We start from the raw sequence: 40,567 nt of genomic DNA, 5'->3' as shown, positions 1-40,567 counted from the left end.
GTTGCATAACATCAGTTATACCCAGGGTATCAGGCACACTCTATTACCGGAATGGATTCAATCTTGCGTAAAGTTCATTCATTATGCGTAATTGATTCTGATCTGCTCTTCCCGCCTGAGTACGAGCCCGGCGCCTGTATATGCCGCCAGAGATTCTCTGATATATAACCTCACATCGCACTCCTGATTAATAAACGTCAGTGATTATAAAAATGTCTGCCTGCCCCATACGCAGGGGCAGGTTCTGCATTCTATTCCCGCGCGGAAATCGTCCTGCGGGAAGTAACCCGGAATGCCTGCCTGATGTCCCAGACGCTTTCCTCACGTCCCACGGCCAGGGCAAACAGTACTCCCCCCACGATTGAGAACAGACCCAGTACGCTCCATGCGAGCGTCATGTCAGTACCGCCCCCCAGGTGCTTCAGGTAGCCGGCAACAAGCGGTCCGCCAAACTGACCAATAAAGTTGCTGCATGCACCTACAAATGCCACCGCAGGGACCGCTTTCCTTGTCGGGAGGATTTCCGTCAACCGGACGTAAACCAACGGCACAAGCATCTTCATTGTCAGGCCGACAAACATGAACAGGGCTATCTGCACCCAGTAGTAAGACAGCGGAACAAAGGCCGCGGCTGACAACGCGATACCGCACAACACGGTGGGAATAGCGGCATGCAGCCGCCGTTCCTGGTTGTATTTATCTGACCGCCGGGTGATATACCAGATGCCCACCATGGTCATCAGGAAAGGCATTCCGCTGATTAGACCGACTATGAATTCACTGAGCGTTCCATACCCCTTAAGTGCCGTCGGCAGCCAGAGCGTAAAACCGTATGCCAGCATGCTGTGCAGGGAATAGCCGATTAACATCAGCCAGAGTGCCGGTATTTTGATAATGGTCCACCAGGGGTCAGATTTCTCCTTCACATAGTTTGACTGCTCAGCCGCAAGGTCTTTCTGGATATGATCCCGGTCCTCGGCGCTGAGCCAGCTTGCAGCCTGAATACTTTTAGGTACCAGATAAAACCAGATGATGCAGAACAGCCACGCGGGTGCCCCCTCAATGACCATCATCATGCGCCAGTCATGATGTGCCAGGATCCAGCCCGATATTGGACCGGCCAGAAACGCACCGGCCCCCAGGCTGAGGTTCCAGATACCAAATGCGCGTCCCCTTTCTGGCTTCATAAACCATTGTGCCAGAAACATCGCCGTTGCTGCCTGAATCGGCCCTTCAGCAAGTCCCAAGAAGAAACGGATGGCAACCAGTTCACCAAAGTTACGCGTCAGACCCGTGAGCATGGCGCAGGCACCAAAAAGAAACAGGCTGACGCCAATTATTCTTCGCGATCCAAAGCGAAGCGCCAGCCAGCCAGCGGTAAACTGCGTCGCCACGTAGCCCCATGCAAATGCACCGCCAAGCCAGCCAGCTTCTACCGGGCTGAGCCCCATCTCGGCCGTAATATGGGGCAGCGCCATGCCTATATTCACCCGGTCGAAGAAAGAAATGGTATACATGATAAACACTGCAGGAAGTATTATTGTCCAGCGTTTTTTCCCGATAAGCGCATTACCTTTAAGAGCATTATCACTCATGATAACTTCCTCATTTAGAGCAGATGTAGGGGAGGAAATGCTGATTTCAGGTCCTTTTAAATATCAGTCAGATAAAATATTTTTATTATTTTGAAGCTGCAACGACGTAATTAGTCAGGCGACCAACCGACTCAATTTCGACTTCAATAATATCGCCGTCATTAAGAAATACCTGCGGGTTACGTGAACGACCAACACCGCCTGGTGAGCCTGTCAAAATAACATCACCCGGGGATAGCTGTGTAAAGGTACTCATATAACTGATAATTTTGCTTATTGGATGAACCATATTAGCTGTACTGTCCTGCTGAACAATTTCACCATTAAGCCAGGTTTTTAACTGAAGCTTTTGCGGATCGGGGACCTTATCACACGTAACCAGCCAGGGACCGAACCCACCTGTTTTGCTCCAATTTTTGCCGGCAGTGAACCAGGTATGCTGCCAGTCACGCACGGAGCCATCCATATAGCAGGAATAGCCCGCTATGTATTCTGCAGCGTCCTGCTCAGCGATGTTTATGCCGGATTTTCCGATTATGATTACAAGCTCACCCTCATAATCGAGCTGATCGCTCAGCGCAGGCTTCACGATGTTGCCCAGATGAGCGGTCTGAGAATCTGAGAACCGGATGAATATGGTAGGCGCATCCGAAGTAATACTAAACTCAGTGCGTTTGGCCTGATAATTCATGCCGACGCAAAGTATTTTGCCCGGATTATCAATAACAGGAAGGAAGGTAATATCAGAAAGCTGATAATCCGGCTCATAGCTGATATATCCGTCAGCTGCTGCGATCCCTTTTTCTCTGATAAAACTTTTCAAATCGGGAGTATCAATATCTGTCCGGCTTCTCAGGTCAATAACTCCCTCACCCTGTAAAATACCGTAACTTTTATATCCATCAGGCGTCAGATAACTTAAAAGCTTCATACATTTTTCCCGCTACGCCCTTCCGCAGCGCGGAAGGGCGTCATTAAATTAAGCAAGACGAGATGTCAGCAGAGACTTATACAGCCAGCGCGCGCATTTCTTTGATAAGGTCTGATTTACCCTCAAAACCGATACCCGGCAGTTCCGGCATGATGATATGGCCATCTTCCACCTTCACCGAGTCAGGGAAACCGCCGTAAGGCTGGAACAGATCGGGATAGCTTTCATTGCCACCAAGGCCAAGGCCTGCGGCAATGTTCAGGGACATCTGGTGACCCCCATGAGGGACGCAGCGTGACGGTGACCAGCCAAATTGCTCAAGCACATCAAGCGTGCGCAGATATTCAACCAGACCATAAGAGAGTGCGCAGTCAAACTGCAGATAGTCTCGATCCGGGCGCATGCCGCCATAGCGCAGCAGATTTCGCGCATCCTGATGGGAGAAAAGGTTTTCACCCGTGGCCATTGAGCCCGGATAGAACTCTGACAGCGCGGCCTGCAGGGAGTAATCCAGTGGGTCACCGACCTCTTCGTACCAGAACAGCGGGTAGTCACGCAGCATTTTCGCATAGGCAATACCGGTTTCCAGATCGAAGCGGCCATTGGCGTCAACGGCGAGACGCGCTTCGCTGCCAATTTCCTCCAGGACGGCCTCAATACGGCGACGGTCCTCTTCCAGAGACGCTCCACCGATTTTCATCTTCACAACGTTATAGCCGCGATTAAGATAACCGCGCATCTCCTGACGCAGCGCGCTCAGATCTTTACCCGGGTAATAGTAACCGCCCGCCGCGTAGACAAAAACACGCGGGTTAGCCTCAACGCCCTTCATTTCTGCCAGCAGGCGGAACAGCGGCTTGTTAGCAATTTTTGCGGTTGCATCCCAGATGGCCATGTCCAGCGTACCTACCGCAACTGAACGTTCGCCGTGACCGCCCGGTTTTTCGTTGCTCATCATGACGTCCCAGATCTTATGCGGATCCAGATTGTCGCCTTTGGCATTCAGCAGGCTTTCTGGTTCGGCTTCGAGGATACGGTTGCGGAAGCGTTCACGGATCAGGCCGCCCTGACCGTAACGGCCGTTAGAGTTGAAGCCGTATCCCACTACGCGACGTCCGTCTACCTCAACGTCTGTCACAACGGCAACCAGGCTGGCCGTCATCTTGCTGAAATCGATGTAAGCATTACGGATAGGGGAAGCAATAGGCTTGGTAGTTTCTACAACGTCAAGGATACGCATGTTCTCTCCGGCAGTTTCCAGTCAAATACGATCTAACTAAATTACCTACGCTATATTTTATGTCATGCCGTATATTTATCGGCATAATGCACTAACGTAGTGTTCAGGGACCTTGTTGTCCTGTCTGATACCATCCTAAGCAGTTAACAAATTTCGTTCTAATGCCAAAGAGGCAGGCTGTAATGCAAAATCGGCATCACTTGGAGTTAACTTGGCTTGAGGACTGTGTTGCGCTGGCACAGTCCTTGAATTTCTCCCGTGCGGCAGCTTCACGATATGTGACGCAGCCAGCATTCAGCCGGAGGATTGTCTCGCTGGAAGAGTGGCTTGGAACGCCGCTTTTTGAAAGAAATCGTCGGGGCGTCAGCCTGACGCGCGCCGGGGAAGTATTCGTTACGCAGATCCCTGAACTTATTCGCGCACTTTATACCTTGAGAAGTGAATCTATAGAGGCCGCAGGAGAAACCAGACCGGATGTTATTTTTTCCGCCACGCACTCTCTGTCATTTTCTTTTTTCCCGGCACTGATGCGTAATAACGAAAAAATCGCCCGCTTCGGTTCTTTTCGCCTGTTATCTGACACACTGAGTGCCTGTGAACGCATGATCGACAAAGGTGACGCGCAGTTTTTGCTTTGTTACTACCACCCTCATATGCGCATCAATCTTGATCAGTCGAAATACTTCAGTGTTCGGCTCGGGCGGGAAACATTATTGCCTTATTCCAGATGCGATCCGGCAACCCGCGAGCCAATGTGGTATGCATCGGGCGGCAAAAAGTTTCCTTTTCTGTCCTATTCGGCTGAATCCGGCCTTGGCCGGATCCTTTCCAACACCTCGCAGGTCAACCGGGCCAGACGCGGAATGGAAATCGCATTCACTGCCGATCTGGCTGCAACATTACTGGCCATGGTCAGGGCCGGTGACGGCATCGCATGGTTGCCGGAAACGCTGGCAGCGCCGGATGTTGATGCCGGTTCCATTGCCGTTGCGGCGAAGAAAGAGAGCGCGCTCTGGGTACCCATAGATATCAGGCTTTTCCGCCCGGCAGCAAAGATGTCCCGCGCTGTAGAAGAGTTGTGGGAAATTTTCGTAGAGGACCAGATCTGACAATCGGAAAATATTCACGCATTTCTTACTGCACCATCATAAGAAAAAAGTGAGAGAACATGAAGCCCATAAGACGTGGCATTACATGCAGAGCTAGTACTATCCGATGGCCGCTCTTCGCTCATAAGAGACAACCATACTCAAATCTCCCACATTGCAGGAGATTTGAGTATGAACACGTCACCGTGGAATAAAGACCGTATCATAGGCCAAAAAAGACCACTTCAGATATCTCATATCTGGGGGATCCGAATCCGGCTTGAACAGGAAGGTAAAACGCGTGATTTAGCTCTGTTCAATATGGCCTTAGACAGTAAGCTACGAGGCTGCGATCTGGTGAACCTCAAAGTATCTGATGTTGCATATGGTAGCTCGGTTTCAAGCAGAGCAACGGTGCTGCAACAGAAAACCGGTAGCCCTGTGCAATTTGAGATAACCAAAGGGACAAGAGAAGCTGTTGCTGCATTGATAAAGCTTGGCAATTTGCACAGTAAAGACTTCTTGTTTCGGTCTCGGATCGGAACTAACCGGCACATATCAACCCGACAATACAGCCGAATTTTTCATGGGTGGGTAGAAAAGCTTGGTCTCGAAGCTTCGCTTTACAGCACACATTCCATGAGAAGAACAAAACCTTACCTGATATACAAGAAAACCAAGAATCTCCGGGTGATCCAACTTCTGTTGGGCCATAAGAAACTGGAAAGCACTGTCCGTTATCTAGGCATCGAAGTCGATGATGCGTTAGAGATCTCTGAATCGATTGAAGTCTAAGGTTGTCAGGGCTGCAACAGCAGCCCTGTGCCAGAAGCGGACCTGTTTGAATAGCCTGGAACGATAGTACCCGTCAGTCTGGAGACTTCTCAGCCTGCTTTGTTGTCATTGTCATACCGCACGAATTACTCATTCATCACTCTTTAACTGATTAAAAGTTTGTTATATGGTTTTATCTAGTGCACTATATAATCATCTACAAGATAACGGATTGGCATATGAGCATGCAGTCACGACAGGAAATAGGGACACAACTTTCGTTTGCCCTCTATGGTGCGGCGAGCCGCATGAACCGGTTACATAAGCCGTTGCTGGACCCGCTGGGGCTAACCTTTCCCCAGTATCTGGTCATGCTGGAGTTGTTTAACGGAACCCCACGCACCGTGGGTGATATCGGGAATAAGCTCGGCATGGATACCGGCACCATTACCCCCCTTCTCAAACGGCTTGAGGCTGCCGGACGCATAGTTCGCATGCGGGATCGCGCTGACGAAAGGCGAGTCCTCATTACTCTTACGGATGACGGGCTCGCTTTGCAAAGCGAGCTGTGGCACGTAACCGAAAAAATCAAATCAGCCTGTCAGTTATCGGATGCGAAGCTCGAGGAGTTACGAGATACCCTCAATAACTTTGCCCATCCCGCTGATAACTGATCATCCTCCACTCAGACAAAAGGTACTGGTATGAAAATAGGCATTATTGGCGCTGGAAACATTGGTGCGACTCTGGCACATAAGCTCTCTGTGCAGGGCCATGAGGTCAAACTGGCTAACTCAAGGGGACCGGAAACAATTGCAGAGATTGCGCGAAGAGCTGGGGCACTGGCGGTTGAGCGTCAGGAAGCCGTACAAGATGTGGATGTCATCATCCTCTCTACGCCCTTTGATAAGCATGCTGAACTGGCTGAACTCTTGCGTGATGTTCCGGAGAGCGTGATCGTCATTGATACGTCTAACTACTATCCCTTCCGCGACGGGGACATTGAAGAGATCCGTGAAGGCAAACCTGAAAGCGTGTACGCCAGTGAAATAGTCAAACGCCCTCTTGTCAAAGCCTGGAACGCTGTTCTGGCCGAGACGCTTAAAGATAAAGGGCTGGTTGCCGGTTCACCCTCACGTATCGCTATTCCGGTTGCCGGCGACAGTACGGTAGCAAAATCTGTTGCACTTGAACTGGTCAGTCAGACCGGTTTCGATGCAGTTGATGCCGGTACGCTTAGCGAATCATGGCGGCAACAGCCCGGCACGCCAGCCTACTGTACTGAGCTAAAAACCGGAGAGCTTGAAGCAGCCCTTAAGGCAGCGGATAAAACTCGCGCTCCACTAAACAGAGATGCGTTGATCAAGGAGTTTATGTCTGCAGGCGAACAACTCACTCATGATGCCATTGTTAAACGTAACCGTGCAGTAACGGCCTGAGCCAAAAAGGGGATGTTATGATTAATTATGAAAAGTACCGGATTGCTGTTCTGGGAACCGGCCATATCGGTAAAACGCTTGCTCGCAGTCTCGCCTCTGCCGGTCACTCCGTTAAGGTTGCAAATTCACGTGGGCCTGAAACGATAGCCCCCGACGTGCTTGAAACGGGCGCTGAAGCAGCCGATGCAGCCAGTGCAGTACAGGATGCACAGGTTGTCATCCTGTCCATACCTATGGCAAAGGTTGCGGATATCGCGCCTCTGATCCGGACATTACCCAGTCATGTTATCGTTGCTGACACGTCGAACTATTACCCACATCGCGACGGAATCATCGATGGGTTCTCAGATGGTCAGGTCGAAAGCGCGTGGGTAGCGCATCTCCTGAACCGTCCACTGGTGAAGGCCTGGAATGCAATAGGTTCAGATTCTCTCGCTACAAAAGGTAAAGCAGAGGGTACAGCAGGACGTATTTCAATTCCGGTGGCAGGGAATATCGTAGAGCACAAAAAATTGATTATGCGTCTTGTCAGTGATACGGGGTTTGACGCCTTCGATGCAGGTACAGTTGAGGAGTCATGGCGTCAACAACCGGGTGCACCTTGCTACTGTACTGACCTCACATTTGATGAAATGATGTCAGCGATCGCCGCAACGGAAAAAACACGGCTGCCTGCGCGTCGGGATATTGCTGTTCAGGCAATTCAGGAGCGAATGGGCGATAAGCAATCCAATCCGACTGCAGATTATATTGTTCGATTACACCGGGCTCTTTTTATGTAATCCGTAAGCCATATTTCATTTATCGATGTATGAGCGAAAATGCAAACATCTGCTCTTCGCTCATAGCGGACCATTTCCTCCCTATGTCCTGCCATCGGCTTTCATCCGCTGATATTTAGCTTTCAAAAGCTCCACTGGTGTCGGCCCCTTCGACGATACTGGCGCTGCCAGCGCTCTTCGAACAGGCGGAATCGGCTTCCCGGCCAGCACCCGCTTTTCCCACATATCCAGAATATCGCTGGCTTGACGCTCAAGCTCTTTCTGGCTCAGTTGGCCGTCAGTTCCGCGGCGCCGTAGCTCGAGGCAGATATGGTAATAAACCGGCTTAGGCCACGGATACTGCTCGCTGCTCGGGTACCGGAATACCAGCTTACGCCACTTCCAGTATTCAGCCATTACGTCAGCGGTGGTGATCCCCAGCACGCATCGCCCTTCCCTGCACCACTTGATGAACTGGCCAGGCGAAGGCAGAAAGGGTCGCTCCTGGCGACGCACCATTCGCATACCGGCTTCAACCTGCTCCAGAGTGGTGATCCCGTTTTCTTTGAAGGCCAGCACCCACTGTCGGCGGATCTCGTCCACGTCCTCCTGACTACGATTGACGAGGCTTGCCGGGAACGCGGCGGCCAGCTGTACGAAAAGCCCGTTGATAATCTGCGCCACCTGCTGCATATGTTCGCGTTCGGTGTACTGCTCAGGCAGGTTGTGCGCCACACGGCGAGCCTGTTCCCGGTCAAAATTGCGAATGCTCTCTGCAAGATTTTTCATTCCAGCACTCCGTCAATCCAGTCGGTGTTATGCAGGTCAATGCCACCCCGGGATGGTTTTATCGTTCCGGTTGCGCGCAGCCGTTTGGTGGTGAGCTGATCCCACTGCTTGCGGAGACTTGAAGGGCTCAGGATGTTGTCTTTCCAGAACTCGTCCCGATTAGCCCACTGGAACAGGTCACAGATTTCGTAGTGTGTACGATTTTCCTGGACACGCATCAGCCTGATGGTGTTTGCCCATTCAGCCCAGTTGGGTTCAGATAGCGATGCGTTGACGGTGAGAAGCCTGTCGTAAATCCAGCGAGCGGCCTTGAGGTCGTCAGCGGATCCCCATGATTTACCCCCCGGGGTGTATATCCCGGCGGCAGCTTCTGGATGGCGTGAGAGAAACTTTTCAGTTTTCTGGTTTCGGGATTCGTCAGAATTCCGTGACGAGGATATTTTAATATTGTTCTTGTTATAGTCTTGGGTGTCTACCGTTTCCGGGAAGGTTTTTCCCGTTTTCGGTAACACTTTTCCCGATTTCGGGAAGACTTTTCCCGTTTTCGGTTTGTCTAAAATCCAGGCTGAAAGGTCAGTATTTATACCGACCGTTTTCATCACGCCCTGCTTCTGACTAAAGATAATTTTGCGTTCTGCGAGTGATTTGAGCGCATCAGAAACATGCGAGTCACTCAGCCCTGTAAGCTCAGCGATCACCGTGTTCGTAACGCGGTCCTGTTTCTTGTTCCAGCCGTAGGTAAGCCAGATCACCGCCTCAAAACACTGCCACTCCCGGCCTGACATTCTCAGACGAGGCTTGAGCTGTTGGATCTCGTTAGCGACCTTGGTATACCCGTTCGACAGGTCGGCCATACGACCTCCCGGTTGTTCGGTTCTGTGGGGGAAATTGATAATTTCAGCTGTGTTTGACATACTTAGCTCCGCAATTACACTCCGTTTTTGCACCTGAAAGTCGGTTCTGTTCGCGCAGACCGGCTTTCGCCTTTTCTAGAGTATTCACATTGCCCCCAGCATGGTTGTCACCATCGCCAGCAGCGGCGCAGTAAGGTCCGGATCGACACGGAACATTTCGAAAATCCCCTCGCCTAACTCCTTCAGTTTTTCCTTCTTCGGTGCATCGAGCATCAGAGCTTGCTTCGCCTCACTGACTTCTTTTTCCAACCTGGCCATGCGATACGCAAATGAGTCGTTCTTTACGACGCGGTCGCGGTATCGAATCGGTAATACAGACATGATTGCGGGGACCAACTGTTCGACGTTCTTTCGGTACGATGTGGAGTCTTCTTTGTTGTCGAGCCAGCGGAACAGCTTCACGTTCCACACATCGGCCTGGCCTGAGAAGTCCACGCCATTAAGCTGAAGTTCTTCTGCCGCTTCTTGGATTTGGAGTGCTACAGCTACGCGCCCTTCTGCTGCCGCCCACGCCCGGACCGCAGAGCAGAGATCACGATGAGCAATATCCTGGGCTGTAGATTCGCTTTGATGACACGGGAATATCAGTGTATTAGAGGAAGCTCTGCTACTCTGTTGAAATGAAACAGTTTGCATTGTTAGGGCTCCTGTTTAGGTAAACCGTCTGTTGGATTTGGATAGAGATCGGGGCGAAGTTCGTGAGGAGTCACGCCAGTAGCGTAGAAAATTTGAAGCACACGAGCTTGAGGCACCCGCCCGTTGTTTCTGTTCCTCCAGTGGCTAATATTCATGGGGCAAGTCGATAAAAGTTCAGCCAATTTCGCTGAGTTACCTGCGGAAGCGATAGCTTTGTTTAATGCGTCCATTTTTCTACTCCTAGAAAACACCCAACCAATTAAACATTATGTTTATATAGGTGTCAACTTTATGATTGTTGAGTTGATAAACATTTGGTTTAGAATTCTGTTATGAAAGAAAAAACTCATCAGACAGATCATCCACAAGTGCGCCGACTCAATGAGATAATTGAGCAAAAGGGCATTACTAAAGCAGACATAGCGCGCATCTGTGGTGTCAGTGCTCAGTCTGTAAACAATTGGTTCGTCCGCGGTACTATCGGCAAAAGTTCCGCAATCAAGCTTGCGGATGCTCTTGGGGTTAGTCTTGCTTGGCTTTTAGGACAAGAGGTCGATCAAAAAGATGGTCTTAAACCTGACGAACAGCGGCTTCTAGAGCTATACCGCCAATTGCCAGAAGAAGAACAACAAAACATGCTACGTGTCTTTGCGATTCGCCTAAAAGAACTCGATGAGCTATACGAGAAATACGTTAGAGGACGGATTCGTTCGAGCGAACGTAATGGCCCGTAAAATTAAGGGATTCAAAGCGTTTTGGTGGCGATATCATCTTATGATGTCATCAAAGCAAAAACGATTATGTAGTAAGTTTATATTAGTTTTTCTGATAGCTTAAAATGTATGAACCTCATCACATAAAATATAACATCTTGATTTATAATGATTTAATGAGGTCGTGCAGATAGTTTATCTTATCTAAACTTCATGAATTTAGGAAATTATAGATGACTGCAGAAATAGCAATTTTTAACAAAACCGCCATTGCCTTAGCTGCAGACTCAGCAGCAACCATTACAAGTAATGGTGTTCATAAAAAAATATATAATGGCTCAGAAAAACTTTTTACTTTATCAAAACACCATCCAGTAGGTGTAATGATTTATGGAAATAGTGAAGTGTGTGGTGCACCTTGGGAGCTATTAATTAAAAGTTTCCGAGCAGAAAACAAAGACACATCATATCCGACATTGAATGAATGGTGTCAGGCATTTTTTAATTATGCTTCAAGCAACGACAAAATAATCACGAAACAAATGCGCGAGAATTACATAATGGCATTTCACTTTAATGACATTATGCCCGGAATGTTTAAGGACATTAACAAATTAGCTGAAGAAGAATCTGTTAAAATTGCTCGCGTGGTTACCATAGATGAATATCATTCAATAACAAACACTTACCTTGATGATTTCATTTCATTGTTAAACGACTGTCCATATTTTGAAGACTTTGACGAAAACGACGCACGGGATTCCCTCAACATCATTTCAAATTACTTAGATACGTTATGTAACGATTTTATAATTAGTGATGACCGAGGCGTTCCAGAGGAAATTAAACAAAAAATCCTCACCATTCTCTCTTTGACATCTACAAAAAAATCTCCTTTAGGCATTACAAGTGGTATTGTTTTCGCAGGGTTTGGTAATGACGAGTATTACCCTTCCATATTAGCTTTTGACGTTTTTGGATTCCTAGGTAATAAAGTTAGGAAAATATTCAATATTGCCAAGAGCTCTGTGAGTTCAGATGCAAATGTAATTCCATATGCTCAAGACCAAGAGGTACAACTATTTTTAAAAGGTTGCTACGACGATCTATTGATTCATGGTCAACAAACGTATGCGAACTGCCATGATGAGACGTTGAGTCAAGTGCAAACTGTCCTACAAGAATCATTGCCAGTTGAGCTCGCGTCCGAACTTTACGAAAAAATAAAAGTAAATACAGAAGGCTACATACCGACTGCTGAGGCAAGTGTTAACTCTTTTATCAACATGAACTATAACCAGAAAGTTATGAGTATGCTGTCTTTTCTGCCTAAGCAAGAACTAGCTTATATGGCAGAATCTTTAGTTAATTTGACCGCTTTCAAACGAAAAGTATCAGATGATCATGAAACTGTTGGTGGTCCAATTGATGTTGCATTAATATCTAAAACAGACGGTTTTATTTGGGTGAAACGTAAGCACTATTTCTCTCCAGAACTCAATCATCATTTCTTTAGCAAAAATGAGTAAAGCACTAACAAAAGGGGACACTATGAAAGAACTTGAGAAAACAATAATTGTCAATAAATTCAGAGAGATATACAAAAACAAGCAAAGTCAAAAAACTGAACAGCAAAGTGTGCTGAACAGTTTTAAAGCAGCATAAGTACTAACCCGGCTAACGAGCCGGGTTTCTATTACGCCTTCTCCTCTACTAGTCCAACTTCCCAAGCATCTCTGCTTCATTAAGTTTCGCCCTCCTGACAACGAAAAAATTTCTCTAGTTCGGATCAGTCTCGCCGCCACATAAACTTTATGTTTATATAAAAATACCCATATTGTTGACACTCAACTAAACTTTGTGTTTAATTATTCTTGCAAAGACGCACCACGACCCACCAAGGCAGGATGCCCACGAAGTAGCCGCCGACGGCATACGAATAGTCGGATTAGGTGGAGAAATTGACGCGCATCAGGTGTAAACGTTCCGCTGGCCGGCGAGAAGGCAAACGAGGGTGAGAATGATTGATTTCGCACGCAAACCAGGACGGCAGCAGGCCGTAAAACTTAACTTGTTCGAAGTGATTCTTCGCCGCTTATGCTACCTGCTGGCGCAAAAGGGGAATCCAGATGTGTAACTCAACGAAATGCGGGTCCTGCGGCAAGCCGGTTGAACCGGAGAAAGTAGTCAAAAGTACCCTTCTCTATCGCAACGGCGCGCAGTTGGCGCGCAAAGAAAAAGAATACTGCTCTGAACGTTGTGCTTCGTACGACCAGATGGCCCACGAGGCATAACGTATAAGCCGCGCAAGGCGGCCCGTACGTCCGGTGCTCCCGACCAAAGTTACACCGGAAACTACTTAAAAAACCAAAGTTCACCCAATGGGCGCTATCTCTGGCCCGGGGATCTTACATCCAAAAAAGAGGATCTCACATGGAATTTTTCTATGTAGTTAAGGCTACGCAGAAATCTGGCAAAGAAGACGCAGTGATTTGGTTCACCGCCAAATCAGAAGCCCGTGCCAACCTGCAGCTCGATGTTGAGCTGGAAGATGCCGGTATTGAAACCGGACGCGGTAAGGATTACGCCAAACCGGTTCGCACCGATTTCCCGGTGTATAACGACCTCCCGGAAGAAAGCACCGTGGATTACACCTGGTGCAAACGCTACGAACTGCAGGACGATGGACGCACTTGGTTGCCAAAGGCTGGTGCTGAGTCTACTGGACCCTTGGACAACTTTGCCGCACCGGAAACTACCGTTAAAGTCGAAACTACCGTCGAGAGTGTCCCGCTTGAAAACCGCACTCCAGCGGTTCGTTATGCCGTCCACCTGACCAGCGACAAATACCAGTCACACATCACTAAAGAGCAGCAACTGGCTGCCAGCGAAATGTCACTGGATGAAGGCAACACTTATCTCCAGAACCTGCTGCTGGCGAAGAATGACATCCCTGAAATTGCCAAGCTCAGCCTGAACGCTGAGTGGAAACTCGTTCAGGCGATAAAGCAGGTCTTCGCGCCAGATGAAGAGCACGAAGTAAAGCTACTTGCTGCTTTCATGGCCGACTGGTTGAGAGTAGATGCAGGTGACCGCAATGAGTTAGTTAGGGAGTGGAGAAGCGGAAAGCTTTCTCTTCTCAAATCAGAAAGCACTAACGACATCGATGTTACAACCGGTCAGGCTCCAGAACCTGAAAACGGTCTTCAGATTGACGAGAATGATGACGAAACCACTCGTTATCCAGTCGTGCGTATGCCGTTCCGGAAGCAGCTACTCGCCCAGTTCACCGCCAATGAACTGCGCCACCACTTAACCCGCGAAGAGTACGAAGCTATCAGCGCGCTGGAGATGGACACTGACAACAGCTATGTCCAGAACCTGCTGCTGGCGGCAGAAAACTGCGAAGAGGTGAAGGGTTACGATACCAAAGACCTTTGGCGCTATACCGACGCCATTCGCAAGGTGTTCAGCCAAGAAAAGCGTCACGAACTCGCTTTGACTCTCCGATTCACCAGAATCTGGGCAGCGACTGATTATATTGACCGCGGCACCCTGGTGCGCGAATGGGCGGATGGTAATCGCATTTCTGAAGTAGGCTCTCCTGCACCTTTAGAACCAGCTAAGCCAGAAACTACAGAATCCTATAAACGAGCTGTTGCCCAGAACATGGCGAACCTGAGCATTGAGATCGCGATTGCTCAGCTGTACCCAGATGCAATACCGGGACAAATCAACCGTGCGCAACTCCTGGCCGCCAAAGAACTCGCTGACAAAAAAGATGAGTCGCACGCCAAGGCGCTCAAGGTTCTTGGTAAAACCACCGACATCCTCGACTACGGCGCCAACAGTATTTTTGGAGTTACCCGCGCTATTTCATGGTCTGGGGAAGAAAGCATAACCGAACTGCGTAGCCAAGTGCGTGAGTGGTTCACGGCGAAAGGCATCTATGAAAGCGGTGAGCGCTCTAAAGGCTATCCAGAATGGAGCGATGATTCCCGTGCGGTTCATCATTCCACAGTGGAAGAACCAAGTGCTCCGAGCCAGCCAAAGGTCGCAGACCTTGGCGGCGGCATGTTCTCCATCGGTGGCCTGATGGGTGGAAATATCGATCCGGTCATCAATACCACCTCAAATGAAGTCGAAAAAACGGAAAACACAGCGGAGACCACCAGCGATGTGCAGATGGAAACGGCTAAGCCAGAGAAAGACGAAGATGTTGGTTCGGTACCACCGGGCGAAAGCACTGATGCAGCTAATTCGCAGACAGATTCCGTAGCGCCGGAAGAGCAACAGTCAGAGCCATTAATCGAATACCCGGCCTACTTCGAGCCTGGCCGCTATGAAGGTCTGCCGAATGATGTTTATCACGCAGCAAACGGTATTAGCTCAACCCAGGTAAAAGATGCCCGCGTCAGCCTGATGTACTTCAACGCACGCCATGTGGCTAAAACCATCCCGCGTACAGCATCCAAAGTGCTCGACATGGGAAATCTGGTGCACGCCCTTGCACTGCAGCCGGAAAACCTCGAAGCAGAATTCAGCGTAGAACCTGCGATCCCAGAGGGTGCTTTCACCACCACCGCAACTCTGCGTGAGTTCATCGACGAGTACAACGCCAGCCTGCCGGCGCTGCTAAGCGCTGACGAGATTAAAGCGTTGATAGAAAAACATAACGCATCCCTTCCCGCTCCAGTGCCGCTTGGCGCGAGTCTGGAAGAAACGGCTCAAAGCTATATGGCTCTCCCAACTGAGTACCAGCGTATTGAAGAAGGACAGAAGCAGACAGCAACAGCAATGAAGGCATGCATTAAAGAGTACAACGCCACCCTGCCCGTGCCGGTTAAAACCAGCGGCAGCCGTGATGCGTTACTTGAGCAATTAGCATTAATCAATCCAGACCTGGTAGCGCAAGAAGCGCAGAAACCTACACCGCTGAAAGTGTCCGGTACCAAAGCAGACATGATCCAGGCAGTTAAATCAGTTAAGCCCGATGCCGTGTTTGCCGACGAGCTGCTGGATGCCTGGCGCGACAACCCTGGCGAAAAGATTCTTGTTACCCGCCAGCAGGTAGCCACAGCGCGGGCAATTCAGTCTGCACTCCTGGGGCACCCGACCGCCGGCATGCTGCTGACACATCCAAGCCGCGCCGTTGAAGTGAGCTACTTCGGCTTTGACGACGAAACAGGTTTAGAAGTGCGTGTACGTCCGGACCTCGAAATTGAACTGGACGGCGTGCGCATCGGTGCGGACCTGAAAACCATCAGCATGTGGAATGTGAAGCAAGAAAGCCTACGCGCCAGGCTGCACCGGGAAATCATAGATCGGGACTACCACCTCAGTGCGGCTATGTACTGCGAGACCGCGGCGCTGGACCAGTTCTTCTGGATTTTCGTCAACAAAGACGAGAACTACCACTGGATCGCCATCATTGAGGCGTCCACCGAACTGCTGGAACTGGGCAAGCTCGAGTACCGCAAAACGATGCGCGCCATCGCATCCGGATTCGACACGGGCGAATGGCCAGCGCCGATCACTACCGATTACACCGATGAACTGAACGACTTCGACCTGCGCCGCCTCGAAGCGCTGCGCGCTCAGGCTTAAGGGGGATTTATGCATAACACTAACGTTACCGTTGCTGACCAGAACACCGTTATTAACTCCAACGTGGCTTTGTTTGATTCCCAGTATCTGAACGCCATCAGCACGTTCGCGCAGATCATGGCGCAGGGCACTGCTACCGTTCCTAAACACCTGCAGGGCAACCAGGCCGACTGCATGGCTGTAGCGATGCAAGCGGCACAGTGGCAGATGAATCCCTTTGCCGTGGCGCAGAAGACGCACCTGATTAACGGTGTGCTCGGGTATGAAGCTCAGCTCGTTAATGCCGTCATTTCACGCAGCGGCGTGCTGGCCAGCCGCTTTGAATATGAATGGTACGGACCATGGGAAAAGGTTGTTGGGAAATTCCATATCCGTAAAGGCGACAAAGGCGAGTACCGCGTCCCGGGCTGGACCCTGGCTGACGAAGCCGGGATCGGCATCATTATTCGCGCAACGCTTAAAGGTGAAGATCAGCCGAGAGAACTCGATTTACTACTGGCTCAGGCCCGAACCCGAAACTCTACCCTGTGGGCTGACGACCCTCGCCAGCAGCTGGCATATCTGGCTGTCAAACGTTGGGCGAGGCTGTTCTGCCCGGATGTGATTCTGGGCGTCTACACTCCGGATGAGCTCGAAGATCGCCGTGAAGAACGAGAGGTTAACCCGGCACCGGCGCAGCACATTAGCCTCGCTGACATTTCAGGTGACAACGTCACTACGACTCTAACGGCTCAGGAATCAGCTCAAAACATCGATGCACTTGCTGATGATTTCCGTGATCGCATCGAGGCGGCTCAGGATGTGGATAGCGCTAAGGCTCTGCGCGCAGATATTGAAACTGTGAAAGTAACGCTGGGTTCTGCCCTGTTCACTGAGCTGAAAAACAAGGCCGTGAAGCGTTATTACCTGGTTGATGCTCGCAACAAGGTGGAAGCGGCAATCAACGCCCTGCCATCTCCAGATGAACCCGGTGCAGCAGAACGCTTTGGCGAAGCTGAACGCGTGCTGGCATCTGTGAAACGCCATTTAGGAGAGGAACTACACGATCAGTTCAGCATCACCCTGGCGGATATGAAACCGGAATATATGGACTAACGAGATCGGGAGGGGAAACCCTCCCTCAAGGAGAAGAAATGCGACTGATTAATCGAGGCAGTAAGCAATCCCCTTTGGCTCGCCAGGCATGTGAAATCGCACTCGCAGCCCACCAGCAAAGATATGGTGACTATGGGCGCAGCAAGATGAAAGAGACCTATACGGTGAGAGTGGAAGGCGTGAAGGTCTGGGTTGAAGTGGTCAACTGCAAGGCAAGCTACGTGGCCACAGCAATGACCGGCATGCGCCGACTGCGTACCCTTCCCGGCCAGGCAAACTGAAACTGAAATATCAACGACTAAAGACCGGCATATCTATACTCATGCCGGTTACCTGAGGTGAACCATGTCGCAGGTAATTTACGATTCAGAATGGGGCGTTGCTTCAAAACTCAAAGAGAAGACAGGCCTTACAGATCGTCAGATTAAAAGCTATCGCCAAACCTCCTGGGTAGAAGGTGTTCATTTTAAGAGAATCCCATTGGATGGAAGCAGCTCCGAAGAGCGAGGACTTGTCTGGTACAACATCCCAAACATTAACAGGTTTGTGAAGGAGGCATAATGGCTGCAATGCCAACGGGTGTTGAGATCCACAACAATAAGATACGAATTAGTTTCAAGTTTCAGGGCGTTAGATGTCGAGAAACATTGAAAGGATGGATCGTAAATGCATCGAATCTCAAAAAAGCCGGGAATCTAAGGGCCAAAATTGTAAGCGAGATTCAACTGGGCACTTTTGACTACCGGGGCATGTTCCCGGAGTCAAAGGTGGCAGCAAAGTTTTATACATCTAAAAACATTACGACGTTCTCCGAACTTGCATCAACCTGGTATGAAAACCATAAAATCGATCTCTCTCCCAATGCCACAAGAAGCTATGGGATAGCTGTAAGAACGTTAACAAAACTAATCGGCCCTGAAACGCTGGTTGCATCCATCACCAACAGCGACATTCTGGGCTGGAGAAAGGAATTACTGACTGGCGAGACTAACTATGCACCCGAAAAGAGGAGAAATAAAACCGGCCGCGCCGTTAGAACAGTAGATTATTATCTGGCCATCCTGCGACAAATCCTCGACTATGCGGTTAAAAATAAAGTCATTTCATATCAACCATATGTCGGGATAAAAAGGCTTCGCAAAGGGCAAACAAAACCAGATCCGCTTCTGAGACATGAATTTGAGCAATTGAAAGATACTGCTCCGGCTCAGCAGAAAAACATGTGGCAATTTTTTGCTTACACTGGCGTTCGGCCCGGAGAGGTTTGCGCTCTTGCCTGGGAGGATATCGATCTTAATTCCGGCGAAGCCAACATTGCGCGCAATCTAACTCAGGAAGGCTTGTTTGGACCACCTAAAACCGAAGCAGGATACCGGACGATAAAGTTACTGGAGCCGGCTCTGGAGGCTTTGCGAGCTCAAAAGGAGCTTACGGGGAGTGCCCCTAAGATACCAATCACTTTTCACCACCGGGAGTTCGGTAAAACGGAAACGCAGAAACTGCACTTTGTGTTTATGCCTCGACCTCAGAAAGGCAAGCAAGCTGCGTACTATTCAGTCAGCTCAATTGTGTCACTATGGGATATTACGGTAAGACGATCGGGCATTCGCCGCAGACGCCCCTATCAGCTGCGTCATACATACGCGTGCTGGATGTTGTCGGCAGGTGCTAATCCTGCTTTTATTGCGAATCAGATGGGTCATGAGAATGCAGAGATGGTCTTCCATGTATACTCTGCCTGGATAAATGCTCTCGATAGCGATCAGGTATCATTTTTGAATCAGCGCTTTGGTGGATATACAAATGCCCCTATAGTGCCCCTGAAGGTAAAAACAAAGTAGTTAATTACTTGATTTTCCGGTGATATTTAATGAAAAAGCTGTTTGTGCAGTTTTATCTCCTGCTGTTTGTCTGCTTTCTGGTAATGACCATGCTGGTTGGGCTGGTCTATAAATTTACCGCCGAACGCGCGGGCAGACAGTCGCTGGATGATTTGATGAAGAGCTCGCTCTATCTGATGCGCAGCGAGCTGCGTGAGATCCCCCCGCACGACTGGGCCAGAACCCTCAAAGAGCTGGATCTTAACCTGTCATTTGATCTGCGCATTGAACCGATGAAGGATTTCGATTTAGACCCGCCGACCATGCAGCGCCTGCGTGATGGGGACATCGTGGCGCTGGACGAAAAATACACCTTTATTCAGCGCATCCCGCGCAGCCACTACGTTCTGGCCGTGGGGCCTGTTCCCTATCTTTACTATCTGCACCAGATGCGCCTGCTGGACATGGCGCTGCTGGCATTTATTGCCATTTCGCTGGCCTTACCGGTGTTCATCTGGATGCGGCCACACTGGCAGGACATGCTAAAGCTGGAATCCGCCGCGCAGCGTTTCGGCGACGGGCACTTTACGGAGCGCATTCACTTCGACAGCGGTTCCAGTTTTGACCGGCTGGGCGTGGCCTTCAACCAGATGGCTGATAATATCAATGCGCTAATTGCCAGCAAGAAACAGCTAATCGACGGGATCGCTCACGAGCTGCGAACGCCGCTGGTTCGTCTGCGCTACCGCCTGGAGATGAGCGAAAATCTCACCGAGGCAGAGAATCAGGCGCTGAATCGCGATATTGGCCAGCTGGAAGCGCTCATCGAGGAGTTGCTAACCTATGCCCGCCTCGATCGGCCGCAAAACGAGCTGAATCTCAGCACGCCGGACCTGCCCGCCTGGCTGCAGACGCATATTGATGATGTACAGAGCGTAAATCCGCAGCGGACGCTGCTAACCGCTATCGCTCCCGGTGATTACGGCGCGCTGGATATGCGCCTGATGGAGCGCGTACTGGACAACCTGCTCAATAACGCCATGCGCTACAGCGAAAGCACGCTGCGGATTGGTTTAGATTTCCAGGGAAATCAGGCCAGCCTGACCGTTGACGACGATGGTCCGGGCATCGCCCCGGAAGCGCGTGAAACCGTCTTCGAACCGTTTGTACGCCTCGATCCCAGCCGCGATCGAGCTACCGGCGGCTGCGGCCTGGGGCTGGCGATTGTTTATTCCATCGCGCAGGCGATGGGCGGAACCGTTCGCTGTGACGAAAGCCCGTCAGGCGGCGCGCGCTTCTGCTTTAGCTGGCCGGTCTACCATAACATCGTCCTTCCCCAACCTGCCTGACCATAACCGCACGCTGGCCTGACCCGGCGTGCTGTGCTATACCATAAGTATGTTGTAACTAATTAAGGAAAATCATGGCGACGTACGACCTCCTGGAAAGGCTAAACGCCACATTTCGGGAAATAGAACACGAGCTGCTCAGCCTCGCTGACCATTTGCAGTCCTGCCGTCTGTTGGCCGCGCGGGTATTCAGCCTGCCAGACGTGGCAAAAGGTGCCGAGCACGATCCGCTGGAAACAATCGAGGTGAAACAGCACATCGGCAAATCGGCGCTGGAGATGACGCTGCAGCACTATCGCCGACTGTTCATCCAACAGCAGTCAGAACATCGCAGCAGCAAAGCGGCGGTTCGCCTGCCCGGCGTGATTTGTCTGCAAACGGAGACCGCGGCGCGCGAGGCGCTGGAAGCGCAGATTGCGCATATCAACGCGCTAAAAGCCGCGTTTGAAAAGATCGTCACCGAGGAGTCTGGCCTTGCCCCGGCGGCCCGCTTCGAGTGGGTGCATCGCCAGCTTCCGGGCCTCATCACCCTTAACGCCTATCGTTCGCTGACGGTGCTCCGCCACCCCGCCACGCTCCGTTTTGGCTGGGCCAACAAGCACATCATCAAAAACTTCACCCGCGATGAGATCCTGGCACAGCTGGAAAAAAGCCTGAAGGCGCCGCGCACGGTCGCGCCGTGGTCGCGCGAGCAGTGGATTGAGCGCCTGGAGCAGGAGTATCACAGTATCGCATCGCTTCCGGCCAGCACGCGCCTTAAAATCAAACGTCCGGTGAAGGTTCAGCCCATCGCCCGCGTCTGGTATTCCGGCCAGCAAAAGCAGGTGCAGTACGCCTGCCCTACGCCGCTGATTGCGCTATATGATGCCGACCAGGGGGCGGTGGTGCCGGATATTGGTGAACTGTTGAATTACGATGCCGAAAACGTTCAGCATCGCTATAAGCCCCAGGCGCAGCCGCTGCAGTTGATTATCCCGCGGCTGCACCTGTACGTGGCGGAGTGATTACTTCATGCTGCCAACCATCGCTTCCGGACGAACCCAGGCATCAAACTCGGCGTCCGTCAGGTAGCCCAGCGCCAGCGCCGAAGCTTTGAGCGTCAGCCCTTCCTTGTGCGCTTTCTTGGCGATTTCGGCGGCCTTATCGTAGCCGATATGGGTATTGAGCGCCGTCACCAGCATCAGCGATTCATTCAGCAGCTGGCCGATCCGCTCGCGATTCGGCTCAATCCCCACCGCGCAGTGTTCGTTAAAGCTCTCCATGCCGTCCGCCAGCAGGCGTACGGATTGAAGAACGTTGTGGATCACCATCGGGCGATAGACGTTAAGCTCAAAGTTACCGGATGCGCCCCCCATGTTGACGGCCACGTCGTTGCCCATCACCTGACAGCAGAGCATGGTCATGGCCTCACACTGGGTCGGGTTTACTTTACCCGGCATGATGGAGCTGCCCGGCTCGTTCTCCGGAATGCTGATTTCGCCAATGCCGCAGCGCGGGCCGGAAGCCAGCCAGCGCACGTCGTTGGCAATCTTCATCAGCGACGCCGCCAGCCCTTTCAGTGCGCCGTGAACGTGGACCAGCGCATCGCAGGTTGCCAGCGCTTCAAACTTGTTTGGCGCCGTCACAAACGGCTGTCCGGTGATGGTTGCCAGCTCTTCCGCCACGCGCACCGCGTATTCCGGATGGGTATTTAACCCGGTACCGACCGCCGTCCCGCCGAGCGCCAGCTCCGCCAGATGCGGCAGGCCGTGATCGATGTGCTTCAGGTTGTGTTCAAGCATCGCCACCCAGCCGGAAATCTCCTGGCCGAGCGTTAGCGGCGTGGCGTCCTGCAGGTGCGTACGGCCAATTTTGACGATATCGCGGAAGGCCTGCGCCTTTTCGTTAAGCGTGGTTTTCAGCACGTTCAGCTGCGGGACGAGCTGCTCGCGGATGGCAATCACCGCCGCCACGTGCATCGCCGTCGGGAAAACGTCGTTTGAGCTTTGGCTCTTGTTAACGTCATCGTTCGGGTGAACCTTGCGCTCCATGCCGCGCACGCCGCCCAGCAGTTCGCTTGCCCGGTTCGCCAGCACTTCGTTCATGTTCATGTTGCTCTGGGTGCCGGAACCGGTCTGCCAGATGGCGAGGGGGAATTCATCGGGGTGCTTACCGGCCAGGACCTCATCAGCGGCATTAATGATGGCCGCGGCTTTGTCCGCTGCCAGCAGCCCTAAATCCTGATTGACCCTGGCTGCCGCGCGCTTGGTCAGCGCCAGCGCCTGGATCAGCGAGACGGGCATTTTTTCGGTAGAGATACGGAAATGCTCCAGCGAACGCTGGGTTTGCGCGCCCCATAGCCTGTCAGCCGGGACGTCAATCGCGCCCATCGAGTCTTTCTCATGGCGTACCGTTGTCATTACTTTCTCCTTGATAACAAAAGATGGATTGCTCACATGCTTAAGAGATAAGTATTGATGACTTCTGAGAAACGATATGGCGCTTTGTGCGCTCTTATTGGTGTCGGGTGGCGGCTTCGCCTTACCCGACCTACGAGAATGTAGGCCGGGTAAGCGTCAGCGCCACCCGGCAATTTACAGAATTACTTCACGCACGCCGAACACTGAGAAGACTGGATCTGTTTGAAGAAGTCGTTGCCTTTGTCATCCACCAGGATAAACGCCGGGAAGTCTTCCACTTCAATTTTCCAGATCGCTTCCATACCCAGCTCCGGGTACTCCACGCACTCCAGGCTCTTGATGCTGCCCTGCGCCAGAACCGCAGCCGGTCCGCCGATGCTGCCGAGGTAGAAGCCGCCGTGCTTGTGGCAGGCGTCCGTCACCTGCTGGCTGCGGTTGCCTTTCGCCAGCATGATCATGCTGCCGCCGTTGGCCTGAAGCTGATCAACGTACGAGTCCATACGGCCCGCCGTGGTTGGGCCTAGCGAGCCGGAGGCATAGCCTTCGGGCGTTTTCGCCGGGCCTGCATAGTAGATCGGGTGATCTTTAACGTACTGCGGCAGCCCCTCGCCGTTGTCCAGACGCTCTTTCAGCTTCGCGTGCGCGATGTCGCGCCCAACGATAATCGTGCCGTTCAGGGAGAGTCGCGTCGAAACCGGGTACTGCGAAAGCTGCGCCAGAATCTCTTTCATCGGACGGTTAAGGTCAACGTGAACCGCTTCCCCCTCGCCCGCTTTACGCAGTTCTTCCGGGATGTATTTCCCCGGGTTGTTCTCGAGCTTTTCGATCCACACGCCCTGACGGTTGATCTTCGCCTTGATGTTGCGGTCCGCCGAGCAGGAGACGCCCATGCCGACCGGGCAGGATGCGCCGTGGCGCGGCAGGCGGATCACGCGGATGTCGTGCGCGAAGTATTTACCGCCAAACTGCGCGCCGAGCCCCAGATTTTGCGCTTCGGTCAGTAGCTCCTGCTCAAGCTGAACGTCGCGGAACGCCTGACCGTGCTCGTTACCTTCGGTAGGCAGGCCGTCATAGTATTTGGTTGAGGCCAGCTTGACGGTTTTCAGCGTGCTTTCCGCCGAAGTACCGCCGATCACGAAGGCGATATGGTACGGCGGGCACGCTGCGGTGCCGAGGGTACGCATCTTCTCAACCAGGTAGTTTTTCAGCTTGCCCGGGGTGAGCAAGGCTTTGGTTTCCTGGTAAAGGTAGGTTTTGTTGGCTGAACCGCCGCCCTTGGCGATGCAGAGGAATTTGTACTCGTCACCGTCGACGCTGTAGAGATCGATCTGCGCCGGCAGGTTGGTACCGGTGTTGACCTCTTTATACATATCCAGCGCCGCGTTTTGCGAGTAGCGCAGGTTATCTTCGATGTAGGTGTTGTAGACGCCGTGCGCCAGCGCAGCTTCATCACCGCCGCCGGTCCAGACGCGCTGGCCCTTTTTACCGACGATAATCGCGGTGCCGGTATCCTGGCAGGTTGGCAGAATGCCCTTTGCCGCAATATCCGAGTTGCGCAGGAACTGCAGCGCAACGTACTTATCGTTCTCGCTGGCCTGCGGATCGCTCAGGATATCGGCAACCTGCTGCTGGTGCGCCGGGCGAAGCATAAAGGAAGCATCGTGGAAAGCGTGCTGCGCCAGGAGGGTCAGCGCCTGCGGGTCAACCTTAAGGATTTCCTGCCCTTCGAATTCGGAGACGGAAACGTGATCGGGGGTTAACAGGTAATACTCGGTCCGATCCTTACTGAGGGGGAAAGGATCCTGATAATGGAATGGTTTGTTCGACATTGTTCTCTCACTTACTGCGTAGGTCTGATTATTCAGGGCAGATGTTCCGCTGCCCGGCTTAAAAGCGAGTTAGCTTATCCTACACAATTTTTTAACAAAAACTGAGACTAGTACGACTTTTTACATCCGAAGGTTACTTCCACGCGGTTTATTGCTTTAATACCCGAAGTTAATTCCACATTTGAATCAGGGCTTGATAATGCAAAAACTCATCAACTCAGTGCAAAACTACGCCTGGGGAAGTAAAACTGCGTTAACGGATCTCTACGGAGTCGCCAATCCGGACAACCTGCCGATGGCAGAACTGTGGATGGGCGCGCACCCGAAGAGCAGCTCAAAAATTGAAGACGCCAGCGGCCAGGTTCGCAGCCTGCGTGACGTGATTGATGGCGATAAGGCCGCACTGCTCGGCGACAAGGTTGCCAGCCGCTTTGGCGAACTGCCGTTCCTGTTTAAGGTGCTGTGCGCCGACCAGCCGCTCTCCATTCAGGTTCACCCGAACAAGAAAGCCTCAGAAATCGGCTTTGCGAAAGAGAACGCGGCGGGCATCCCGTTAGACGCCGCCGAGCGTAACTACAAAGATCCAAACCATAAGCCTGAGCTGGTTTTCGCCCTCACCCCGTTCCTGGCCATGAACGCGTTCCGCGAGTTCTCTGAGATCGTCTCGCTGCTGCAGCCTGTTGCTGGCGCGAACAAGGCGATTGCCCATTTCCTCGAAAACCCCAATGCCGAGGGTCTGAGCCAGCTTTTCGCCAGCCTGCTGAATATGCAGGGGGAAGAGAAATCTCACGCCCTGGCGGTGCTGAAAGCGACGCTGAACGGCCAGCAGGGCGAGCCGTGGGACACCATTCGCCTGATATCCGCGTTCTACCCGGACGACAGCGGCCTGTTCTCCCCGCTGCTGCTGAACGTGGTCAAGCTGAACCCGGGCGACGCGATGTTCCTGTTTGCCGAAACCCCGCACGCCTATCTGCAGGGCGTGGCGCTGGAGGTAATGGCTAACTCGGATAACGTGCTGCGCGCGGGCCTGACGCCGAAATATATCGATATCCCCGAGCTGGTCGCCAACGTGAAGTTCGTGGCGAAGCCTGCCGACGAACTGCTGACTCAGCCGCTGAAAAACGGCGCTGAGCTGGACTTCCCTATTCCTGTCGATGATTTTGCCTTCTCCCTGCACGACCTGAGCCAGGCAGAAACGGCGATTGCGCAGGACAGCGCGGCGATCCTGTTCTGTGTGGAAGGCGAAGCGGTTCTGCATAAGGGGGAGCAGCGTCTGGCGCTGAAGCCGGGCGAGTCGGCCTTTGTCGCGGCGAATGAGTCTCCTGTTAGCGTCAGCGGCCACGGTCGTCTGGCCCGCGTTTTCAATAAGCTTTAAGGACTTACTGAATTTTTTAACAACTCTTGCTAAGCTAGTTAAAGACTTTACATCTCCGGGCGGTTTTTACCGCCTGGTTTCATTTTAGGGATAGTCGCAATGAAAAAATCGGTCGTAGCGGTAGGCGTGATTGTTGCTTTAGGGGTGGTCTGGACGGGAGCTTCCTGGTTTACCGGCAAGCAGCTGGAAAGCCGTCTGGCAGAGATGATGGCGCAGGCGAACAGCGAAATTAAGCGCAGCGCGCCTGAAGCCGGTCTGGAGCTGAGCTACCAGAATTATCAGCGCGGCGTGTTTACCAGCCATATGCAGGTAGTGGTCAAACCCGTCGCGGGCAATACCAACGCGTGGTTGAAGCCGGGCCAGAGCGTAGTGCTGGATGAAGTGGTGAGCCACGGCCCGCTTCCGCTGGCGCAGCTAAAAACCTTTAATCTGATCCCGTCAATGGCGTCAGCGAAGACCGTGCTGGTGAACAACGAGGTGACAAAACCGCTGTTCGATCTGGCAAAAAACGAATCGCCTTTTGAGATCAACACCCGTATCGGCTATTCCGGGGATACGAGTTCTAATATCGATCTGAAAGCGCTGAACTACGAAAAAGGTAATGAAAAAGTTGCCTTCAGCGGCGGTAATTTCAAACTGGATGCAGACCGCGATGGAAAAAATGTCTCCCTGACGGGTGACGCAGAGAGCGGTCTGGTCAATGCCGTTAATGAGTACAACCAGAAAGTGCAGCTTACGTTCAATAACCTCAAAGCCAGCGGCAACAGCCGCATGACTGACTTTGACGAACGCATTGGCGATCAGAAGCTGAGTCTGGATAAGGTCGCGATTGCGATTGAAGGCAAAGAGATGGCCGTGCTGGAAGGGATGGATCTTGATGGCAAATCCGACGTCTCTAAAGACGGGAAGAGCATCAACACCCAGCTCGACTACACGCTGAAAAGCCTGAAGGTGCAGAACCAGGATCTCGGCAACGGCAAGCTGTCGCTGAAGATCGGCAACATCGACGGTCAGGCGTGGCATGAGTTTAGCCAGAAATACAGCAAAGAGAGCCAGGCCCTGCTGAGCGACGCCGCGCTTCAGCAAAATCCGGTTGTGTATCAGCAGCAGGCCATGGCCGTGCTGTTCAATAACCTGCCAATCCTGCTGAAGGGCGAGCCGGTCATCACCGTCGCGCCGCTGAGCTGGAAAAACAGCAAAGGCGAAACCAACTTCAACCTGTCGCTGTTCCTGAAAGATCCGGCAACCGCCACGGGCGAGCCGCAGACGCTGGCGCAGGAAGTGGATCGCAGCGTGAAGTCCCTCGACAGCAAGCTGACCATCCCGATGGATATGGCAACCGAGTTCATGACCCAGATTGCGAAGCTGGAAGGCTACGGTGAAGAAGATGCCGGCAAGCTGGCGAACCAGCAGGTGAAAGGCCTGGCAGCGATGGGGCAAATGTTCCGCATCACGAAGGTGGAGGACAATACCATTTCCACCAGCCTGCAGTATGCCAGCGGCCAGGTGACCCTCAACGGCGACAAAATGCCGCTGGAAGACTTTGTAGGGATGTTTGGTATGCCGACGCTCGGGATGCCGGAACCGGCTGAACCGGCAGCGCCGCCTGCGGTACCACAGCAGTAAACAGAAAACCCCTCGCATGAGGGGTTTTTTATTGCCGGGTGGCGCTGACGCTTACCCGGCCTACGATTGTGGGCCGTTGTAGGCCCGTGCAAAGCGGAGGTTATTTTACCGTCACCAGCCGCGCCGCCACAATCTGGTGCCCGGCCTGCACGTCCGTATTTTCGATGCGCTGCATGATCCTGTCCGCCAGCGTGTAACCCATCTCGCGCGCGGGAGTGGTGGCCCAGACGATCGGCAGATCGTCGAGCGCATTTTCGCCGACGTCGGCGAACGCCCCGAGCGCCACCTGGTGGCCGAAGAAGGTTTCAACCCCGCCCTCGCCGCTTTGACGCCCTGCGCGGATCAGGCCAAACCAGGCCCCCATCGCAATCACGTCGTTATAGCAAATCACCGCGCTAATGGTGGGGCTGGCGCGCAGCAGCGAACCGATTGCTTCTGCGGCTTTCTTCTGGCTGGATTCGCACTCCACCACCCATTCGCTGTGGAACGGTAGCCCGTATTTGATAAGCGTTGAGCAGTAGCCGCCGACCCGCTCGGCTCGCGTGAGGGATGAACTTTGCCCCCCGAGCCAGGCGATGCGCTGATGTCCACGACGAATAAGATGCTCGGTCAACATTTGTGCCGCCTGCATGTTGTCCGGACGAAGCGTGTCGGCTTCATCCAGATAGCTCGCGCGGGAGGCAAATACCAGCGGCACGCCCTTCTCTGCGGCACGCTCGCATAATTCACTGCCGACGCCTGACGCCCCGGCAACAATCACGCCATCAACGCCCTGCGTCAGCAGCATATCCAGCCGGGAGAGAAGCTGATCGGCCTCGCGCCCGCCGTGCAGAAGAAAGACCATTCGCCCCTGGGCCTCAAGCGCTTCCGTTAAGCCGGCGGTCAGCTCTGCATAAAACGGCGACGTCAGGTCGCGAACAATCAAACCAATCACCCCGCTTTGCCCGCCGCGAAGCGCTGATGCCTGGCGATTACGCACAAAGCCCAGTTGCTCAACCGCCTCGTTAACCCGCTGACCGGTCGCAGGAGATATACGCCCTTTCCCGCTCAGCACCAGCGAAACGGTACTGACAGAGACGCCAGCCGCCAGGGCGACATCGTTAATGGTGATCTTTTTCGCTACGGCCATGTCTTGGCGTGACTCCCTGATAATGAGATCGGTAAAACGTTTTATCAATACGTTATCTTTATACTACCAGTAAAAGCCTGAGAATGTGATTTAGCGCGCACTAAAGTTTGATAAAACGTTTTATCTTCTCGCTGCATTGACGCAGGTAAATCTTTTCAAACCATCAAGGAGTCGTTTTATGACGGCGAAAGCAGCACAAAAAATATCGCTGTGGGAGTTTTTCCAGCAACTGGGTAAAACCTTTATGCTGCCCGTGGCGCTTCTCTCATTCTGTGGGATCATGCTGGGGATCGGCAGCTCGCTGAGCAGCCATGATGTCATCACGCTAATTCCTTTCCTCGGCAATCCTGTGCTGCAGGCGATCTTCATCTGGATGAGCAAGGTCGGCTCCTTTGCGTTCAGCTTCCTGCCCGTCATGTTCTGTATCGCCATCCCGCTGGGTCTGGCGCGTGAGAACAAAGGCGTGGCTGCATTTGCCGGTTTCGTTGGTTATGCCGTGATGAACCTGGCGGTCAACTTCTGGCTGACCGCGAAAGGCATTCTGCCGACTACCGATGCCGCCATCCTGAAGGCGAACAACATCCAGAGCGTGATTGGTATTCAGTCCATTGATACCGGGATCCTCGGCGCGGTTATCGCAGGCGTGATCATCTGGATGCTGCACGAGCGTTTCCACAACATTCGCCTGCCGGACGCGCTGGCGTTCTTCGGCGGCACCCGCTTTGTGCCGATTATTACCCTCGTGGTCATGGGGCTGTTTGGCCTGATCATTCCGCTGATTTGGCCGGTCTTTGCGATGGGCATCACCGGCATTGGCCGCATCATTAATGGCGCGGGTGATTTTGGTCCGATGATTTTCGGTACCGGCGAACGTCTGCTGCTGCCGTTTGGCCTGCAGCATATTCTGGTGGCGCTGATTCGCTTTACCGAAGCGGGCGGCACCATGGACGTGTGCGGTCACGACGTCAGCGGCGCGCTAACCATCTTCCAGGCGCAGCTGAGCTGTCCGACCACGCACGGCTTCTCCGAGAGCGCCACCCGCTTCCTGTCACAGGGTAAAATGCCAGCCTTCCTTGGCGGCCTGCCGGGCGCGGCGCTGGCGATGTACCACTGTGCTCGCCCGGAAAACCGTCATAAAATTAAGGGCCTGCTGATCTCCGGCGTGATTGCCTGCGTTGTCGGCGGCACCACCGAGCCCATCGAATTCCTGTTCCTGTTCGTTGCGCCGGTGCTGTACCTCATCCACGCCGTGCTGACCGGTCTGGGCTTTACCGTCATGGCCGTGCTGGGCGTGACCATCGGCAACACCGACGGCAACGTGATTGATTTCGTGGTATTCGGCATCCTGCACGGCCTGTCTACCAAGTGGTATCTGGTGCCGGTTGTGGCGGCAATCTGGTTCGCGGTGTACTACGGTATCTTCCGCTTCGCTATCACCCGCTTTAACCTGAAAACACCGGGCCGCGATCTGGATACCGCCAGCAGTGTTGAGCAGGCGGTTGCCGGTACGGTAGGAAAATCCGGCTACAACACCCCTGCTATTCTGGCTGCGCTGGGCGGCGCGGAAAATATTACCTCGCTGGATAACTGTATCACCCGCCTGCGCCTGTCGGTGGCGGATATGTCCAAAGTCGATACCAACGCGCTAAAAGCCAACCGCGCCATTGGTGTGGTACAGTTAAATCAGCATAATTTGCAGGTGGTTATCGGCCCGCAGGTACAGTCGGTGAAAGACGAACTGGCGACCCTGATGCGAACAGTAGAAGCCTGATGCCTCAGCCCCCTCTCATGAGGGGGTTTTACTTTAAGGATTAACGTCATGTTTGATTTTTCTACCGTCGTGGATCGCCACGGCACCTGGTGCACCCAGTGGGACTACGTGGCCGACCGCTTTGGCGCGGCAGACCTGCTGCCGTTTACCATCTCGGATATGGATTTTGCCACCGCGCCCTGCATTACCGAGGCGCTGCACCAGCGCATTAACCACGGCGTGTTTGGCTATAGCCGCTGGAAAAACGAGGAATTTCTGGCGGCGGTCGCCCACTGGTTCCAGCAGCGTTTTAACAGCCGTATTGATACGACGACTCTGGCGTATGGCCCTTCCGTTATCTACATGGTGTCCGAGCTGATCCGTATCTGGTCGAACCCCGGCGATGGCGTGGTGGTGCATACGCCGGCTTATGACGCATTTTATAAAGCGATAGAGGGCAACCAGCGCGCGGTAGTGCCTGTCGCCATGCAGAAACAGGCCACCGGCTGGCAGGGTAATATGGCAGCCCTTGAAGCGGCGCTGGCGAAACCGGAAAACAAAATCCTCCTGCTCTGCAGTCCGCAGAACCCGACGGGCAAGGTCTGGACGCGCGAAGAACTCACGCATATGTCCGGGCTGTGCGCACGCTATGGCGTGGCGGTGATTAGCGATGAAATCCACATGGACATGGTATGGGGAGACCATTCCCACACGCCGTGGAACGACGTCGCGCGTGGCAAATGGGCGCTGCTGACCTCCGGCTCCAAGAGCTTCAACATTCCGGCGCTCACCGGGGCATACGGCCTGATTGGCGATGACGAAAGCCGTGACGCCTATCTTAGCGCGCTCAAGGGCCGCGATGGTCTTTCATCCCCTTCCGTGCTGGCGCTTACCGCGCACATTGCCGCCTATCAGCAGGGTGAAGCCTGGCTGGACGCGCTGCGGGCCTATCTTGAAGAAAATCTGCACTATATCGCTCGCGAACTGAACGGTGCTTTTCCGAAACTTAACTGGCAGCCGCCTGAGGCGACCTATCTTGCGTGGATCGATCTCAGCCCGCTGGGTATTGATGACGGCGCTCTGCAAAAGGTGCTGATTGAGCAGGAAAAGGTCGCCATCATGCCGGGATATACCTACGGTGAAGAGGGGAACGGCTATGTTCGCCTGAACGCTGGCTGCCCTCGCAGCAAGCTGGAACAAGGGGTGACGCGCCTTATTGCCGGCATCAATACCCTTCTGTAATGCTTTTGCGCAACGGAATATTCCCTTGCGCAAATAGCTTTTTACCTCGTTTTGTTTTTATAATATGGCGCACTTTAACCAGAAAAGAGTGCGACCATGATTGATACACGCCTGCCCTTAACAGATATTCACCGCCACCTTGACGGTAACATTCGTGCCCAAACCATTCTCGATCTTGGCCGCCAGTTCAATTTATCCCTTCCCGCTCAAACGATAGAAGCGCTGATCCCGCACGTGCAGGTCACCTCAAACGAACCGGATCTGGTGAGCTTCCTGAGCAAACTCGACTGGGGCGTGAAGATGCTGGCCTCGCTGGATGCCGTTCGCCGCGTGGCATTCGAGAACATTGAGGATGCGTCCCGCAACGGACTGCATTACGTCGAACTGCGTTTTTCACCCGGCTACATGGCGATGACGCACAACCTGCCGATCGCTGGCGTGGTGGAAGCCGTAATTGAAGGCGTGCGTGAAGGATGCAACGCGTTCGATGTCCAGGCTCGACTGATTGGCATCATGAGCCGTACCTTCGGCGAAGCCGCCTGTCTTCAGGAGCTTGAAGCACTCCTGGCCCATCGTGACCAGATCACCGCGGTGGATCTGGCCGGTGACGAGCTTGGCTTCCCGGGCAGCCTGTTCCTCTCCCACTTTAACCGCGCGCGCGATGCGGGCTGGCACATCACCGTGCATGCCGGTGAAGCGGCAGGTCCGGAAAGCATCTGGCAGGCTATTCGCGAGCTGGGTGCCGAACGTATCGGTCACGGCGTGAAGGCGGTAGAAGATCGCGCCCTGATGGATTTCCTGGCGGAGCAGCGTATCGGAATTGAATCCTGCCTGACGTCCAACATCCAGACCAGCACGGTATCGTCGCTGGCGCAGCACCCGCTGAAAACCTTCCTGGAACACGGCGTGCTGGCCACGCTGAACACCGACGATCCGGCGGTACAGGGCGTGGATATTATTCATGAATATAACACCGCTGCGCCGCAGGCGGGCCTGAGCCGCGAGCAGATCCGCCAGGCGCAGATTAACGGGCTCGAAATCGCCTTCCTGACGCCCGCGGAGAAGCAGGCGCTGAGGGATAAAGTGGCTCGCGGTTGAGCATTTGCCGGGTAGCGGCTACGCCTTACCCGGCCTACAAGAACATTCAGAACTTATGCCAGACAGAGCGTGGCGCGATGTTTGGCAGATTCGATGCCCAGCTCAATCAGCTCCATAATCTGAATCGCCTGGCTCGCCGGAACCGGGTTTTCTCCAGAGCCATTTAGCGCATCGCGGATGGCGGCGTAATAGGCGGGATAGTTGCCGGGCAGGGTCAGCAGCGTTTCCTCCACCAGCGTCTCGCCCTCGGCTCGCGTGACCACCCCATCACGCATATCGTATCCCCAGTCTTCCTGCGGTAAACGCTCCCCGTTTTTCAGGCGATCTTCCTGCGGGTCCAGACCAAACTTCACGTAGCTTCCCCGGGTGCCGTGGAGGATATAGCGCGCAGATTCGGCCGCGGCGAGCATCGTCCCATGCAGGATAATGCGCCGCTGTGGATAGCTTAATACGGCGTGGAAGTAGTCCGTCGCCTGTGCGCCCGGCCGGAGCTGAGCCAAATCGACGGTCATGCTCACCGGCAGACCAAAGAGATTAACGGCCTGGTCAAGTAAATGCGGGGCTAAATCGTACCAGATGCCGCTGCCCGGCCCTGCCTGTTCCCGCCAGCGATTACGCACCTGCGGGCGGTAGCGGTCGAAGTGCGATTCAAAATACGCGATTTCGCCCAGCGTCCCCTCGCTCAGCAGCGCCTTTACCGTCAGGAAATCACTGTCCCAGCGTCGGTTGTGAAATACCGAAAGCAGCCTGCCGAGGCTTTTTGCCAGCGCCTCCAGCTCGCGCGCCTGTGACAACGTCACGGTGAAGGGTTTATCAACCACCACGTGCTTCCCCGCCTCCAGCGCGGCTTTTGCCAGCGGGAAGTGGGTATCATTTGGCGTCGGGATCACAATCAAATCAATATTCGGATCGTTGAAAAGATGCTTAGGTTCAGAAACAACGGGAACGTTGGGCCAGTCGGCATGAACTTTGGCTGCGTCGCTGCTTGAAACTGCCGCAAGCGTCATTCCCGGCGTCCCGGCAATCAAAGGCGCGTGAAAGGTTTTACCCGCATAACCGTAACCAATAAGCCCGACACGGATGCTGTCACTCATTGCAATGCCCTCTAAGGAATTATCTTATTTCACACTGGCTATTCTGGTTCATTACCGATTAATAATGTGCCATAGGCGTTAAAATAGCATCCTGCACCAGCCGTTTTTGTTAAAATAATGTAACCTTCTGATTTTGATTAGGGGAACCGTTCCCAAAGCACTTGCCGTCTCGAATAGGTCGCTGTAACATTTGCAATCTGTATTTATGGATAAATTACAAACACGAATCATGACGTCAATTATTAATCGAATCATTGAATTAGCGGGATGGATTGTTCTTGGGGTATCGGTCATTTTGCTTGGCGTTGCCAGCCACATCGATAACTACCAGCCGCCGGAGCCTGTCACAGTCGCACAACCGAAGTGATCGAGCACGGCAATAAAGCGTGACACATTATGTCAGTTAGCTGTTGCCAGTCTTGTTGAACGCGGTTACCCTTCTTTCCAGGCATCTCCTGATGCCTGATCTTTCAGCAAAGAAAACTCCTAATTTAGTCGCGTTATCTGAGCGGGCTGTTTACGTCTTAATTAATCCGTTTATTATTCGATCGAATTACCGTTGCCGGTATTACTCCTTTTATATGGAAGCTTATTAACATGACAGTTCAGGACTATTTATTAAAATTCCGCAAGATCAATTCCCTTGAGAGCCTGGAAAAACTGTTTGACCACCTGAACTACACGCTGTCGGATAATCAGGACGTCATCAATATGTATCGCGCTGCCGATCACCGTCGCGCTGAGCTTGTCTCCGGTGGACGGCTGTTCAACGTGGGTGAAGTGCCCAAGTCCGTATGGCGATACGTTTTATAAGAAAGTAGCCATCCGTGTGAAATGTTATATACTCAGCGCCCTGCAAATTTCTGTATAACATTTCGCGCAGACCTATCGGAGAGTTCATGACCGCAACGCCTGGAGAGAGAATTGGAGGCTGGTTAATCGCCCCGCTGGCATGGCTGCTGCTTGCCTTATTAAGCGCATCGCTTGGGCTTCTGCTTTATACCACCGCGCTGGTTACCCCTCACGCCATCAAGACGTTAATGTCCCAAAGCGTATTCAACATCGTGATGTGGCTTGTCTCTTTCGCTTTCGCGATAGCGATGTGGTACTACACGCTGTGGCTGACCATTGCGTTCTTTAAGCGCCGTAAAGGTGTGCCTAAGCACTACATTATCTGGCTGCTGATTTCAGTCCTGCTGGCGATTAAGGTCTTTGCCTTTGCACCAGTTTCTGACGCTCTGGCCGTTCGCCAGCTGCTTTTCCCGCTGCTGGCCACCGCACTGCTGGTGCCCTACTTCAAACGCTCTGCGCGCGTGAAGAGAACTTTTGTTAACCCGTAATAACCTTACAGTTAACCTGTTGTCGCCTGTTGTGGTTTATCCGATAATAGGCGGCTTTTTTATTTCAGGCTAAATAATGACCGATTACTTACTGCTCTTTGTCGGCACAGTGCTGGTTAACAACTTCGTACTGGTGAAGTTCCTTGGCCTGTGCCCGTTTATGGGGGTTTCCAAAAAGCTGGAGACCGCAATGGGCATGGGGCTGGCGACCACCTTCGTGATGACGCTGGCCTCCATTTCCGCATGGTTGATTGATACCTGGATCCTGATCCCGCTGGACATGATCTATCTGCGCACCTTGTCCTTTATTCTGGTGATTGCGGTGGTTGTGCAATTTACCGAAATGGTGGTGCGTAAAACCAGCCCGGCGCTGTATCGCCTGCTGGGTATTTTCCTGCCGCTGATCACCACCAACTGCGCCGTGCTCGGCGTGGCGCTGCTGAACATCAACCTCGGACATAACTTTATGCAATCGGCGCTGTACGGCTTCTCTGCCGCCGTCGGTTTCTCTCTGGTGATGGTCCTGTTCGCCTCTATACGCGAACGCCTGGCGGCGGCAGATATCCCTGCCCCCTTCCGGGGAAATGCGATCGCGTTGGTCACCGCAGGTTTAATGTCTCTGGCCTTTATGGGCTTTAGTGGTCTGGTGAAGTTGTAATGAATGCTATCTGGATTGCCATCGCCGCCATCAGCGTTCTGGGGTTGGTGTTTGGTTTGATTCTGGGTTACGCCTCCCGCCGTTTCGCGGTTGAGGACGATCCCGTTGTTGAAAAAATCGATGAGCTTCTGCCGCAAAGCCAGTGCGGCCAGTGCGGCTACCCGGGCTGCCGTCCCTATGCGGAAGCCGTTGGCGTTCAGGGTGAAAAAATTAACCGCTGTGCGCCGGGTGGCGAAGCGGTGATGCTGAAAATCGCCGCCCTGCTCAACGTCGATCCGCAGCCTGTGGACGGCGATGTTGAGGCGCAGGAGCCGGTCCGCGCGCTGGCGGTCATTGACGAAGCGAACTGCATTGGCTGCACCAAGTGTATCCAGGCGTGTCCCGTTGACGCCATTGTCGGCGCAACGCGCGCCATGCACACCGTTGTGGCGGATCTGTGCACCGGCTGTAACCTTTGCGTCGCCCCCTGCCCGACGCAGTGCATAACGTTACGCCCGGTCGAGACGACTACCGAAAGCTGGAAGTGGGATCTTCAAACCATTCCGGTTCGCAACATTCCCGTGGAACAACATGCTTAAGTTATTTTCTGCATTCAGAAAAGAGAAGATTTGGGACTTCGACGGCGGTATCCATCCGCCGGAAATGAAAACCCAGTCCAACGGCACGCCGCTGCGCCAAATTCCGCTGGCGACCCGTTACGTTATGCCGCTGAAACAACATATCGGCGCAGAGGGTGAGCTGTGCGTTAAAGAAGGCGATAGCGTTCTTCGCGGACAGCCGCTGACCTTTGGTCGCGGACGCATGCTGCCGGTTCACGCCCCCACCTCCGGCACAATCGTTGCAATTGCCCCGCATACCGTTGCACACCCATCGGCGCTCTCTGAGCTAAGCGTGATAATTGAAGCCGACGGCGAAGACCGCTGGATCGAGCGCGACGGCTGGAGCGATTACCGCTCCCGCAGCCGTGAAGATCTGATCGAACGCGTTCATCAGTTCGGCGTGGCCGGCCTTGGCGGGGCAGGCTTCCCGACGGGCACGAAGCTGCGCGGCGGCGGCGACAAAATTGAAACGTTAATCATTAACGCCGCCGAATGCGAACCTTATATTACCGCCGACGATCGCCTGATGCAGGACTGCGCCGCGCAGGTGGTGGAAGGTATCCGCATCCTTGCCCATATTCTGCAGCCGCGCGAAGTGTTGATTGGGATAGAGGATAATAAACCGCAGGCCATTTCCATGCTGCGTGCGGTCCTGGCAGGCAGCCACGATATTAGCCTGCGCGTTATTCCAACCAAGTATCCGTCTGGCGGCGCAAAACAGCTGACCCAAATTCTGACCGGCAAGCAGGTTCCGCACGGCGGACGTTCATCTGATATCGGCGTGCTGATGCAGAACGTGGGTACGGCCTATGCCGTTAAACGCGCGGTAGTGGATGGAGAACCCCTCACCGAGCGCGTGGTGACCCTGACCGGCGGATCGGTTTCCCGTCCGGGTAACGTCTGGGCGCGTCTGGGAACCCCCGTACGCCATCTGCTGGATCAGGCCGAGTTTTGCCCCGGCAGCGATCAGATGGTGATTATGGGCGGCCCGCTGATGGGCTTTACCCTGCCGTGGCTGGACGTGCCGGTGGTTAAAATTACCAACTGCCTGCTCGCCCCTTCGCCAACGGAAATGGGCGAAGAGCAGGAAGAGAAAGGCTGCATCCGCTGCAGCGCCTGTGCCGATGCCTGCCCGGCAGACCTGCTCCCGCAGCAGCTCTACTGGTACAGCAAAGGCCAGCTGCACGATAAAGCCACGGCGCACAATCTGGCGGACTGCATTGAATGCGGTGCCTGCGCCTGGGTCTGCCCGAGCAACATCCCGCTGGTGCAATATTTCCGCCAGGAAAAGGCGGAGATTTACGCCATTTCCATGGAAGAAAAACGCGCCGCCGAAGCAAAAGCGCGCTTCGAAGCCCGTCAGGCACGACTGGAGCGCGAGAAGGCCGCTCGTCAGGAGCGACACAAGCAAGCCGCCGTGCAGCCAGGTGAAAAGGATCAGGATGCAATCAAGGCCGCGCTGGCTCGCGTTCGCGAGAAAAAAGCGACCGCCGCACAGCCTGTTGTCATCGCCGCTGGCGAGAAGCCGGATAACAGCGAGGTGATTGCAGCCCGTGAAGCGCGCAAGGCCGAGGCGCGCGCGCGTCAGGCGGAAAAAGCGCAAAGCGCGCCACAGCCTGAAACGGATGTCGATCCGCGTAAAGCCGCCGTTGAAGCGGCGATTGCCCGTGCCAAAGCGCGGAAAGCGGCGCAACAGGAACAGGTAGCTGAACCTAAAGCGCCGGTCGATCCCCGCAAGGCCGCGGTCGAAGCCGCGATTGCCCGCGCCAAAGCGCGAAAAGCCGCTCAGCAGGAAGAACAGCCGCAGGCCGCTAACGACGACCCGCGCAAAGCTGCCGTCGCCGCCGCGATCGCGCGCGTTCAGGCGAAGAAAGCCGCACAGCATGCAGTTAACGAGGATTAAATGGTTTTCAGAATCGCAAGTTCCCCTTATACCCATAACCAGCGCCAGACATCGCGCATTATGATGCTGGTCTGCCTGGCCGCGCTGCCGGGCATCGCCGTGCAGTATTGGTTTTTCGGCTGGGGAACCCTGTTCCAGATAGTCCTGGGCTGCGCCAGCGCCCTGGCCGCGGAGGCGCTGGTCCTCAAGCTGCGCAAGATGGATGTTCCCCGCATTCTTAGCGATAACTCGGCCCTGTTGACCGGCCTACTGCTGGCGATCAGTATTCCGCCGTTCGCACCGTGGTGGATGGTGGTGCTGGGTACCGCGTTTGCGGTGATTATCGCCAAACAGCTTTACGGCGGATTAGGGCATAATCCCTTTAACCCGGCGATGATTGGCTACGTGGTGCTGCTGATCTCTTTCCCGGTGCAGATGACAAGCTGGCTGCCGCCGCATGAGATTGCCGCCACCGTGCCGGGCTTCATGGACGCCCTTCAGGTTATCTTTACCGGCCATACGGCGCTCGGTGCCGATATGAACTCGCTGCGGATGGGCGTGGACGGTATCAGCCAGGCGACCCCGCTCGATACGTTCAAAACCTCACTGCATGCCGGGCAGAGCGTTGAGCAGATCATGAAATCTGCCATCTACAGCGGCATGCTGGCGGGTGCGGGCTGGCAGTGGGTCAACCTCGCGTACCTTCTCGGTGGGCTGTTCCTGCTGCAGCAAAAAGCAATTCGCTGGCATATCCCGGTCAGTTTCCTGGTGACGCTGGGCGTCTGCGCAACGCTGGGGTGGGTAGTTAATCCTGCATCCTTCGCAAGCCCGCAGATGCACCTGCTCTCCGGTGCCACCATGCTGGGCGCATTCTTTATTCTGACCGATCCGGTAACGGCGTCGACCACCAACCGTGGACGTCTGATTTTCGGTGCACTGGCCGGGCTTCTGGTGTGGCTGATCCGCAGCTTTGGCGGCTATCCGGACGGTGTGGCCTTCGCGGTGCTGCTGGCAAATATCACTGTTCCACTCATCGACTATTACACGCGTCCGCGCGTATACGGCCACCGTTAAGGGTTTCGCGATGCTGAAAACAATGCAAAAACACGGCGTCACGCTGGCCATTTTCGCCGCCGTACTGACAGGGCTAACCGCCCTGGTCAACGCCCTGACCAAAACGACCATCGATGAACAGGCAGTGAAGCAGCAAAAAGCGTTGTTCGATCAGGTGATCCCGTCTGATTTCTACGATAATGACCTGCAGAAAAGCTGCTTTATTGTGGATGCACCGCAGCTCGGCAAAGGTACGCACCGCGTCTTTATTGCCCGCAAAGGCGATAGCGCAGTGGGTGCCGTAATGGAAGCAACTGCACCGGACGGCTATTCAGGCGCGATTCAGCTTCTCGTGGGCACTGATTTTTCCGGTACCGTTCTCGGAACCCGCGTGACGGAACATCACGAAACGCCGGGCCTTGGCGATAAAATCGAAACGCGCCTGAGCGACTGGATCCTGCATTTTGCCGGCAAAATCATTCATGGCGAAAACGATACCGCCTTTGCGGTGAAAAAGGACGGCGGCGAATTCGACCAGTTTACCGGCGCGACCATCACGCCGCGCGCGGTGGTTAACGCCGTGAAACGAGCCGGGCTATACGCTGAAACGTTGCCCGCGCAGATCAACAATCTTCCGGCCTGTGAGGAGTAGTCATGAGCCAGGTTAAAGAGGTTATCGTTCAGGGGCTGTGGAAGAACAACTCTGCGCTGGTGCAGCTGCTGGGGATGTGTCCGCTTCTCG

General features: G+C 53.7%; 40 protein-coding genes and 1 pseudogene (1 of these 41 cut by a window edge). 30 read left to right on the top strand and 11 right to left on the bottom strand.

Translation table 11 applies throughout. From position 1 onward, the window contains the following. Window positions 1–251: 251 nt before the first annotated feature. The 3 genes from E0L20_RS14275 to E0L20_RS14265 all read right to left on the bottom strand — a co-directional run bounded on the left by E0L20_RS14275 (window position 252) and on the right by E0L20_RS14265 (window position 3,766). Window positions 252–1,595 carry an MFS transporter gene (locus E0L20_RS14275; protein ID WP_047054294.1) on the bottom strand — a complete coding sequence of 448 codons (1,344 nt, stop codon included), beginning with the start codon at window positions 1,593–1,595 and terminating at the stop codon, window positions 252–254. Between the two features lie 85 nt (window positions 1,596–1,680). Next, the gene (locus E0L20_RS14270) at window positions 1,681–2,526 is read right to left on the bottom strand and encodes a fumarylacetoacetate hydrolase family protein (RefSeq protein WP_131634510.1); all 846 of its coding nucleotides are present in this window, start codon (window positions 2,524–2,526) and stop codon (window positions 1,681–1,683) included. A 76-nt stretch (window positions 2,527–2,602) separates the two neighbouring features. Beyond that, the gene (locus E0L20_RS14265; RefSeq protein WP_131634509.1) at window positions 2,603–3,766 is read right to left on the bottom strand and encodes a mandelate racemase/muconate lactonizing enzyme family protein; all 1,164 of its coding nucleotides are present in this window, start codon (window positions 3,764–3,766) and stop codon (window positions 2,603–2,605) included. Window positions 3,767–3,948: 182 nt separating this feature from the next. On the opposite strand from E0L20_RS14265, the gene E0L20_RS14260 reads away from it, so the two are divergent. The 5 genes from E0L20_RS14260 to E0L20_RS14240 all read left to right on the top strand — a co-directional run bounded on the left by E0L20_RS14260 (window position 3,949) and on the right by E0L20_RS14240 (window position 7,849). Then, complete coding sequence (locus E0L20_RS14260) at window positions 3,949–4,875, top strand: LysR family transcriptional regulator (protein WP_047054289.1); 927 nt, start codon at window positions 3,949–3,951, stop codon at window positions 4,873–4,875. A 171-nt stretch (window positions 4,876–5,046) separates the two neighbouring features. Beyond that, window positions 5,047–5,649, top strand: a complete 603-nt coding sequence (locus tag E0L20_RS14255) for a site-specific integrase (protein WP_131634508.1) — start codon at window positions 5,047–5,049, stop codon at window positions 5,647–5,649. Window positions 5,650–5,936: 287 nt separating this feature from the next. Next, window positions 5,937–6,302 carry a MarR family winged helix-turn-helix transcriptional regulator gene (locus E0L20_RS14250; protein WP_042718083.1) on the top strand — a complete coding sequence of 122 codons (366 nt, stop codon included), beginning with the start codon at window positions 5,937–5,939 and terminating at the stop codon, window positions 6,300–6,302. Window positions 6,303–6,332: 30 nt separating this feature from the next. Continuing rightward, window positions 6,333–7,067: an NADPH-dependent F420 reductase gene (locus tag E0L20_RS14245; protein WP_131634507.1), complete on the top strand. Its 735-nt coding sequence runs from the start codon at window positions 6,333–6,335 to the stop codon at window positions 7,065–7,067. Window positions 7,068–7,084: 17 nt separating this feature from the next. Beyond that, entirely contained in the window at window positions 7,085–7,849 is a 765-nt protein-coding gene (locus E0L20_RS14240) for an NADPH-dependent F420 reductase (protein ID WP_131634506.1), read from the top strand. Between the two features lie 81 nt (window positions 7,850–7,930). Here the strand turns inward: E0L20_RS14240 and E0L20_RS14235 are convergent, their stop codons facing one another. The 4 genes from E0L20_RS14235 to E0L20_RS14220 form a co-directional block, all read right to left on the bottom strand. Continuing rightward, a complete protein-coding gene (locus E0L20_RS14235; RefSeq protein ID WP_131634505.1) occupies window positions 7,931–8,617 on the bottom strand; it encodes a replication protein P in 687 nt (228 codons plus the stop codon). Beyond that, window positions 8,614–9,531 (bottom strand): replication protein, encoded by a 918-nt coding sequence (locus E0L20_RS14230; RefSeq protein ID WP_165500718.1) that lies wholly within the window; start codon window positions 9,529–9,531, stop codon window positions 8,614–8,616. Before E0L20_RS14230 ends, E0L20_RS14235 begins: the two co-directional genes overlap by 4 nt. An 84-nt stretch (window positions 9,532–9,615) precedes the next feature. Continuing rightward, window positions 9,616–10,167, bottom strand: coding sequence for a toxin YdaT family protein (locus E0L20_RS14225; protein ID WP_131634504.1), 552 nt, complete (start codon window positions 10,165–10,167; stop codon window positions 9,616–9,618). Window positions 10,168–10,169: 2 nt separating this feature from the next. Next, on the bottom strand, window positions 10,170–10,397 hold the full coding sequence (locus E0L20_RS14220) for a transcriptional regulator (protein ID WP_131634503.1): 228 nt from the start codon (window positions 10,395–10,397) through the stop codon (window positions 10,170–10,172). Between the two features lie 102 nt (window positions 10,398–10,499). On the opposite strand from E0L20_RS14220, the gene E0L20_RS14215 reads away from it, so the two are divergent. The 11 genes and pseudogenes from E0L20_RS14215 (at window position 10,500) to tus (ending at window position 21,755) form a co-directional block, all read left to right on the top strand. Continuing rightward, window positions 10,500–10,901 carry a helix-turn-helix domain-containing protein gene (locus tag E0L20_RS14215; RefSeq protein WP_131634502.1) on the top strand — a complete coding sequence of 134 codons (402 nt, stop codon included), beginning with the start codon at window positions 10,500–10,502 and terminating at the stop codon, window positions 10,899–10,901. 212 nt (window positions 10,902–11,113) lie between these two features. After that, window positions 11,114–12,409, top strand: coding sequence for a hypothetical protein (locus E0L20_RS14210; protein ID WP_131634501.1), 1,296 nt, complete (start codon window positions 11,114–11,116; stop codon window positions 12,407–12,409). Window positions 12,410–12,861: 452 nt separating this feature from the next. After that, window positions 12,862–13,017 (top strand): annotated as a pseudogene (locus tag E0L20_RS24095) (hypothetical protein); the annotation flags it as partial. Next, entirely contained in the window at window positions 13,010–13,174 is a 165-nt protein-coding gene (locus tag E0L20_RS24090) for a YdaE family protein (protein WP_242673408.1), read from the top strand. The pseudogene E0L20_RS24095 and the gene E0L20_RS24090, both read left to right, overlap by 8 nt. 139 nt (window positions 13,175–13,313) lie before the next feature. Then, a complete protein-coding gene (locus E0L20_RS14205; RefSeq protein WP_131634500.1) occupies window positions 13,314–16,487 on the top strand; it encodes a RecE family exodeoxyribonuclease in 3,174 nt (1,057 codons plus the stop codon). A 9-nt stretch (window positions 16,488–16,496) separates the two neighbouring features. Next, window positions 16,497–17,582, top strand: a complete 1,086-nt coding sequence (locus tag E0L20_RS14200; protein WP_059312001.1) for a RecT family recombinase — start codon at window positions 16,497–16,499, stop codon at window positions 17,580–17,582. A gap of 38 nt (window positions 17,583–17,620) precedes the next feature. Continuing rightward, complete coding sequence (locus E0L20_RS14195; RefSeq protein WP_059312002.1) at window positions 17,621–17,863, top strand: DUF4060 family protein; 243 nt, start codon at window positions 17,621–17,623, stop codon at window positions 17,861–17,863. 64 nt (window positions 17,864–17,927) lie between these two features. Beyond that, window positions 17,928–18,143: an excisionase family protein gene (xisR, locus tag E0L20_RS14190; protein WP_047647992.1), complete on the top strand. Its 216-nt coding sequence runs from the start codon at window positions 17,928–17,930 to the stop codon at window positions 18,141–18,143. Beyond that, a complete protein-coding gene (locus E0L20_RS14185; RefSeq protein WP_131634499.1) occupies window positions 18,143–19,423 on the top strand; it encodes a site-specific integrase in 1,281 nt (426 codons plus the stop codon). Before xisR ends, E0L20_RS14185 begins: the two co-directional genes overlap by 1 nt. Window positions 19,424–19,452: 29 nt before the next feature. After that, a complete protein-coding gene (gene rstB, locus E0L20_RS14180; RefSeq protein ID WP_131634498.1) occupies window positions 19,453–20,751 on the top strand; it encodes a two-component system sensor histidine kinase RstB in 1,299 nt (432 codons plus the stop codon). Window positions 20,752–20,825: 74 nt separating this feature from the next. After that, complete coding sequence (tus, locus tag E0L20_RS14175) at window positions 20,826–21,755, top strand: DNA replication terminus site-binding protein (protein WP_131634497.1); 930 nt, start codon at window positions 20,826–20,828, stop codon at window positions 21,753–21,755. Here tus and fumC read toward each other — a convergent pair whose 3' ends face one another. Further along, a complete protein-coding gene (gene fumC / locus E0L20_RS14170) occupies window positions 21,756–23,150 on the bottom strand; it encodes a class II fumarate hydratase (protein ID WP_131634496.1) in 1,395 nt (464 codons plus the stop codon). 182 nt (window positions 23,151–23,332) lie between these two features. Continuing rightward, a complete protein-coding gene (gene fumA, locus E0L20_RS14165) occupies window positions 23,333–24,979 on the bottom strand; it encodes a class I fumarate hydratase FumA (protein WP_131634495.1) in 1,647 nt (548 codons plus the stop codon). Between the two features lie 199 nt (window positions 24,980–25,178). On the opposite strand from fumA, the gene manA reads away from it, so the two are divergent. Together manA and E0L20_RS14155 are read left to right on the top strand one after the other, a co-directional pair. After that, on the top strand, window positions 25,179–26,354 hold the full coding sequence (manA, locus tag E0L20_RS14160; protein WP_131634494.1) for a mannose-6-phosphate isomerase: 1,176 nt from the start codon (window positions 25,179–25,181) through the stop codon (window positions 26,352–26,354). Window positions 26,355–26,453: 99 nt separating this feature from the next. After that, a complete protein-coding gene (locus tag E0L20_RS14155) occupies window positions 26,454–27,980 on the top strand; it encodes a YdgA family protein (protein WP_131634493.1) in 1,527 nt (508 codons plus the stop codon). 100 nt (window positions 27,981–28,080) lie between these two features. Here the strand turns inward: E0L20_RS14155 and E0L20_RS14150 are convergent, their stop codons facing one another. Then, complete coding sequence (locus tag E0L20_RS14150; protein WP_131634492.1) at window positions 28,081–29,109, bottom strand: Mal regulon transcriptional regulator MalI; 1,029 nt, start codon at window positions 29,107–29,109, stop codon at window positions 28,081–28,083. Window positions 29,110–29,287: 178 nt separating this feature from the next. Here E0L20_RS14150 and malX point away from each other — a divergent pair, with 178 nt between their 5' ends. The 3 genes from malX to add all read left to right on the top strand — a co-directional run bounded on the left by malX (window position 29,288) and on the right by add (window position 33,199). Further along, window positions 29,288–30,880, top strand: a complete 1,593-nt coding sequence (malX, locus tag E0L20_RS14145) for a maltose/glucose-specific PTS transporter subunit IIBC (protein ID WP_131634491.1) — start codon at window positions 29,288–29,290, stop codon at window positions 30,878–30,880. 48 nt (window positions 30,881–30,928) lie between these two features. Beyond that, entirely contained in the window at window positions 30,929–32,101 is a 1,173-nt protein-coding gene (locus E0L20_RS14140) for a MalY/PatB family protein (RefSeq protein ID WP_131634490.1), read from the top strand. Between the two features lie 96 nt (window positions 32,102–32,197). Then, window positions 32,198–33,199, top strand: a complete 1,002-nt coding sequence (gene add, locus E0L20_RS14135; protein WP_131634489.1) for an adenosine deaminase — start codon at window positions 32,198–32,200, stop codon at window positions 33,197–33,199. 53 nt (window positions 33,200–33,252) lie between these two features. Here the strand turns inward: add and E0L20_RS14130 are convergent, their stop codons facing one another. Further along, entirely contained in the window at window positions 33,253–34,293 is a 1,041-nt protein-coding gene (locus E0L20_RS14130; protein WP_131634488.1) for an oxidoreductase, read from the bottom strand. 241 nt (window positions 34,294–34,534) lie between these two features. Here E0L20_RS14130 and blr point away from each other — a divergent pair, with 241 nt between their 5' ends. From blr to E0L20_RS14085, 9 genes are all read left to right on the top strand, one after another. Next, on the top strand, window positions 34,535–34,660 hold the full coding sequence (gene blr / locus E0L20_RS14125) for a division septum protein Blr (protein WP_168112406.1): 126 nt from the start codon (window positions 34,535–34,537) through the stop codon (window positions 34,658–34,660). A gap of 230 nt (window positions 34,661–34,890) precedes the next feature. Then, window positions 34,891–35,106 (top strand): transcription modulator YdgT, encoded by a 216-nt coding sequence (ydgT, locus tag E0L20_RS14120; RefSeq protein ID WP_131634487.1) that lies wholly within the window; start codon window positions 34,891–34,893, stop codon window positions 35,104–35,106. Window positions 35,107–35,192: 86 nt separating this feature from the next. Then, entirely contained in the window at window positions 35,193–35,633 is a 441-nt protein-coding gene (locus tag E0L20_RS14115; protein WP_131634486.1) for a DUF2569 domain-containing protein, read from the top strand. 76 nt (window positions 35,634–35,709) lie between these two features. Next, window positions 35,710–36,291 carry an electron transport complex subunit RsxA gene (rsxA, locus tag E0L20_RS14110; RefSeq protein WP_131634485.1) on the top strand — a complete coding sequence of 194 codons (582 nt, stop codon included), beginning with the start codon at window positions 35,710–35,712 and terminating at the stop codon, window positions 36,289–36,291. Beyond that, window positions 36,291–36,869 carry an electron transport complex subunit RsxB gene (rsxB, locus tag E0L20_RS14105; RefSeq protein ID WP_131634484.1) on the top strand — a complete coding sequence of 193 codons (579 nt, stop codon included), beginning with the start codon at window positions 36,291–36,293 and terminating at the stop codon, window positions 36,867–36,869. Before rsxA ends, rsxB begins: the two co-directional genes overlap by 1 nt. Continuing rightward, complete coding sequence (gene rsxC, locus E0L20_RS14100; RefSeq protein WP_131634483.1) at window positions 36,862–38,793, top strand: electron transport complex subunit RsxC; 1,932 nt, start codon at window positions 36,862–36,864, stop codon at window positions 38,791–38,793. Before rsxB ends, rsxC begins: the two co-directional genes overlap by 8 nt. Next, a complete protein-coding gene (rsxD, locus tag E0L20_RS14095) occupies window positions 38,794–39,846 on the top strand; it encodes an electron transport complex subunit RsxD (RefSeq protein WP_131634482.1) in 1,053 nt (350 codons plus the stop codon). It abuts the gene before it with no gap. Window positions 39,847–39,856: 10 nt separating this feature from the next. Beyond that, window positions 39,857–40,477, top strand: a complete 621-nt coding sequence (rsxG, locus tag E0L20_RS14090) for an electron transport complex subunit RsxG (protein ID WP_131634481.1) — start codon at window positions 39,857–39,859, stop codon at window positions 40,475–40,477. A 2-nt stretch (window positions 40,478–40,479) separates the two neighbouring features. Beyond that, on the top strand, window positions 40,480–40,567 hold the beginning of the coding sequence (locus tag E0L20_RS14085; protein ID WP_131634480.1) for an electron transport complex subunit E. Its footprint extends 599 nt past the window's final position; only the first 88 of its 687 coding nucleotides appear in the window; the start codon lies at window positions 40,480–40,482; its stop codon lies off the right edge, out of view.

The organism is Enterobacter wuhouensis (assembly GCF_004331265.1).
Taxonomy (GTDB): Bacteria; Pseudomonadota; Gammaproteobacteria; order Enterobacterales; family Enterobacteriaceae; genus Enterobacter; species Enterobacter wuhouensis.
Note: the sequence above shows the minus strand (reverse complement) of the source record. Positions and strands in the feature narration are given on the sequence as shown.

Coding starts and splice junctions, on each gene's coding strand:
- E0L20_RS14275 (WP_047054294.1), bottom strand. CDS start 1,595: ATGAGTGATAATGCTCTTAAAGGTAATGCGCTTATCGGGAAAAAACGC.
- E0L20_RS14270 (WP_131634510.1), bottom strand. CDS start 2,526: ATGAAGCTTTTAAGTTATCTGACGCCTGATGGATATAAAAGTTACGGT.
- E0L20_RS14265 (WP_131634509.1), bottom strand. CDS start 3,766: ATGCGTATCCTTGACGTTGTAGAAACTACCAAGCCTATTGCTTCCCCT.
- E0L20_RS14260 (WP_047054289.1), top strand. CDS start 3,949: ATGCAAAATCGGCATCACTTGGAGTTAACTTGGCTTGAGGACTGTGTT.
- E0L20_RS14255 (WP_131634508.1), top strand. CDS start 5,047: ATGAACACGTCACCGTGGAATAAAGACCGTATCATAGGCCAAAAAAGA.
- E0L20_RS14250 (WP_042718083.1), top strand. CDS start 5,937: ATGAACCGGTTACATAAGCCGTTGCTGGACCCGCTGGGGCTAACCTTT.
- E0L20_RS14245 (WP_131634507.1), top strand. CDS start 6,333: ATGAAAATAGGCATTATTGGCGCTGGAAACATTGGTGCGACTCTGGCA.
- E0L20_RS14240 (WP_131634506.1), top strand. CDS start 7,085: ATGATTAATTATGAAAAGTACCGGATTGCTGTTCTGGGAACCGGCCAT.
- E0L20_RS14235 (WP_131634505.1), bottom strand. CDS start 8,617: ATGAAAAATCTTGCAGAGAGCATTCGCAATTTTGACCGGGAACAGGCT.
- E0L20_RS14230 (WP_165500718.1), bottom strand. CDS start 9,531: ATGTCAAACACAGCTGAAATTATCAATTTCCCCCACAGAACCGAACAA.
- E0L20_RS14225 (WP_131634504.1), bottom strand. CDS start 10,167: ATGCAAACTGTTTCATTTCAACAGAGTAGCAGAGCTTCCTCTAATACA.
- E0L20_RS14220 (WP_131634503.1), bottom strand. CDS start 10,397: ATGGACGCATTAAACAAAGCTATCGCTTCCGCAGGTAACTCAGCGAAA.
- E0L20_RS14215 (WP_131634502.1), top strand. CDS start 10,500: ATGAAAGAAAAAACTCATCAGACAGATCATCCACAAGTGCGCCGACTC.
- E0L20_RS14210 (WP_131634501.1), top strand. CDS start 11,114: ATGACTGCAGAAATAGCAATTTTTAACAAAACCGCCATTGCCTTAGCT.
- E0L20_RS24090 (WP_242673408.1), top strand. CDS start 13,010: ATGTGTAACTCAACGAAATGCGGGTCCTGCGGCAAGCCGGTTGAACCG.
- E0L20_RS14205 (WP_131634500.1), top strand. CDS start 13,314: ATGGAATTTTTCTATGTAGTTAAGGCTACGCAGAAATCTGGCAAAGAA.
- E0L20_RS14200 (WP_059312001.1), top strand. CDS start 16,497: ATGCATAACACTAACGTTACCGTTGCTGACCAGAACACCGTTATTAAC.
- E0L20_RS14195 (WP_059312002.1), top strand. CDS start 17,621: ATGCGACTGATTAATCGAGGCAGTAAGCAATCCCCTTTGGCTCGCCAG.
- xisR (WP_047647992.1), top strand. CDS start 17,928: ATGTCGCAGGTAATTTACGATTCAGAATGGGGCGTTGCTTCAAAACTC.
- E0L20_RS14185 (WP_131634499.1), top strand. CDS start 18,143: ATGGCTGCAATGCCAACGGGTGTTGAGATCCACAACAATAAGATACGA.
- rstB (WP_131634498.1), top strand. CDS start 19,453: ATGAAAAAGCTGTTTGTGCAGTTTTATCTCCTGCTGTTTGTCTGCTTT.
- tus (WP_131634497.1), top strand. CDS start 20,826: ATGGCGACGTACGACCTCCTGGAAAGGCTAAACGCCACATTTCGGGAA.
- fumC (WP_131634496.1), bottom strand. CDS start 23,150: ATGACAACGGTACGCCATGAGAAAGACTCGATGGGCGCGATTGACGTC.
- fumA (WP_131634495.1), bottom strand. CDS start 24,979: ATGTCGAACAAACCATTCCATTATCAGGATCCTTTCCCCCTCAGTAAG.
- manA (WP_131634494.1), top strand. CDS start 25,179: ATGCAAAAACTCATCAACTCAGTGCAAAACTACGCCTGGGGAAGTAAA.
- E0L20_RS14155 (WP_131634493.1), top strand. CDS start 26,454: ATGAAAAAATCGGTCGTAGCGGTAGGCGTGATTGTTGCTTTAGGGGTG.
- E0L20_RS14150 (WP_131634492.1), bottom strand. CDS start 29,109: ATGGCCGTAGCGAAAAAGATCACCATTAACGATGTCGCCCTGGCGGCT.
- malX (WP_131634491.1), top strand. CDS start 29,288: ATGACGGCGAAAGCAGCACAAAAAATATCGCTGTGGGAGTTTTTCCAG.
- E0L20_RS14140 (WP_131634490.1), top strand. CDS start 30,929: ATGTTTGATTTTTCTACCGTCGTGGATCGCCACGGCACCTGGTGCACC.
- add (WP_131634489.1), top strand. CDS start 32,198: ATGATTGATACACGCCTGCCCTTAACAGATATTCACCGCCACCTTGAC.
- E0L20_RS14130 (WP_131634488.1), bottom strand. CDS start 34,293: ATGAGTGACAGCATCCGTGTCGGGCTTATTGGTTACGGTTATGCGGGT.
- ydgT (WP_131634487.1), top strand. CDS start 34,891: ATGACAGTTCAGGACTATTTATTAAAATTCCGCAAGATCAATTCCCTT.
- E0L20_RS14115 (WP_131634486.1), top strand. CDS start 35,193: ATGACCGCAACGCCTGGAGAGAGAATTGGAGGCTGGTTAATCGCCCCG.
- rsxA (WP_131634485.1), top strand. CDS start 35,710: ATGACCGATTACTTACTGCTCTTTGTCGGCACAGTGCTGGTTAACAAC.
- rsxB (WP_131634484.1), top strand. CDS start 36,291: ATGAATGCTATCTGGATTGCCATCGCCGCCATCAGCGTTCTGGGGTTG.
- rsxC (WP_131634483.1), top strand. CDS start 36,862: ATGCTTAAGTTATTTTCTGCATTCAGAAAAGAGAAGATTTGGGACTTC.
- rsxD (WP_131634482.1), top strand. CDS start 38,794: ATGGTTTTCAGAATCGCAAGTTCCCCTTATACCCATAACCAGCGCCAG.
- rsxG (WP_131634481.1), top strand. CDS start 39,857: ATGCTGAAAACAATGCAAAAACACGGCGTCACGCTGGCCATTTTCGCC.